Origin of the sequence: Xenorhabdus lircayensis (assembly GCF_016306625.1) — a bacterium.
Taxonomy (GTDB): domain Bacteria; phylum Pseudomonadota; class Gammaproteobacteria; order Enterobacterales; family Enterobacteriaceae; genus Xenorhabdus; species Xenorhabdus lircayensis.
The window spans coordinates 1-57,671 of sequence record NZ_JACOII010000060.1 but is presented as its reverse complement, the minus strand read 5'-3'; the positions used below and the strand labels follow the sequence as shown (position 1 = coordinate 57,671).

Annotated in this window: 47 protein-coding genes, 6 pseudogenes and 2 CRISPR repeat arrays (1 of these 55 running past the window's edge); of the genes and pseudogenes, 25 read left to right on the top strand and 28 right to left on the bottom strand. The window is 44.1% G+C overall.

Features of this window, described 5'->3' with window-relative positions; genetic code table 11:
- On the top strand, nt 1–568 hold the 3' portion of the coding sequence (locus H8A87_RS16770) for a SphA family protein (protein ID WP_232370329.1). 338 nt of this gene lie to the left of the window's left edge; only the last 568 of its 906 coding nucleotides appear in the window; the start codon falls outside the window, past its left edge; its stop codon occupies nt 566–568.
- 117 nt (nt 569–685) lie between these two features.
- On the top strand, nt 686–2,473 hold the full coding sequence (locus H8A87_RS16765; RefSeq protein WP_198691068.1) for an ABC-F family ATP-binding cassette domain-containing protein: 1,788 nt from the start codon (nt 686–688) through the stop codon (nt 2,471–2,473).
- A gap of 138 nt (nt 2,474–2,611) precedes the next feature.
- On the opposite strand, the pseudogene H8A87_RS20350 reads toward H8A87_RS16765, so the two are convergent.
- Both H8A87_RS20350 and H8A87_RS20345 read right to left on the bottom strand, forming a co-directional pair.
- Nucleotides 2,612–2,999, bottom strand: a pseudogene (locus H8A87_RS20350) (IS1 family transposase).
- 29 nt (nt 3,000–3,028) lie between these two features.
- The gene (locus H8A87_RS20345) at nt 3,029–3,322 is read right to left on the bottom strand and encodes an IS1-like element transposase (protein WP_332460390.1); all 294 of its coding nucleotides are present in this window, start codon (nt 3,320–3,322) and stop codon (nt 3,029–3,031) included.
- Between the two features lie 48 nt (nt 3,323–3,370).
- Here H8A87_RS20345 and H8A87_RS16755 point away from each other — a divergent pair.
- Nucleotides 3,371–3,679 (top strand): annotated as a pseudogene (locus H8A87_RS16755) (hypothetical protein); the annotation flags it as partial.
- Between the two features lie 92 nt (nt 3,680–3,771).
- On the top strand, nt 3,772–4,242 hold the full coding sequence (locus tag H8A87_RS16745) for a MarR family winged helix-turn-helix transcriptional regulator (RefSeq protein WP_198691067.1): 471 nt from the start codon (nt 3,772–3,774) through the stop codon (nt 4,240–4,242).
- A 73-nt stretch (nt 4,243–4,315) separates the two neighbouring features.
- Here the strand turns inward: H8A87_RS16745 and H8A87_RS16740 are convergent, their stop codons facing one another.
- The 4 genes from H8A87_RS16740 to H8A87_RS16725 all read right to left on the bottom strand — a co-directional run bounded on the left by H8A87_RS16740 (nt 4,316) and on the right by H8A87_RS16725 (nt 8,585).
- A complete protein-coding gene (locus tag H8A87_RS16740) occupies nt 4,316–4,909 on the bottom strand; it encodes a type 1 glutamine amidotransferase family protein (RefSeq protein ID WP_198691066.1) in 594 nt (197 codons plus the stop codon).
- A 399-nt stretch (nt 4,910–5,308) separates the two neighbouring features.
- Nucleotides 5,309–6,430 (bottom strand): DUF4056 domain-containing protein, encoded by a 1,122-nt coding sequence (locus H8A87_RS16735; RefSeq protein WP_198691099.1) that lies wholly within the window; start codon nt 6,428–6,430, stop codon nt 5,309–5,311.
- Between the two features lie 8 nt (nt 6,431–6,438).
- Complete coding sequence (locus H8A87_RS16730; RefSeq protein WP_198691065.1) at nt 6,439–7,590, bottom strand: BamA/TamA family outer membrane protein; 1,152 nt, start codon at nt 7,588–7,590, stop codon at nt 6,439–6,441.
- Nucleotides 7,590–8,585: a hypothetical protein gene (locus H8A87_RS16725; RefSeq protein ID WP_198691064.1), complete on the bottom strand. Its 996-nt coding sequence runs from the start codon at nt 8,583–8,585 to the stop codon at nt 7,590–7,592. Before H8A87_RS16725 ends, H8A87_RS16730 begins: the two co-directional genes overlap by 1 nt.
- 700 nt (nt 8,586–9,285) lie before the next feature.
- Between H8A87_RS16725 and H8A87_RS16720 the strand changes: the two genes are divergently transcribed.
- Nucleotides 9,286–16,503: an amino acid adenylation domain-containing protein gene (locus H8A87_RS16720; RefSeq protein WP_198691063.1), complete on the top strand. Its 7,218-nt coding sequence runs from the start codon at nt 9,286–9,288 to the stop codon at nt 16,501–16,503.
- Nucleotides 16,496–17,680 (top strand): FAD-dependent monooxygenase, encoded by a 1,185-nt coding sequence (locus H8A87_RS16715; protein ID WP_198691062.1) that lies wholly within the window; start codon nt 16,496–16,498, stop codon nt 17,678–17,680. The genes H8A87_RS16720 and H8A87_RS16715 overlap by 8 nt, the downstream gene beginning before the upstream one ends.
- A 133-nt stretch (nt 17,681–17,813) precedes the next feature.
- A CRISPR array of direct repeats spans nt 17,814–18,208; the repeat unit is 29 nt; unit sequence CGGTTTATCCCCGTACTTACGGGGAACAC.
- 80 nt (nt 18,209–18,288) lie between these two features.
- On the opposite strand, the gene cas2e is transcribed toward H8A87_RS16715, so the two are convergent.
- The 10 genes from cas2e to H8A87_RS16665 form a co-directional block, all read right to left on the bottom strand.
- Nucleotides 18,289–18,582 (bottom strand): type I-E CRISPR-associated endoribonuclease Cas2e, encoded by a 294-nt coding sequence (cas2e, locus tag H8A87_RS16710; RefSeq protein WP_198691061.1) that lies wholly within the window; start codon nt 18,580–18,582, stop codon nt 18,289–18,291.
- A gap of 2 nt (nt 18,583–18,584) precedes the next feature.
- Nucleotides 18,585–19,505, bottom strand: coding sequence for a type I-E CRISPR-associated endonuclease Cas1e (cas1e, locus tag H8A87_RS16705; protein WP_198691060.1), 921 nt, complete (start codon nt 19,503–19,505; stop codon nt 18,585–18,587).
- Nucleotides 19,505–20,179, bottom strand: coding sequence for a type I-E CRISPR-associated protein Cas6/Cse3/CasE (gene cas6e / locus H8A87_RS16700; protein ID WP_198691059.1), 675 nt, complete (start codon nt 20,177–20,179; stop codon nt 19,505–19,507). Before cas6e ends, cas1e begins: the two co-directional genes overlap by 1 nt.
- Entirely contained in the window at nt 20,166–20,930 is a 765-nt protein-coding gene (gene cas5e, locus H8A87_RS16695; RefSeq protein WP_198691058.1) for a type I-E CRISPR-associated protein Cas5/CasD, read from the bottom strand. Before cas5e ends, cas6e begins: the two co-directional genes overlap by 14 nt.
- An 11-nt stretch (nt 20,931–20,941) precedes the next feature.
- Complete coding sequence (cas7e, locus tag H8A87_RS16690) at nt 20,942–21,979, bottom strand: type I-E CRISPR-associated protein Cas7/Cse4/CasC (protein ID WP_198691057.1); 1,038 nt, start codon at nt 21,977–21,979, stop codon at nt 20,942–20,944.
- A 33-nt stretch (nt 21,980–22,012) separates the two neighbouring features.
- A complete protein-coding gene (gene casB, locus H8A87_RS16685; RefSeq protein WP_198691056.1) occupies nt 22,013–22,564 on the bottom strand; it encodes a type I-E CRISPR-associated protein Cse2/CasB in 552 nt (183 codons plus the stop codon).
- A complete protein-coding gene (gene casA / locus H8A87_RS16680; protein ID WP_198691055.1) occupies nt 22,557–24,176 on the bottom strand; it encodes a type I-E CRISPR-associated protein Cse1/CasA in 1,620 nt (539 codons plus the stop codon). Before casA ends, casB begins: the two co-directional genes overlap by 8 nt.
- Nucleotides 24,176–26,923, bottom strand: a complete 2,748-nt coding sequence (cas3, locus tag H8A87_RS16675; RefSeq protein WP_198691054.1) for a CRISPR-associated helicase Cas3' — start codon at nt 26,921–26,923, stop codon at nt 24,176–24,178. The genes casA and cas3 overlap by 1 nt, the downstream gene beginning before the upstream one ends.
- Before the next feature lie 51 nt (nt 26,924–26,974).
- Nucleotides 26,975–27,373, bottom strand: coding sequence for a bleomycin resistance protein (locus H8A87_RS16670; protein ID WP_198691098.1), 399 nt, complete (start codon nt 27,371–27,373; stop codon nt 26,975–26,977).
- Nucleotides 27,374–27,539: 166 nt separating this feature from the next.
- Nucleotides 27,540–27,890, bottom strand: a complete 351-nt coding sequence (locus tag H8A87_RS16665) for a transposase (protein WP_198691053.1) — start codon at nt 27,888–27,890, stop codon at nt 27,540–27,542.
- 201 nt (nt 27,891–28,091) lie between these two features.
- Here H8A87_RS16665 and H8A87_RS16660 point away from each other — a divergent pair, with 201 nt between their 5' ends.
- The 11 genes from H8A87_RS16660 (at nt 28,092) to gntU (ending at nt 38,239) form a co-directional block, all read left to right on the top strand.
- The gene (locus H8A87_RS16660) at nt 28,092–28,253 is read left to right on the top strand and encodes a hypothetical protein (protein WP_198691052.1); all 162 of its coding nucleotides are present in this window, start codon (nt 28,092–28,094) and stop codon (nt 28,251–28,253) included.
- 136 nt (nt 28,254–28,389) lie between these two features.
- Nucleotides 28,390–28,641, top strand: a complete 252-nt coding sequence (locus tag H8A87_RS16655; RefSeq protein ID WP_232370328.1) for an AbrB/MazE/SpoVT family DNA-binding domain-containing protein — start codon at nt 28,390–28,392, stop codon at nt 28,639–28,641.
- A gap of 452 nt (nt 28,642–29,093) precedes the next feature.
- A CRISPR array of direct repeats spans nt 29,094–29,916; the repeat unit is 29 nt; unit sequence GTGTTCCCCGTAAGTACGGGGATAAACCG.
- Nucleotides 29,917–30,148: 232 nt separating this feature from the next.
- The gene (locus tag H8A87_RS20550) at nt 30,149–30,277 is read left to right on the top strand and encodes a hypothetical protein (RefSeq protein WP_408646937.1); all 129 of its coding nucleotides are present in this window, start codon (nt 30,149–30,151) and stop codon (nt 30,275–30,277) included.
- A gap of 324 nt (nt 30,278–30,601) precedes the next feature.
- The gene (locus H8A87_RS16650) at nt 30,602–30,907 is read left to right on the top strand and encodes a PTS sugar transporter subunit IIB (RefSeq protein WP_198691051.1); all 306 of its coding nucleotides are present in this window, start codon (nt 30,602–30,604) and stop codon (nt 30,905–30,907) included.
- 24 nt (nt 30,908–30,931) lie between these two features.
- A complete protein-coding gene (locus tag H8A87_RS16645; protein WP_198691050.1) occupies nt 30,932–32,245 on the top strand; it encodes a PTS sugar transporter subunit IIC in 1,314 nt (437 codons plus the stop codon).
- A gap of 22 nt (nt 32,246–32,267) precedes the next feature.
- On the top strand, nt 32,268–32,615 hold the full coding sequence (locus H8A87_RS16640; RefSeq protein ID WP_198691049.1) for a PTS lactose/cellobiose transporter subunit IIA: 348 nt from the start codon (nt 32,268–32,270) through the stop codon (nt 32,613–32,615).
- A gap of 12 nt (nt 32,616–32,627) precedes the next feature.
- A complete protein-coding gene (locus H8A87_RS16635) occupies nt 32,628–33,935 on the top strand; it encodes a 6-phospho-beta-glucosidase (protein ID WP_198691048.1) in 1,308 nt (435 codons plus the stop codon).
- Nucleotides 33,889–34,989 (top strand): LacI family DNA-binding transcriptional regulator, encoded by a 1,101-nt coding sequence (locus tag H8A87_RS16630; protein WP_198691047.1) that lies wholly within the window; start codon nt 33,889–33,891, stop codon nt 34,987–34,989. Before H8A87_RS16635 ends, H8A87_RS16630 begins: the two co-directional genes overlap by 47 nt.
- A gap of 110 nt (nt 34,990–35,099) precedes the next feature.
- The gene (gene gntR, locus H8A87_RS16625) at nt 35,100–36,095 is read left to right on the top strand and encodes a gluconate operon transcriptional repressor GntR (protein WP_198691097.1); all 996 of its coding nucleotides are present in this window, start codon (nt 35,100–35,102) and stop codon (nt 36,093–36,095) included.
- Between the two features lie 249 nt (nt 36,096–36,344).
- Nucleotides 36,345–36,902, top strand: coding sequence for a gluconokinase (gene gntK, locus H8A87_RS16620; RefSeq protein ID WP_198691046.1), 558 nt, complete (start codon nt 36,345–36,347; stop codon nt 36,900–36,902).
- Nucleotides 36,902–38,239 (top strand): gluconate transporter, encoded by a 1,338-nt coding sequence (gene gntU, locus H8A87_RS16615; RefSeq protein WP_198691045.1) that lies wholly within the window; start codon nt 36,902–36,904, stop codon nt 38,237–38,239. The genes gntK and gntU overlap by 1 nt, the downstream gene beginning before the upstream one ends.
- A 1,006-nt stretch (nt 38,240–39,245) precedes the next feature.
- On the opposite strand, the pseudogene H8A87_RS20660 reads toward gntU, so the two are convergent.
- From H8A87_RS20660 to argG, 5 genes and pseudogenes are all read right to left on the bottom strand, one after another.
- A pseudogene (locus tag H8A87_RS20660) lies at nt 39,246–39,380 on the bottom strand (transposase); the annotation flags it as partial.
- A 160-nt stretch (nt 39,381–39,540) separates the two neighbouring features.
- Nucleotides 39,541–40,182, bottom strand: coding sequence for a LysE/ArgO family amino acid transporter (locus H8A87_RS16605; protein ID WP_198691044.1), 642 nt, complete (start codon nt 40,180–40,182; stop codon nt 39,541–39,543).
- Nucleotides 40,183–40,355: 173 nt separating this feature from the next.
- Nucleotides 40,356–41,837: an argininosuccinate lyase gene (gene argH / locus H8A87_RS16600; RefSeq protein ID WP_198691043.1), complete on the bottom strand. Its 1,482-nt coding sequence runs from the start codon at nt 41,835–41,837 to the stop codon at nt 40,356–40,358.
- Between the two features lie 21 nt (nt 41,838–41,858).
- On the bottom strand, nt 41,859–42,425 hold the full coding sequence (locus tag H8A87_RS16595) for a formyltransferase family protein (RefSeq protein WP_198691042.1): 567 nt from the start codon (nt 42,423–42,425) through the stop codon (nt 41,859–41,861).
- A gap of 22 nt (nt 42,426–42,447) precedes the next feature.
- Entirely contained in the window at nt 42,448–43,680 is a 1,233-nt protein-coding gene (gene argG / locus H8A87_RS16590; RefSeq protein ID WP_198691041.1) for an argininosuccinate synthase, read from the bottom strand.
- A 339-nt stretch (nt 43,681–44,019) separates the two neighbouring features.
- Here argG and H8A87_RS16585 point away from each other — a divergent pair.
- A pseudogene (locus H8A87_RS16585) lies at nt 44,020–44,877 on the top strand (LysR family transcriptional regulator ArgP); the annotation flags it as partial.
- Between the two features lie 20 nt (nt 44,878–44,897).
- Here the strand turns inward: H8A87_RS16585 and H8A87_RS20545 are convergent.
- From H8A87_RS20545 to H8A87_RS16560, 5 genes and pseudogenes are all read right to left on the bottom strand, one after another.
- Nucleotides 44,898–44,987: pseudogene (locus H8A87_RS20545) on the bottom strand (plasmid stabilization protein); the annotation flags it as partial.
- Nucleotides 44,988–45,014: 27 nt separating this feature from the next.
- Nucleotides 45,015–46,259, bottom strand: coding sequence for an SGNH/GDSL hydrolase family protein (locus H8A87_RS16575; RefSeq protein WP_198691039.1), 1,245 nt, complete (start codon nt 46,257–46,259; stop codon nt 45,015–45,017).
- Nucleotides 46,246–47,385: an SGNH/GDSL hydrolase family protein gene (locus H8A87_RS16570; RefSeq protein ID WP_198691038.1), complete on the bottom strand. Its 1,140-nt coding sequence runs from the start codon at nt 47,383–47,385 to the stop codon at nt 46,246–46,248. The genes H8A87_RS16575 and H8A87_RS16570 overlap by 14 nt, the downstream gene beginning before the upstream one ends.
- Entirely contained in the window at nt 47,372–48,793 is a 1,422-nt protein-coding gene (locus H8A87_RS16565) for an MBOAT family O-acyltransferase (RefSeq protein ID WP_198691037.1), read from the bottom strand. Before H8A87_RS16565 ends, H8A87_RS16570 begins: the two co-directional genes overlap by 14 nt.
- Nucleotides 48,794–49,045: 252 nt before the next feature.
- Nucleotides 49,046–49,819 (bottom strand): protein bax, encoded by a 774-nt coding sequence (locus H8A87_RS16560; protein ID WP_198691036.1) that lies wholly within the window; start codon nt 49,817–49,819, stop codon nt 49,046–49,048.
- Between the two features lie 578 nt (nt 49,820–50,397).
- On the opposite strand from H8A87_RS16560, the gene H8A87_RS16555 reads away from it, so the two are divergent.
- Nucleotides 50,398–50,763 carry a DUF4180 domain-containing protein gene (locus H8A87_RS16555; RefSeq protein WP_198691035.1) on the top strand — a complete coding sequence of 122 codons (366 nt, stop codon included), beginning with the start codon at nt 50,398–50,400 and terminating at the stop codon, nt 50,761–50,763.
- A gap of 169 nt (nt 50,764–50,932) precedes the next feature.
- On the opposite strand, the gene H8A87_RS16550 is transcribed toward H8A87_RS16555, so the two are convergent.
- Nucleotides 50,933–51,262, bottom strand: coding sequence for a DUF3761 domain-containing protein (locus tag H8A87_RS16550; RefSeq protein ID WP_232370326.1), 330 nt, complete (start codon nt 51,260–51,262; stop codon nt 50,933–50,935).
- A gap of 515 nt (nt 51,263–51,777) precedes the next feature.
- On the opposite strand from H8A87_RS16550, the gene H8A87_RS16545 reads away from it, so the two are divergent.
- Complete coding sequence (locus tag H8A87_RS16545; RefSeq protein ID WP_198691034.1) at nt 51,778–52,524, top strand: SDR family oxidoreductase; 747 nt, start codon at nt 51,778–51,780, stop codon at nt 52,522–52,524.
- A gap of 188 nt (nt 52,525–52,712) precedes the next feature.
- On the opposite strand, the gene H8A87_RS16540 is transcribed toward H8A87_RS16545, so the two are convergent.
- Nucleotides 52,713–53,063 (bottom strand): SymE family type I addiction module toxin, encoded by a 351-nt coding sequence (locus tag H8A87_RS16540; RefSeq protein WP_198691033.1) that lies wholly within the window; start codon nt 53,061–53,063, stop codon nt 52,713–52,715.
- Between the two features lie 811 nt (nt 53,064–53,874).
- On the opposite strand from H8A87_RS16540, the gene H8A87_RS20540 reads away from it, so the two are divergent.
- The 5 genes and pseudogenes from H8A87_RS20540 (at nt 53,875) to H8A87_RS16520 (ending at nt 57,557) form a co-directional block, all read left to right on the top strand.
- Nucleotides 53,875–54,015 carry a hypothetical protein gene (locus H8A87_RS20540; protein ID WP_408646936.1) on the top strand — a complete coding sequence of 47 codons (141 nt, stop codon included), beginning with the start codon at nt 53,875–53,877 and terminating at the stop codon, nt 54,013–54,015.
- Nucleotides 54,011–54,840 (top strand): annotated as a pseudogene (locus H8A87_RS16535) (tryptophanase); the annotation flags it as partial. The gene H8A87_RS20540 and the pseudogene H8A87_RS16535, both read left to right, overlap by 5 nt.
- Nucleotides 54,841–55,552: 712 nt before the next feature.
- Entirely contained in the window at nt 55,553–56,179 is a 627-nt protein-coding gene (locus H8A87_RS16530) for a tyrosine-type DNA invertase (protein WP_198691032.1), read from the top strand.
- A 454-nt stretch (nt 56,180–56,633) separates the two neighbouring features.
- Nucleotides 56,634–57,176, top strand: a complete 543-nt coding sequence (locus tag H8A87_RS16525) for a fimbrial protein (RefSeq protein ID WP_198691031.1) — start codon at nt 56,634–56,636, stop codon at nt 57,174–57,176.
- A gap of 123 nt (nt 57,177–57,299) precedes the next feature.
- The gene (locus H8A87_RS16520) at nt 57,300–57,557 is read left to right on the top strand and encodes a hypothetical protein (protein ID WP_198691030.1); all 258 of its coding nucleotides are present in this window, start codon (nt 57,300–57,302) and stop codon (nt 57,555–57,557) included.
- The last annotated feature ends 114 nt before the right edge of the window (nt 57,558–57,671 follow it).

Here is a 57,671-nt window from a genome sequence, read left to right as displayed (position 1 = left end):
ATTGGATGTCACTGCTGAAGCTGCCGGCAAACATGACAACAGCAAGGGGATAGGGGACATCACCTTTGGCCCAGCCTTGGGTTATCATCCTGCCCCTGATCTGGTTTATGTTATTGGGGTGAATGTCAACGCGCTGACAGGTCGCTACGATCGCAATGATCCTTCCAGCTTGGGTAAAAATTACCGGATGGCTCAACCTGTCTGGGCGATGAGTTATTTTCCTGCCTATGGCCTCAATGCGGATTTAAAAGTGATGTATGATTTCAACTTCCGCAACAAAGATACCAAAACCACTTCCGGTCAGGCACTTCATGCGGATTATGCACTGGGTTGGGGATTTGGCAACGGTTTGGTCGCGGGAGTTGGTGGCTATATCTTCCAGCAGTTCACAAATGACAGTGGGCCGAACTCAGCACAGGGTAAAGCGAGCGCGTTTGGTATTGGCCCCTCCATCCGTTATGCCAATGATAAAGGTTGGCCGGTGGCACTGAAATGGCAAAAAGACTTTGCCGTGAATAACCGTCCAGTCGGTTCGCAAATTTTCTTAAAAGCGGAGATTCCATTTTAATGCTGGCTCATTTTTTTAGATGGTAACTTGACCTAATTCCCCTTTAAATATATAAGTTTTGGTTGAAAATAAATCTCATTCTGAGATTAATGAAGGTGCTTGATGGGGACATAATAGATGTCAACGCTGATTCACTGTAATAGAGTTAACTTTAGCATTAATTCAAAGCCGTTATTTAACAACCTTTCCATAACCATTAAAGAAAACGACAAAATTGCGTTGGTCGGCTATAACGGTACGGGAAAAACCCATTTACTCAAGCTACTGGCAGGCATTGAAAAACCGGATGATGGATTTATTGAAAACGCCAATGGCCTGAGACTGGAAATGGTCTCTCAGTTTATCGATGAGTCATTGCTTGGAATGTCCTTGTTTGAGTGTATTTCTCAAAAGGTAAAACAAGTTGATGAATATAGCAATTATAAAGCAGAGTCCATGCTGTATAGTTTCGGCTTTCAGTTTATTGATTTTGCTACTAAAGTGGCTGATCTCAGCGGCGGGCAAAAGACAAAATTGATGTTTGCCATGAGCGCGGTTGTGGAACCCGATGTTATTTTATTTGACGAGCCGAGTAACCACTTAGATTCCAATACCCTGAAATTCATTGAGGATTTTTTTAATAAAAGCCTAAAGAGCGCCTTTATTATCGTTTCCCACGACCGAAACTTTCTGGATAACGTCACCAACCAAACGGTTTTTTTGCGTGACCAACAGTTGAGCGCTTTTTCCCTGCCGTTTAGTCAGGCATTTGAAGCGTTGCAGGAAAAAGATGAAGCGGATGCTGTGCGGCTGAAAGCAGAAGAAAAGAATATTCGACGCATACAGGAAAGCGCAAAACGCATAGCACAATGGGCAAAAACTTACGATAACGAGAAATTTGCCAGAAAAGCCAAATCTATGGAGAAACGGGCCGAAAAACTCGAAAAGAGTAAAACCAAAATAACTGAGGGGGAAATCTATCGACTATCGTTAGATGCCGACACGATCAAATCCAAAAATATGCTGCAAATTGAGGTAAAATTGGTTGGATATCAACAGAATAGAGAGTTTAATCCGTTGTTTTCAATCAATGGATTATACATTCGTCCGGGAGATAGAATCGCGCTGCTGGGTGATAATGGAGTGGGAAAATCCACCTTGATCCATATTCTTGTTGAAGCCTATAAAAAGGCCAGAAATCTGAAGGATGATCAGGTAGAAAATGCGGCCTATGACACCGAAAATATCACTTTCTCCCCGCAGTGTAATATGGGCTATCTCGATCAGGAATTGGAGAAAATTCCACTGAATGAATCGCTCTTTGATGCGGTAAGAAATAACACCCCAAATATTGATGATATCGGCTGTAAGCAACAATTGATTGCGACAGGGTTTGAATATGCGGATTTTAATAAATTAGTGGGGATATTAAGTGGTGGCGAACGCTCTAGATTAATGTTTTTAATATTGAAATTAAATAAACCGAACTTTTTAATTCTCGATGAACCTACCAACCACTTGGATATTTTTGGCAAAATGGAGCTGGAAAGTGAATTGATTAATAACGAGATGACAATATTAATTACCTCGCATGACAGGGCGTTTATCGATAACGTCGCCAACCGATTTTTGCTGATTAAAAATGGCAAGCTGGAAGAAGTCACGTCCAGTGATGGGTATTATCAGTTTATTAATGAGAAAGCGGCTTCTTGTCAAAAGGAAGTGATTAAGGATCAGGAAAGTTCTCATGATGAATTGGAAGTATTAGCAGGTGAAGATGAAATTCTCCAGCGTATTGTGGTGTTAGAGACAAATCTGGCAGAGGATTTGGCGAGAAAACCGAAACACCAAAAGCTGAAAAATCAGGAATTGTGGCGTAAGGATATTGAGAGGCTTTATGGGGTTTTGGCGGAAATTAAAGTTTAAATGTGTAGTATCTATGTACCCCACAAAGTGGGGTTATAGAATGGTGGTCATGAGATTTATGCTATTTATTACCACTGTTTTTTAGGCATGATAATTTTATAATAATTGGGGTCGTGTATTAAATAGTTAGATTGAGCATTAAAAATAGTACTCACGCTCAATAAAAGTCCCTATTACCTTATCGTGCATTTCTTCGGATTTTGAGTAACCGATGGTTTTCCTATTCAGTCTTTTTACTCGGGTACGGTGAGTTAAATTCGTTCTCTCTACGCTGAGTAAACGTCTTTCCAGTCAAGTGCTCTTCCTCGGGAAGTCGGTCATAAACAACATAGTCATCCGTGCAGTAAAACCGAATAGTAAAGGAAGATAAGAGGGTAAGCAGCTTGTCTAACGTTTTTCTACTGCGATCGCCAAAAACATGGGCTATTATTCGCTTCAGGCGGGGTTCCCAGGCATACCAAAGCCAGCGTTGATTTTTCTTGTTCCCCACAAACGACCATTGCTCGTCTATTTCGCAGATAAGCAGAATGTTCTTTCCATCAAGGGGAAGTGTCGTTACGTGTCGGGGCGTGAGTTTTTTAATGTTTTCATGACGGTGGCTGTGGCGACTTTCAGGATCCGAGCGGTGTCACGAATTCCCCCGTTATTCATCGCGATATCGACAATCTGTTCTTTAACGCCGGGTTTGCAGGCCTGATAGGTATACTCCAACTGAAAGACCTTACAGCAGGTATAGCAGCGATAACGAGGATGTCCGCCATTTCCTTTTCCATGTCCTTTAATATGTTCTGATTTGTGACAATAACGACAATAACGACAATAACGACAATAGACGTCAACTTTAGCCATACTTCACCATTAAAAAGCTGGAACTATATCATAACAACTAACTATTTAATACGTGACCGACACTGCAAGCTGGTGCTGACATGGGCAGAAAAACTCACGTGGGCAAATGGGGACGCTTCTTCGTTAAAGGTACATGATACCAGCATCGGCCCATTGGGCGTATTGGCCTGCGGTGAGAATACCAATACATTGGTGCGTTTTTCTTTATTGTCTCAGGGAGAGCTGGTGCATGTTGCCAGCTATATTTCCCTGCCTGTTATTTCCTCATCTGTGGCGACAGCCTACATGATATTGAAACAGCTTGGGCTGAATACATACGTTCCGAGATTTGGCTCACTGTTATCAGGAAAATATTGACTGAATGACTGTTGTGGACGTGTCTTTCACGGATGAACCTTTTAGAATCGGAAGACAAAAAACTTCCTGAGATAAAAAAGGTTGTTCAACTTATGCCAGATTCAAAAGTGTTTGTTGACAATTACTTGCCTGCCTTGCTTGGGCAGGCATGGATGCTGGTTTCCTCTGAATTCCATGACATTGTTGAGGCGCAGGGGCTGTCAGTGTTGGAGTGGCGGGTGTTATCGACGTTGGCGGGAAGTGGCCCGATCGGCATTAGCCTTCTGGCACAGAAAACGGTCAGTAAACAACCGACCATTACCCGTGTTTTGCAGCGTCTGGAAGTGCAGGGGCATGTCGCTCGTTTTTCCAACGGTGGAGGTGATCGCCGCATTACATTGGTACGTTTGACGGAGACGGGGCAGCAAGTGGTAGAAGGATTGCTGACCGAAGCCGAATCCCATGAAAAAAGCGTGCTGGAGTCATTGGGCAATGGCAAGAGTCAGTTGTTGAAAGAGGTTTTGCAAGAACTGATTAAACAGCACACGCCGATACGTAGGGCGTTGGGGGAATTTAGCAAGTAACCTGATTTCTGAAGGGGATATGAAGGAGACATATTGATATTTTTGTCTCCTTTGATTTAATCTGAGCTTAAATTTAAGCAAATGGATCACCATATTTATTGCAGTAATTGTAATAACCTATTGTAAATAACTCATGTTCTTTCGTTATTTTCTCCGGTTTTTCAATATGTAAAGCTTTTAGTATATGTTCAGAAAATTCAATCGGCGCTGTTCCATTGGCAGTAATGAGATTTCTGTCAGTTACTGTTTGTTGTTTAATGAAGTTATCTTGATTACGGTATTCCTTGTATTCATTCCATAAATATTGGGAATTTCCTGTATGCTTAAAATCGTTTAATAAACTATTTTTTGCCAAAAAATCTACAGCACCACAGATAGCCCCAACGATAACGCCCGCATTAAGATAAGTAGAAATAAGACTTTTCAGTTTGTTATTTTCTATAACCCAAGAATTGCCTCCAATTAAAACAAGCAGATCAATGTCATGAGGCAGTGTATCTACAGAGTGGGTTATCACCGTGTCAAAACCTCCGATTGATTTGCATGTTCCTTGTTTTAAAGAAGCGGTTTCTACTGACCATTCTTCATGAATATTGAGCTTGCTGGCAAGATACGCACCTTCCCAGTCCGCATAATCGTTTAACAAGAAAAAAATGGCTTTTTTCATCAGTCACTCACTTTAGGCAAGATGTTTAATTCCTATTCCTGAATTTTACAGAGAATATCTAATAATAGTTCATGGATATGAGAGATATTCTAAAATTAGATTTTCCAAGAATATAGTAAATTAAAAATTAATTTCATCATCAATAATTAATCCCATTGATAATGGCATTGAGGATTGAGGATTGAGGATTGAGGATTGAGGATTGAGGATTGAGGATTGAGGATTGAGGATTGAGGAATACACCCATCAAGTAGGTATAAATAACAATTCATAATTATGCTACACATAGACTCTTTCAACTCATTGTTATACATGTAATTATGAGTGCATGAGGTGTAGCGCTATTTTGGAAAGTTATTTATTCCTCGCTCTAACTGAATAGATAGATTTTATGGTTGATTATTTAACCAACAATTGCTGCTCATCTTCACGTCGGGCACTTTCTGCCAGCATCTTAAAATCTTTCACTGTCCAATATTGCTTGGGCACAGGTAAGTTTCTCATCTCATTGGTTGGCCATAACTGGAATTCAGCCAGTTTATCCAGAGAAAAATGCTGATAATGTTCAGGCAGAGATAGACGTAAAGAAAATGTTTCTTTACCTGAAGGCGTTAATGGATAGCGATTATCTTGGATATCATAATTCCGGTGCAGCACTAAAAACTTCTGGGGAATGCGTTGATAACTGTTCCACCATAAGCCATCTACGTTATCAAACATCTCTTTTGTACCTGATCGGGGATAAGCGCCCAGATCATCCAAGGCCATCGGCAAGATGTTTGCCATTGAGGACGAGAACTGAGTTACAGAAGAGGCATGTCCTTCCAAGATTAGCGTTAGCGCCAGCCGAGCGCCCAACAGATTCGAATAGAGATCTTCCGGCGAAAAAGCAGAAATACCTTCTGGAAATCCTGGAACGGATTGATAGCCATACCATTGCGCTATTTCATGCCAAGCTGCGAGCTGAAAAGCGAGTTTGGCGGCTAAATAAGCACTCAACGTATGACGTTCAGTGGGATCTTCCGGCGGTGTAAAAGCAAAAAAGTGAATCTTACGCGCGGCAAGTTCATTATTCAGGGTTAATTCCCACTCTTGACCGAGATGGGCATTAATTTGGCTGAACAGATAGAGCGTATAGTCTGCGGTATCCCTCACATGGGAGATATCAATAAATCCGCCTCGATGAGTATACAGCAGGCCGACTTTTTCATTACTCATCCCTAACAACGCTGCACTCGCACCGACAACACTGTCATTGTAGTGATGCTCACCCAATTTCTCGGCCTCAACAATATTGTCGATGTCGTAGAAGGGAATGGGAATATTCCATAGCTCAGTTTTAAGGTTATAACCGAAAGCACAGCAGGCCCTTAAACCTTCTGGTGGCGCAATCGGAGCCAGTGCTGGCCAATCTTCTTGAGACTGTTCATGGGTATCACTGACGAGAACAGGTTCCACGGGATCAACGGGTTCTGGTTTATTCTGGCATGCCATCAGCAGAAAGCAGAAACACAGTGTCATTAATCGTCTCAAAACGCTTCCCCGACCTGAAAGTAAAACCCAGTACTGTCTTTACCAACACCAAAATCTAATCTGACATTCATGCGTGGCTTAAACTCGAAACGATAGCCAACGCCAACGGATGGGAGCCAATGTTTTGTTCCCAGTTTTGACGGAGAATCTCCCAAAGTACCGGTGCCTATCCAGCCGACCACACCGTGGCGCCAGTCAAGTTTGTGCCTTAGCTCCAGTTGTGTTGTGAAGATATTATTGTCACGATAACGACCTTCATAATATCCGCGCATCCGCTGACCATTTCCGAGCAGCGATAATTGGTTCCACGGAATATCACCTGTACTGAAACGGGCATAGTTATCAAAGGCCAGCACCGTTTTTTCGGATAATGGATGGTAGATAGAAAACTGAAACTGCGTGGTATGAAAACGATGATCTCCCCCCAGTTCTGGGGAAAAATAGGTATAAATAATCTCAAACGCCTGCCCATGCTGTGCGTTGGGCAAGAAATCCCGCGTGTCATAACTGAAGTAGGCACTTACACCAGAACTCAGCACGGAACGGCCACCGATGGACTGTTCAAAATACCGTTTTGCACCGACATCTGGGTTACTGGCGTTGACGGATGAGAAATGCCAGCCCAACCCCATATAGGTAGCGTCAGTAACGCGATAGAGGAGGCGAGGACGAATATCAAATTCCTGCGAATGGTATTTCTCTTTATTACTGCTATTTTTACCGGCGCTATAACCTTTGCCCCAATAGTAAGTTGGGGTGTTATTCAGCGTACCGGAAACGAATAACCGCCATTGATCATTGGCAAGAAAATTGTAATTGGTTAAATTCAGGCCAAACGCGCCGGTAGACGACCCAAAGCCACTGAGTCCCAGCGATGAAGTCTGGCTGACATGATCTGAGCTATCAGGACGGTACAAGCCGACCATGGCAACACCAATCCCCATACCCATTTCAGGTGTGTAGAAAGGGCCGGGCAATACGCCCCAGTCAATTTTCTTGCTGGCATCAAAATGATTGCTGCCGCCCAATTCGTTTAACCAGCCATCAATTTTTTGTCGATCAGGCAAGATATCAGCATGTGCTGATGAAACGGTAAAAATAAGGAGGCCGGAAATCACCAGCCTTTTGAATATTGCGAGGTCAAACATTAAAAACGGAACTCACCAGAAATAAAGAAGCTGTTTCTGTTGCCGAAACCGACTTCAGATAGTACGTTGAAATTACGGGTGACTTCGAAACGAACACCCGCAGTATTATTCCATTTATGGGCAAGGTGTTGTTCGACGTCGAATTTGATGTCTGTTTGGTTTTGAATATATTTAAATAATTCTAGTTGTGGAGGTAAATCGAGTCCGCTGACATCACCTTTGAAACGCTGGGTAATATCTTGATACATAGCACCAACCCAGACTTGCACTTTTGTATTTCCTTGACCAGTAAATAATGGTTCAAAAATAAACTCATAGCCAATTCGCGGAGTAATAACTAAGGCACTGATATCCCCATCCAAAATATCTAGATTAGTGCGGGTATAATTAGCATCTAATGTGGCAAAAAATTGGTTGTAACCACCGGCAAGGGTTGCACCACCACCAAAGGTTTTCCCTTTGAAATTTAGCTCAAAAGGTAGGTTTTCCCATGATGGTTCGTCAGGTGAAGATCCGGGTATATAAATGCTATCCAGATTAGTTTTTGAAGTACCTTTGGTTTTTCCATAGACGCCGTAGATATTCAAGAAAGGTAAGATCCAAGAATCCAGTTTAAGCATATGAGTTTCGCTTTTTTCTCGGGTATCACCAGCATTAATAATAGTCTGGCTTTCCCAAGGCTTAAATTTTGGATTTGTAAATTCAAATTTAATGCTATCTACGACAATATCCTGTCGCATAGTCATATAACTATAACTGGCACCAAACGGTTCAGGCAGATCGTAGCCTTTTGCTCGTGCTGCATCACCCCAAATTGGCAGAATGCGAGATTCAGATTTGGTCGTTCGGGATAAGCTACCGTCATTATTCGTTTGCGGCACGCCAGATTCGGACATAGTTAATGAGAACAGTGGGCGCTCACTATCTGCATAGCTATATGAAGTTGCAAGACACAGAGTGGCAGCCAATAATTTGCTGGTGTTAGTTAAGTTCATAAGAAAATTCGTTTCCTATTTTTGACAGATACATTGTCTATCAAATCAACAGAAGGGGATAAAAAGCGGCGTAGATTAGCATAGATATTTTAGGCAAGCATTAACGAATTATACTTGGAGGGGGAATGTCACATAATTTGGAATTTTCGTTCGTTGTGTCGCTAAAATAAATTGGTTTTCTCTCCTTGATGCATTAACAAAAATAATCATTTAAGATGATGACTATTTTCAGATGGTTAAGTTTTATCCGTCTTATCAATAGTATTGAAGCGAATATATTCATTAAAACGCCTACGATAATGCCTAGACCTCGCCAACGGATGAATTATCAACAATTTTTGTAAGGTCATGAGTCGAGCTGCGTCAAAATCGTAATAACCCCTTTCACATTTCTTTACAATTTCTTCTTTGTCTTACCTGCCACGAGCTGGCTACCTCGTTACAAACTACCGATAGGTGCATCAGCTAATCATAAATTTTGTTATACATATGACATTTGCGAAATATATATGAATTACATCTAATATCTTTTGTTAATTTACATTTTATGTCACTCAGTGACAACATTTAGCAATGTTGTTACCTCTCTGGAGAGATTGGGATTGCACAATAGCCGAAGGTAGGCACTGATCGGCTTGATTTGGCATTTCTTTGTTTGTAGAGCTTATTTATTTGCATGTATCTGTATGGTGTGTTGAATATGAACATTGCTACTGAACTTACATTTCACAATTTGCACGAAGCTGAGCTGAGCTTATATGAAAAGGATATCTGGGTTAAGGCGATGCGCTACCCAAACAGTTCTCAATTCACAGTAGCACTCAGCAAGTTGCTTTCGATGCCTGTCGATATTGCTAACCTTAGGCAAGCTGCTGAGCAAGTCCTGCTATCGGAGCCAGCTGCTCGTAAAGCTTTTCACGGGCATGGAGATCGACCCTGCCTGAAAATGAGTCCTGAGTTGGTGCTACCCCAAATCAATGATTATGCGCTTGAAGATGAACAGGAACTGGAATCCTTTTTCAGAGATTGGTCTCATAAAGCCTGGGATATCTCAAAGCCACCTTTGATTGATATTGCGGTAGGAAAAACGGATAAGAAAGCCGCATTAATGGTTCGGGCCCACCATATTGTTGCTGATGGCTGGGCGTTAAATACTTTTATCCAGAAAATTTTGGATGCCTATGAAGGCAACGTAAAAGATATTGAGAATGAGCGTTTGACTCTAAAGAAATTCGCTACAGATCTCTCGGTAAGCGGAAACTCTGAACTCAATAAATCACTTCATGAGATCGTCGCTCAAATTAAAGATATTGAGCCAGTGTTATTTCCGAAAAACGAATATGTAAGCCCTACCCGCCAGAGCCTGAAAAAAACTTTCCGAATTCCGGCTATTGAGGTAGCACGTGGAATAGATAGTGGATTTACACCATTTATAACTGTTTCAACAGCGCTATCTATCCTGCTTTCGAATGTATATGGAAGCGAGAATTTTTTCATTGGCACCCCTTTTCTAAACAGAGATGAAAATGAAATCACCTCGATTACGCAGAGAGCCAATTGCCTCCCGATCAAGATTGAGGTTCAATCAAATTCCACGCCAAGGCAAATTGGCTTGGCCATCAAGGATACAACGGCATTCCTGAAAGCTCACCAAGCAGTACCTTTGGGGAAGGTTATATCTGCGCTCTCGCGATCGGCATCCTCCCGACAACTATTCGACGTAACTATTTCGTATTTGCGGTATCCCCAGAACAGATCCAAATCCGACGACGATGAATTTATCTGGAATGTTGGACATGTGCATGATCAGGATGCTATTGCAGTACATATATACACTTATGGCGACAATACCGAGGTTCATGGTGAGATCTGCCTAAATCCATCTGCTTTCACCAATGAGGTGACTGCAAGCGTTTTCGCTGAAACGCTGATCCAGCTCGTGAGCCACCTCCATGAGAGGCTTGATGAACACGTTTCCCAAATTGACCTCCTCACGCCGGAACAGGTCGATTTCCTGCAAAAGTATGAACATGGCCCGATAAAACCTTACAGCCGGACCGAAACGGTTGTCTCTCTGTTCGAAGCTAAGGTCAGGCAGTTCCCACACAATATTTCCCTGCGTGACCAAGATGGCAGGTCGTTGTCGTATGCTCAATTGAGCGAATGGTCGTCCTCCATTGCCAACGCCTTGGAAGAGCGTGGGGTCAATCCCGGGGATATCATTGCAGTATCGCTTGAACGCTCGCCGGAAATGATCGCTGCGATATTCGGAATTCTAAAAGCCGGCGCGGCGTATCTGCCCATCGACAGTGAGTATCCCGAAGATCGTGTGAAATACATGCTTGAGGATAGTTGTGCCAAGGTGGTCATTTCAAATCTGCCCCATGTTATTGCGGGCGACGATCCACGGCGCTTCGATCCTGCTCCGGTGCCAAAAGAGCTTGGCAGCCGTGCTGCCTATGACAGCAAGGCCCGGTCAGACGCTGCCGCATACGTTATCTACACATCAGGCTCGACTGGACGTCCAAAAGGGGTTGTTGTCGAGCACCATGCTGTTATCAACCGGCTTGAATGGATGCAGGAAGCTCATGTCTTGGATGAGACCGATGTTGTTCTCCAGAAAACACCGATCTCCTTCGATGTGTCAGTGTGGGAACTCTTTTGGTGGGCGATAACCGGAGCATCGGTTGCTCTCCTCAAGCCGCGCGCTCAACGTGATCCACGAGAATTGATCCGTGCCATTTCCATGCACGGTGTAACCGTTGCACACTTCGTACCTTCAATGTTTGAACCCTACGTGCAAACTCTTGCGGAAGACGAGGGGAGCCTGAATGCCGTGTCGGGTCTTAAATGCCTATTCACGAGTGGCGAGGCGCTTACGCCTGTCGCCGTGAAGAGGTACAGGAAACTCTTCACACAGGGCAGGCGACCTCCGCGGCTAATCAATCTTTACGGTCCGACAGAGGCCACGGTGGATGTGACCTATTATGAATTGAACCTTGGGCAAAGCGAGGACATCACCTCTGTACCGATCGGTTTCCCGATAAACAACACCGCCATCAGAATTGTGTCGCAGCATGGCCTGAGGCTACCGATTGGCATTCCCGGAGAACTCCAGATTGGGGGTGTCCAGCTCGCACAGGGCTATCTGAATCGGCCGGAACTGACCTCGGAGCGGTTCATTTTTGACTCGCGTGAAGGCGACACCCGCTGGTATCGTACCGGTGACCTCGCAGCTTGGGCGGAAGATGGATCCATCATTTATCTTGGCCGGATCGATGGTCAGGTGAAGATCCACGGGAACCGTATTGAACTCGGTGAAGTGAAGAACGCACTTCTCGGTCTTCCGGAAATATTGAATGCCGAGGTTCTCGTCGAGGATGATGAGGTTCGGGGAAAACATCTGGTCGGGATATATGTGGCGAAGGAGGCCGTAAGCGAGCGCGAAATTCGTGGGCGGCTGGCGAAGATTCTACCCATCGTCATGGTTCCGACGAGATTTGAGCGGTTGGAAAGCATACCGCTTACGCCCAACGGAAAATTTGACCGCAGTAGGGCGGTTCACGATCTCAGTATAAAGAAAGCGGCTTTGCCGTCATTCGAGCTGGGAGAGAGTGAGGCCATTGTGGTCAGGGTCTGGGGCAATGTTCTCGGCCAATATAACATCCACCCTGATGACGACTTTTACGTCCTTGGCGGAGACTCCATTCTGATGCTGAAGGTGCGATCCGAACTGGAGGCTCACGGCTATAAAGTGGGTCTCACGGATCTTGCACAGCATACGACGGTTCGTGGCCTGGGAAACGTTCTTGATGATGCGTCGGGAACGCAACAAGCTGCAAGAGAGCCGCTACCTTCGTTTGCTTTGGTGGGAGAGTCTGACCGAGGCAGGCTGGCCGATTGTGACGATGCATATCCTGCGTCGCAGTTACAACTTGGCCTCATCTATCATAGCCGCGAAAGCGAGGAAGCACGCACTTATAAGGACGTGTTCCGTTATACCATCAGGGCTGAGTGGGATGAAACTGCATTCAAGTCAGCTTTGCAGATCCTGATTCGGCGGCATCCCGCGCTACGAACGACGTTCAACCTGAGTGATTTTGACAAGCCGCTCCAGATCATCAAGCGTGACGTTCCTGTCGAAGACGTTTTGTTGATCGCTACACCGGAACCCGATGTTTACGAAAATACAATCGTGAATCATTTCGAGAAGTGGTCTCGTTATAACTACAGCTTTGGTTCTGGTCCGCTTTTTCACGTGGGTATTTTCGTCAGAGAAAATTCCGAGGTCATTGATCTTCTCCTGAGTTTCCATCATGCGATCCTTGATGGAGGAAGCGTTGCAAATCTGGTTTGTGAGCTCCTGTTGTCCTATTCAGGGAGAACCGACGGCGTGGATCTCGGATACGCAGTAGACGCGCTACCGAATCCGTCACTCTTCGTTCAGAACGAGATCGAAGCGATTGGGGCAGAAGAGCATCGGGCGTACTGGCAGGAGTATCTCAGGGGAGCGTCGAGCACATTACCCATCGGCTTGGCAAGACACTCGAAAGATCCGTTCCAGAGGGTGTTTTCCTATCGTTTTAAGGTCGATCCCCAGCTCGACACAGCCTTGCGAGACTTGGCCAAAACTGCTCAATTACCTGTAAAGTCTTTCTATCTTGCTGCGCACAGTTTCACAATGGCTGTGATGAGCGGCAGCGATGAACTGATTACGGGAGTAGTTACGCATGTTCGCCCGGAAATCAGGCATTCCGAACATCTCCTTGGGCTGTTCCTGAATACAGTACCTTTGCGGGTCGATGTGAAAGGGCTTACATGGCTCCAGCTTGCTGACACCGTCTATCAAAACGAAAAGAGAAATCATAGGCATCGACGCTTGCCATTGAGTGAAATTCAGGCCCATACCAGCCCAGTCACGGTTCAGACTGCATTCAACTACATACACTTCCGTGTGCTCCAGGATGTAAGTTCCAAGACGGACAGCGAAATCCTTGCCTTTGATCCCAGAGAAGAGACGAATTTTGCGATCCTCGTGAACGTGATGCGCGACTTTGTGGGGGGGCAAATGGGCGTTCGGATTGATCTTGACGGGAATTTATACGCAAGAGAACAGGGTGAAGTCTTCGCAAGATTATTTCGGCTGGCACTTGAGAAAATCGCCTACCAGCCGCACTCTGCTGCAACGCTGAACCAACCGCTTGCTGCTCTGGGGAACATCATTCCGCCCCTGTTGGAGGAACCGTTCGAGTCGGTCCCAATTCTTATCCGACGGGCTGTAGAAAGCAACCCAAGCAATGTCGCCGTCACGCATGGTGATAAAGAGTGGACTTATGAGGAGCTTTGGGAGACGAGTGCCAGCATCGCATTGCTACTTCGCGAAAGAGGTGTAAAGGCGCACGATATTGTCGGAGTTGCGCTACCCAGATCATTTGAGCAAATCGCCACGATCGTCGCTATCCTCCGCACAGGAGCGGTGTGCCTTCCAATCGACGTTTCATACCCTGCCAGCCGTATCAAATTGATTCTGGAGATTGCCGAGCCGGCCGTTCTGATCACAGGGCCAGAAGTCACTGAGTTGCCGAAGTTCGAACGGCAGCTTATCCTGAAAAACGCCATTGCCCCAAATGCCACTGAGGATATTGAGGCAGACATTACTCCGGTAGACATTGCTCCGGCAGACATTGCTCCGGTAGACATAGCCTATATCCTGTTCACATCCGGCTCGACGGGTGTACCAAAAGGTGTCGCTATGCCTCACAGGGGCTTGGCCAACCTCATTAACTGGCAAAACCGTATAAGCAGCGGCTCGCAGGTCATGTCGACTCTGCAATTCGCCCCTCTGAGTTTCGATGTCTCATTTCAGGAGATATCGTCCACGCTTGCGGCTGGTGCCACATTGCATCTCGTTGATGAGTCTGAACGCAAGGATCCGGCCGCATTGCTTCGCCTTCTTGATCGTAAGGCTGTCGGGCGAATCTTCCTTCCCTACATCGCTTTGCAGCAACTTGCTGAAACCGCAGTGACGCTTGGACTATTTCCACGGAAACTGCGTGTGGTTGCATCCTCGGGCGAGCAATTGCGCGTCACCCGGGAAATTCGTTCCTTCATTGCAGAATTGAAAGGAGGTATGCTGGAAAATCAGTATGGGCCGACAGAAACTCATGTTATTGCGTACCACAACATGAGTGGCGATTCGGCTCATTTTGCTCCACTGCCCCCGATTGGCACGCCAATCAGCGGCGTCGGTATTGTCATCCTCGACCAGCATTCAAACGTGGTGCCTGAAGGTGTTCCGGGTGAGATTTGTGCATATGGCAAGGCATTGGCATCAGGTTACTACCGTGCGCCGAATCAAACGCGTCAAAAGTTCATTGAGCATCCCGATGTACCTGGCGGTATCTTCTACCGAACCGGTGATATTGGCATTCAATCACCGAACGGCGAAATCATCAGCCTCGGCCGTAATGATACGCAGATCAAAGTGCGTGGCTATCGGATTGAACCATCCGAAGTCGAGTTGAAGATCCTCCGCTTCTTTGAAGAAAAGGGGGAAAGTGTGGAGGTAGCTGTGATCGCTCGTCCCCGCGACGATCTCGATTCTTACCTCGTCGCCTTCCTTGTGGGGAAAGAAGATCTCGACGTACAGGAACGACTTCTGCAATATCTCAGGTCGGAATTGCCGACATATATGATCCCGTCCCATACCGTCTGGCTCGATTCTCTGCCGAAAACGCCAAGCGGCAAGCGCGACGATGCAAGGCTCCGCCAGATGGAAATCAGAATCGGGTCGAACAGAGAGTACCGAGTGCCGAAAGACCAATACGAGCGTCGGCTCTGTGAATTGATCGCTGAGCTGCTGAAGATCCCTCAGATTGCTCCGGAACAGAGCATTTTCGATTGTGGTGCTACCTCGCTGACGGCGATGCGTATCGTTGTTCTTGTTGAGAAACTCTACGGCATCAATGTGCCCCTTTCCGCGTTCGTCAGTGCTCCCACAATTGCCCAGCTCGCGGCGTTAATCCGTCATGGCGGAGGGGAATTCAAGTTCGATCCGCTTGTGCCATTGCGTGAAACGGGTAGCCGCAGGCCACTCTTCCTCGTGCATCCGATGGGCGGCAATATCCTTTCGTATCTGCGTATGCTTCCTCATCTTCCTACAGATCAGCCACTTTACGCATTGCAGGCATCAGGTGTTGATATAGGGTCTTCGCCGATCGCTAGCATTGAAGAGCAGGCAAAGTTCTATATCGAAGCGATAAAGCGAGTTCAGCCAAATGGCCCATATGTCATTGGTGGATGGTCGTATGGTGGCTTTATCACCTTCGAAATCGCAAACCAGCTAATCCGATCAGGTGATACGGTTGCCAATATTCTGATCCTTGACACGATGGCGCTCGGTTCGAACGCACAGGGTAAAGCAAGTGATGACGCACTGCTCAGCTGGTTCTTCTGGGAGTTGTTGTGGACAACAAGAGGATCGTCACTGCCCGTGCAGATTGTTCCGCCAGAGATCGTAGATCTACAGGAACGCTTCGACTACATCACCGATCACGCGATCAAGATAGGTGCAATTCCGGCGGGTAGCACAAAAGCGGTCATGCACCGGCTTTTTGATGTCTACCGAACAAACTGGCAGGCTGCGGCGGAATATAACGCAGGCTGTCCAAACCTCGACATTACGCTCATTCGTGCAAAAGAGCCACTCCCGACAATATTGCGTGAGATGCATGACATGATACGTAGCGAATATCAAGATCCGAAAAACGGGTGGGGAGATAAAACCGCCGGCAAGGTGAAAGTGATAGAAATCGATGGAAACCATCTCACGATAATGGAAGAACCGTATGTCAAGAAAATGACACAGACCATCGTTGACGAGATCAATACTGCAAGTGAGGTACTAGAAAATGCCTAAAAATCCAACTGCACTAATCGTGGGAACCGGCATTGGTGGTTTATCAGCCGCAATAGCACTAAAAAAGATCGGATGGGCTGTCCAGCTTTTTGAGAAATCCGATAGTTTAAGAACTACTGGCTCAGGGCTCTCTGTCATGTCCAATGCTAGTGCGGCCATGAAAAAGCTTCTTGGCATCGATCTCGATCTGGAACGTTATGGTGCCGAAATTCAGAACTTCGAGATGCGCCACAAATCGGGATTGCTTCTGAAACGTCTCCCTATGCAAGAAATCTCGAATCAACAAGGCACTCCCAGCGTCTGCATTTCGAGAGAAAAGCTGCATCAGGCTTTGCTCGATCAGCTTGGTGATGTGAATGTAACATTTGGAAAGCGTGCGGCTGATTATGTAGAGACCACAGACGGCATACAGCTCAATTTTGACGATGGCACTGTTTCCCATGGAGACATTTTGGTGGGGGCCGATGGGTTCTATTCATCGATCCGAGAGGCGATTGGAACAACATCCATAATTCAGGAGGCAGGTTACATCTGCTGGCTCTCCTTGGTGAAGTACTCTCATCCGCAAATTACTCCGGGGTATGTCGTTCATTACTGGGGTAGTGGAAAACGAATCGGTATTATCGATATTGGTAACGGTTGGGTGTATTGGTGGGGGACAGCCAATATGCTTCCGCATGAAGCCAAATCGTGGCAAGGTACGAACAAGGATGTCGCAGAATTCTATACTGGCTGGCCGGATATTGTTCACGACATTATCCTTGCAACTGATAGTACCTCTATCATCGCTGTCGATGCGAAAGACAGAACTTTTCCGGAAACCTGGACTAAGGGGCGAGTAACACTTCTTGGTGATGCCGCTCATCCAATGTACACAAGCCTTGGTCAAGGGGCAGGATTATCCATTGAGGATGCAGCGGTTCTCGGTTATACCCTTCGAAATACTGATGATTATGCGGAGGCCTTAAAGAAATACGAGGCCATTAGACAGCCGCGCGCACGCGCTATCGTTGATGCCTCTCGGGCATTGAGTGAGATCGAGCAATACGATTCCTTGGTTCCGCGAGTAAAGCGCGACGTAGGTATGTGGTTTGCCTCTCAAAAAACCATACGGGAGAGGCTAAGAGAGTCATTATTGTTCGACGATATTGCTGTGCAGGCTAACTGCAAGCCGTAGGGTATTACCGCCACTATAGGGTACTTCTGTGACCTTAAATGTGATCTCTCGGGTTCGCATACGCTATGAAGCTCTACGTCATGCTCGTTGATGAGCTACAGGTGCTGCATCCATTGCTGGGTGCAGCCCAGAACGGTTTATCCCCGTACTTACGGGGAACACTGTCGAAGAGCATCGGAAAGAACGTAATAACCCGGTTTATCCCCGTACTTACGGGGAACAGTTACTCCAGTCCTGCGTTTTTTCCGTATTTTTCGGTTTATCCCCGTACTTACGGGGAACACTAATCAGTTGTCGATTGTGAAACGATAAACAGCGGTTTATCCCCGTACTTACGGGGAACACAGTTGCTAATTCATCATCTGAACTTGACCAACCGGTTTATCCCCGTACTTACGGGGAACACTACTAATGGATAGTTATAAGGAGTTATTCCTGCGGTTTATCCCCGTACTTACGGGGAACACGAACACTATCCGACGACGTGAGAATTAGTTATCGGTTTATCCCCGTACTTACGGGGAACACTAAATATAACTATCTGTTTTAAAAAATATTTATCAGTAGGGAAAATTCTACCATTTTTAATAGGCTGTAATTCCCCCAAATTAATCCTCAGAAAGTGGCTTAAATTTCACTAAACGAAGACCATCAAAATCTATCGGTTCCCTTCTGTTTTCCCCAATGGTTTGAAAATCAAACCCAGATTCCGTGTTAGTCTTCCATGCCATAACCGCATTTCCATCTTCGGTGAGTTCTGTGATTTGTTCCCAAATCATCTCTCTAATCTTATGGGAGATGTCTCCGACATAAACCCCGGCCCGTATCTCCAGCAACCAAATGGCCAAACGTCCCCGTAACCGAGGAGGAACGGCTTCTGTTACGACAACCGTCATACTCATATTTACTGGCTCCTGTGACCAATATCACCAATAGATATTGGCTCGGGAATGGCAGGAGGTTGTGCATCAGCAGGTGGTGGTGGCGGGGAGATTTCGCCCGCTGCGAGTACTTCTTCAATTAAGGGAATAAGGTGTTTTAGGATCCTGTCAGCTCTGAATTTTTCACGGCAGGCAATCCTGACTTGTCTATCAGGAGCAATGCTATTGGAAGCGGCAACTTTAAAAGCAATGGGAACGACGGTATCAAATTTTAAGATATCTGCAATATCATAGACAAAGGATAAGGGCTTACCCGTATGTAGAAAACCAATGGCGGGAGCATAACCTGCTGCCAGAATCGCTGCTTCGGTTACTCCATATAGGCAAGATGTTGCTGCACTGATACAGCGATTGATGAGATCTCCCTTATCCCAATCCGTATGATCGTAATTGCGCCCATGCCACTTTACCCCATATTGTTTTGCCAATATTTGATAGGTCTTCCTGACGCGCGCGCCCTCTATGCCTCTAAGCTGTTCAACGTTTCGTCTTTGGGGGGCCGGTTCACCAAAGCGTAATTCAAACATTTTGCGGACAACTTTTAGCCGCAAATCTTCATCCAGTGCCAGCTTGGCCTGATAAAGTAATCGGTCTGAACGAGCCCCTCCCGGCTGACCCACGGAATAGAGCCGGACACCCGCTTCTCCCACCCAAATGAGTAATGTTCCCGTTGTTGAGGCCAGTTTCACTGCGGCATGGCTGATGCGAGTGCCTGGCTCCAACATAATGCAAGCGATGGAACCGACGGGAATATGCATGCGTTCACCGTTGACTTCATCAATCACAACAAACGCATTATCTTTGACATCAATACGGCCCATTCCGATAAAGATCATCGAATTCCTGTCCTTGATCGGAATGGGTTTTAGTGGAATGAATGCCATTACAGTGCCCTTATCAGCATTAACCCACAGCCAAACGATTTTGCCCTGCCAAACCCTTTACTGTATTGCTCAAGAAAAAGTTCGCTATCTGACAAGGTAAGCACACCCTGAAAATCCACGCTGGAAAACGCCACTTTCTGACCAGAAGCTTTAAAGCTGCGATGTTGGGTATAGCGTTCAATATCAGGGGCGAAATCAAAGCGGACGCCCCAATGGGCAAGGCGTTTTTCATCTTGTATCCATGCTTGGGCGGCTTGCGTCATCAATGATTCAATTTCATCAGCGTCGATACGAGCATGTTTTGCCTGACGCTTGGCGTGCATCAAAACATCATGGCGTCGCTGTTTGCCTGAATTTTTCTCCGTTATGCAGACGGTGGGATTCATGCGGAGTTTGAACGCCAGTTTTTGCCCGTTATGTAATTGGGGCGTAAAAGGCTTGGTTTGAATTTGGAATTGCGGTGAATTGGCGTTCGGTGTCGTTGTGGACAATACAAAAAACTCAGGTCTACCGCTTAAGTTCGTCTCTTCCCTAAAGAGAAAATTGCGTTCTTCCTGCTCTGTAAACAGTTGCCACAAGAGCTGGTGGGATGAGTAGACATCATTTTTCGTTTGTCGTGACGGTACTTGTATATGATAAACAGAAGGTCGCAAGGTGATTTTAGACAGATACATCTGTTCCCTCCATTATCGATATCTGGTGCATCATGCGTTGCGTAAACTGCCAGCGGCGGCGTGATAGTGGTTCATCCCAGAGCTGGCTGGTCAATATTGTGGTATCAGGAATCTCGATCTCGTCTTCATCCCCCTCCCAGAAATAGCTCACTGCGTCATAACTGCCGAACAAGCCCAACAAATAGCGATCGGCTTTCTCTGATTGGGTTAAGGGTGGAAAAGGCGTATCAAGGGCCGCTTTTAATGATGGATACTCCGCCAATTTCGGCATCATCGGAAGCGCCAGAGGGCAGGATTTTCGCCCAAGGCTCAGTGTAAAGACCGGTTTTATCAGCGCATCACGCAAGGCAGAAAGGGGGAAATTGGCCTGTTCCGTCAATGAAATGGCGATAATCCAGAGGCCATCGGCGCGGTAATCCCGTGATGACAGTACTGTGTTCAATTTAGATTTATCACTCAATTCACTTTTGCGGGTCAAATGCGTTTGTTTTTTGTCGTGAGAGGGAACTTGGGCGGTATGGTAATCCCGCATCAATGAACCGGAAACGATCTGTTTGATGGCGACTTTGACACTTTGCTGCAATGCGGCAAGCTGTGTTTCGTCATCACGGCGGATGCCCAGAGCTGCGCCCAATAGCCCTAAAATAGCCGAACGGGTTGGATAAGTGCTCGTTGGCCGACTTTCACCGACCGCTTCCACACCCCAACTGGCTAGTGCACCGTATAAGCGAAAGACCAAGTAAGTTTTCATATTGGCCTCTTTTAATCAGTGACGAACTGAACCAACTCAGCAAAACTACCCTCGCCAGTAACGGTATTGATGCTATAGCGCGTATCAGCGCAAGCGCCATAAACGTTATCGAAGTTTTTCACCTGTTTTTCCAACGCTGTGATGGCATCGATTGCCTGATCTTCATCATCAATGGGTTTTAAAAAAGCGACGGATAGGGAACGGGGCTGGTATTCGCCTTTTTCCGCCAATACATAGCTGGCATAAGCACGGGAACCGAAGCTATTTTGCTTGCCGGATGGGGCGACTTTGGTAGCGGCTTCTGTCAGGGCGGCTATGGCTTTATTTGCCAGTGCTTCATTACCCGCTAGATTTTCAAGCAGCAGGGATTTATTGATGCAGATATAGCTGTAGAACAGCGCAGCCGCAAAACCCGTTTCACCAATATGTGCTGAACCTGAATCACTTTTGCCATCATTGAGATCATCTACGGCGGTAAAGTAATCATCTTCCACGGTAACACTGTGAACACTGATGGCATGGGCAACCTGACAGGCTGCTTCAACGCTATAGGCTGGGCTGGAAGCCAGCATACGACCGAATAAGGCAATATCTACGGCAATTTTTGCTTTGCTCAGTAGGTTCAACTCTTCTTTTGTTGCTGTGCGATTTTCTGCGATGAGTTTGTCTACCAGTGAAAAGGTCGCTTCTTTTTCTGCCGGGCTGATGTGGGCCAGTTGTTCGATTTCCAGTGGTTCATCTTTTTTCTTTTTACCAAATACTTCCGCGATAGCAGAAGCCCATTCAGTCGCTTGCTTCTCTTTAACGCCCCCATTAAGCAAGCGTTGATAAACCTGGAAGCCGAAACGTTTAGTACGAAAACCAAGATGGTCTGCAAGGGCATCCTGAAACAGATCAGAGATTCGCCAATGGCGCTTCAAACTCTGGGAACTGATCCTTAATCTCTCAAATCCGCCCATTCTGGCGGTTTTAGGGCGCCCGAGATCGTCGCGGTTCAGGTTGGCAGGAGGATAGGAAGTTAAGAGATGTAACTGAATAAACTGGCTCATTTGGAATTCCTTATAGATGAAAAGTTCTTCGGATTATTTGGCTGCTTTGTAGTAATCCATTGCCCACTGCACACTAAGGCGTTTGTTGGCCCGACGTGCTCTTGGCTGGTGGTGTTCCTGCATCCACTGTTCAATATCTTTGGTGAGGGATAACACGGAAACTTGGCCTTTCAGTTGTTGCAGAATGCGCCGTAAACGCATAATGAACTCATCGGGAGTTTTGGCTGACTGCAACTGAGCAAAACGGTGTGTGCTGACAATAGGTTTGTCATTTTCTGTTTTGGTGCCCGCGGCGGTTGCCAAATTGGTCGTGGTGTTGGTTTTTACATACACCAGAGTGACGGCAATCATCGCCCAAAGTGTCATGGTCTTATGTTCAGCTTTCTTGGTTATATCTTCAGGCAAACTGAACCATAGTGCCCGAAAACCTTCCTTTAAAGTTACCGCGTCAATATCTTGGCAACGCTTTAATTCAGCTTTATAGAGCGTTGGCGCTGGGAAAATATCTTTTTCCTTCAACTCCGAGGGGGATAAAAACATACTTTCCCACCAACGCATTAAGCGATTTTCGCTTAGGTTATCCATTGATAACCTCCTTTTTCTTTTTTGGTTTTGGTGATTTAGTTTCTATTTTGTGTTCCGCCATAAATGATTTGATATCTTTGGAACCCATCAGCCATTTGGTGAGAATCTGTCGTGCCTCGATTTTTTTAGGCAGATGTTTGGGATCGGTATTTTCTGACAGCACGAATTCATCAAAGAGATCAAAGCAGGTATTTTTGAGTTGATAGAGCCAGTTTTTGGCTTCCTCCGTGGATAAAGAAGAGGCATCGTGCTGGCTGCTGACAATTTGTTGGACTGCTTTAAAGAAGGCTGCTTGGGTGCGTTGATAGAAGGCGGCATCAATAAACGACATATCGCCTTTGGTATCATTCGGGCGATTGAACCATGCGCTTTTGACTTGAGTTCGGCATTGGCTCAATGCATAGACAGAGAGGGTTTGTAGTGTTTTGACCCGCCGGAAAATGGCATCTTTTTTCTCAATGGGCATGGAAAATAGGGGTAAAGAGGTGGAATACCAACCACGGGCTTTCATATTGTCCATATCATAGCCAAAAACCCATAACCGTGGGGTGTCGCTCTGTTCATCCGCAAAATAGTCATTGAGCTGGTTAAAATGGTCGACAACCTGCGCTGCCTGTTGACCCTCTTTATGAACGGAGAAAGTCAGACTATCCCAAATCTTATAGGTAATACCGCCGGGTTGCCCTTTGATGGAAAGATGTTCTTCATCCGGTTTTTTCGGATTCCATCGATAGGGCGTTAAGGGGTGTTGCCAAGAGCCAGAATAATTGTTTCCATAGTTTTGGGTGCGATAAGCAGAAACAGATTGATGGGTTGCCTGCCCCGTTAATTGGCAAATGGCGGGTTTATCGTCTACTTCCAGACGAATTCGCCGTGGCATCGCCCAATACATATGCAGTTCATGCACATTATGTGCGTAAATTTCTGTTCCTGCTTTTTGGCTGGTACGGGTTTTACCCAACCACGGAAAAACATCTGGGCTATTGAGATCAGGTTCGGGATAATGCCAAAGATCTCGATTAATGACGTTGAGCCAAAGTTTTTGCCATAGCGGAGCATCCCATTCTTGTGGCTGAATTAAAGACGTCAGCGGGCCGCCTCCCCGTAACCCGACACGATGCCCGACACCGCCAGCAGGAGCATTAATCTGTAAGGTAAATAGGGCAATGGCGGCCATCTCTGGGGAAATGACGTCACATTGACCACGTTTGATAAAGTGGTCAGTATTTAGCTTAAGCGTATTTGCTCCTGGCGATTCGATCAGTAACCCTGAGATCTCCGTTGATTTTGCGCTATCCAGAGAATCAAAATCCTGCATAAACAGAGGGACATCCCCTGTTAGGTTAAAAGCGTGTTCCACCCGATTAAATGCAGTCTGCAAATCTGCTTGTGTAGGGGCTTGTTCATAAAATTCATGCCATTCGTATTTATCTTCGGGAGTAAAAACTGTTTGCAGCAAGCCAATCGCCAGTTGATAAGCCGCTCCCTGAAAATCTGCCCGTGGCAGGGCAAAATCCATAACGGCGGGATCGCAGATTGCCGCCAGCGGCAGTTTTTCCTCGCTGCCATTTCTCATTCTAAAAATCAGCCATGTGTCTTTAACGAGGTTCATCACGCCTCCTGCTTAGGGGGTTCATAAAAACCCATGTTGGGATCGTAAGTAAAATTGGGGTCAAGCTCAGGTAGCCAGATTTGCAGATATTTAACGGACTTGAATGTGTTTTGTAACCGCTCCACCGCTTGAATAAACGACTCTGATACAGGTTGCAGCTTATCGGCATATTTGTTTTTGGGGAGTTTGATAGTGCTGAGTTGAACAGGGAACTTTTCATCCTCTACCCACGGTATCAATTCACCGCTTTCGGTCAGTTTGACGAGCAGTACGCTCACCGTTTCGATATCGCTGAAGCGGGTACTGATATCTCTGTCATCGTCATACCAGCCGCTTGCACTGCGTTTACTGTATTCATAGCGTTGCCATTGCAAAGCTTGTGACCGTGCAATGGCGTCTTTGCTCCTTCCTTCCGCTATCGCTTCATCATCCTTGGGTTTGAGTGCATCAGGGATTTGCTCATCGGCGTCTTCACCATAAACCGCTTCGATCAAAGTTCGAGCCTCAGCAGGCATACGAATGGCACCCAAGCGCAGGAGTTCGCGTAAGCCAAGCCATAAACGCCCGGCTGAACGATAAACATATTGCGTATTGCGGAAATCTTTGCTTAACCAATCTGCTTCGGGTTGATCGTCCCATTTTGGTGTGTGGAGGTATAATTCAGGGGCTGTGCGGCTATCGATAATGTCTTTCTGATATTCTCCATCTGCATTGCGGGTATGGCGGTGCAGGCGACCTACCCGTTGAATTAAATCATCGATTGGGCAGATATCAGAGATCATTACATCTGTATCGGCATCAAGACTTTCCTGAAAAACCTGCGTTGTAATCAGGATCTTTCCTTGTCGCTCCTCCTGTGTGCTTTCCTTATCAAATATATCCAGTACACGATTTTCGATCCTTTTTCGGTCATGCAAAATAAAGCGGCTGTGGAATAGCAGGCAATCTTCTGGATTATCCATCTGTAGCTGAATAAGCCAGAAGGCTTGCAGAGCATCATCCACTGAGTTGCGAACCCAAACCACACATTGCCCATTTTGAGCTGCATTCAGAGCAATTTGTACGCATTCATCCAGATGATTCACTGTTTTTACCGTGACGGTACAGCTGACATCTGCGCGACTGCGCAAGGGCGTTTCAATGATCGGATTTTCTGGGTCTAACGTGACTTGCGTCGCCAGTGGAAAGGCGGTTTCTTGCAGTTTTTGTGAAGGTATTCCCCGTGCCGATAACCAAATATCCACCAGCCGTTGGCGTTGTTTTAAGGAGAGTGTGGCGGTCAGCAATATCACGGAACCACCTTGATGCAGGTGCAGGCTTAACAGACTTTCCAGCAAAGCAAACATGTATTCATCTGCGGCGTGTACTTCATCGAATATGAGTACCTTGCGATTCAGCCCAATCAAGCGGAGTGATTGGTATTTTCTCGGCAAAACCGCAAGCAATGCCTGATCGATGGTGCCTACGCCAACCGATGCCAATAATGCCTTTTTGTTGGAGTCTGCCAGCCATTGATGGCACTGTGCCGTTGCGGTGATATCGCTTCTGGTGTAATCATTGTCGTCGTGTTCTGAGGTCAGAATGATGTCACGAAAATTATCATTCATTTCACGAGCGCCGTGAGCGAGAACGATGCTGGGTAGTTTGCCACTTTGTGTATCGAACATCCGGCGATAATGTTTGGCAATCCGGCCAAACATGGCGTTGGATGTTGCCATTGTCGGCAGGCCAAAATAGAAACCGTCCGCAGCACCGACCTGCATTAAGCGATGAGTCAGAGCAAGGGCGGCTTCTGTTTTGCCCGCACCAGTCACATCTTCCAGAATAAAAAGTTGTGGGGAATCATCAATCGGGGCTTCCTCAGCCCATTTTTGTAGCGGGGTTGGAGAGAAGCGGTAATATTCTTGGATAGAGGTATAAGGAGATATCACCGGAGTGTTATGGATATCAATGTCATTCAGGGCAACGTGGGCTTGTTTTTGGGTAATCTGCCAATATTTTGCCAGTGAAAGCGCTTTGGTCTGATAACGGAAATGTTCACTGTCAGAGCCTATCCAGTCAGCCAGTACCACAGTACCTGCAAGTTGCCAGCTCACTTGTTTCAGATTGCGCTGCCACTCTCTTGACAGCAATTTTTCCAGTGGTAGATGAGGCTGAAAAAGTTTAAGCAGATCATGGGTAAATGCCGTTGCATCATCAACATTTTGGGATTCAGTAAAGTCGACAATTGATTTCCAGCCACCATCATCAATCGGTTTACCGTGATGGCCTAACATACACTGCATTAAAACCATCAATGTATCCTGAGCACGCTCTTTTTCCCTGGGTTGCAGGTTATCGTTTCCCACCAACGTAAACAGCACATCGTCCTGAATTTTCTTCCAGAAAAACAGCCCTAGCCGATCATGCCTGAAATGTCTGGAATCGTAGGGAGTACGTTGATCAGGTTTAATCAGATCAGTATCTTCTGGAGAATATAATTGCTGAAATGCAGAGGCAAATTTGCCGATATCATGCAGCACCAAAAAGAACGAAAACAAGTTTTGTAATGTTTCCGGTGATAGCTGCAAAAAGTCGGCGAGATCTTGTGTCAGTTTTTTTTGTGGCGCTAATAATAATTGGCCTACAGAAGCCACATCCAGACAGTGATAGGCCAGAAGATGATAATCTTCGTCGGAATATGGATTTTTTTTGGCCTTGCCCCAATATCGTGTGAGGTAACCAAAATTATTTATAAGCTCAGGCATTTTTTTTACGATGAAATAAAATTTCAACCGTGCCTCATTAATGAAATACCGTTAATCTTGCTTGTGTTCGATATATTGGCTGAACCGAAGTAAATAACCATCTGGGTCTTGAACGAGGAATTCTCTCTGACAGACTGGGGTATCACCTATGCAGTAATAATTATCTTTCAGTGGGCGATAAAGCCCGATTCCGTTAATTTTCAGATTTGTCAGAATGGGCGTGACATCATCGACTTCAATTTGTAAATTGATACCGCGACCTAAAGGCTTAATAAGCTCACCGGTATTCCAGCCACTGTCATGAAATGCTTCCAGCATTAATTGTGCCTCGCCCAAACCTAAATAAGCAAAATCAGGTTCTTCCCGCCGGATTAATACTTCGAATCCCAATATTCGCTGATAGAAATCGAGTGAAGCAGATAAATCGGTCACGGTCAGTTCTGGCACCATACGATTCCAGTAAGTTGTTTCTGTTGGGGTATTGGTGCTCAAAGTATTTTTCCTGTGTGATTATACTATTTAAAAATAGCGAACTACGTCAAAAATAAGTTAAATCTTTTAGATTAATTACGGATTTGGATAAGTTACCCTATTTTCTATAGTGTTCTCATTAAGGTTATGTCTTATATGGAATATTGATCACATTTAGAGTTATGTGAAGAGATAATGGTGAAAATCCCATAGCATCATGATTTAAATTTTGATGATTACCCGGCAACACTTGCCGATTAGTCTTTTCTGGGTGTGTTCTATCTTTATAAGCCAATTTTCGTTTCAAATATCTATTTTCTTGTTGGAGATGATTTATCACATTGGTTGGATTTGAAGCCAATACTTCTTTGATCCATCTATACAGGGTGGATTTAGAGATCCCCTCTGTTTTAGCTAGGGAAGAAACACTGACGTTATGAGGCGGTAGCATTTTTTCTTGGATAGCACGTTTACGTCCAAGTGAATAGCGTGTCATTACTTAACTCTCATGAGAATTTTTCTATTCTGATTATTTAAAATAATAGTATGTTTTTACAGTACGTCAATTTCCAACATAAAAAGAGAAGAAACACTTTAAAAAAGAGAACGACCAGAATCATCAATTATTCAAGTCGCTATAGTGTATAAATTTGCTATTCAAGTGAGCGTTTATCCCCGTATTTACGGGGAACATAAATTGATAACCAATAAAAGTGAGAATAACCACGGTTTATCCCCGTACTTACGGGAAACACATCCGCATCACAAGGCCATGAACGTTCCAATTCTTCTCAAGACTAATACGCACCAGATTGTTATCTTCGCCATGTTTGCCAGAAGCAGTGATATTGAAGTGTAGTAAATCATCATAAGTACGTCTCCATTGTATTTATGGTTTAGCCTCATAATGTAAAAATTAGAGAAAGTTTTACTTTTGTAAAACACAAAAAGTGCAGTTATAACTGAGTATAACTTAAACAGGAAGAGGGCCAGATATGACTACTGTTATTATTCGCCAATCTGGTGGCGCTAATATTGTTAGCATACCAAAGGCCATTGTGAAAACACTCAACATGCATACGGGGTCAAAGTCAGACCTATCCATTCAAGATAACAAAATTGTGCTCATTCCAATCGAAGGAGAGTTGACGCTGGAATCATTGTTAGCCGGAGGCCCTAAAGAAAGTTTCACAGTAATGGCGAGGATAGAGAGTGGAGCAATGTTAGTCCTGTTGGTAAGGAAGTGATTCGATGTACATACCAGACAAAGGAGACATTGTTTCATTCCGAGGAGTTATCTACCCAAGGTGCAATTCTTATCCATCAGGTGAAATCTTTAGATTTTTCGGGGCGTCAGGTCAAATTTATTGAAAAAGCGCCTCAAGACATTATCGATAAAGTAACCGAGTTAACGAAGGTTATCATTTTATAGGGTTTAGCTTTGTACCTACGAGGACACTGTATTAAGTCTAATTTCTTTAATTTTAAATCTGGTTTATTCCTTGTGTGGGGAATGCTCATTCGATTCTATGGCAGATAACTTAATGAGTCTTTTTAAAGAATGGATGAAATTTGATCAAATTTACAGAGGGCAGGTAGGAAAAAATAGAAGGACGAATTTGACTGCTTTATAAGCTGAAAAAATGGTAGAATTTTACCCCTCTAAAAAGGTCTTATAAAACAGTTGGATAAAATTAGAGTGTTCCCCGTAAGTACGGGGATAAACCAACCAAGCCCTGAATTTTTTCAGCCAGATCGCCGTGTTCCCCGTAAGTACGGGGATAAACCGCCAATTTATTTGATACTCTGGAAACCTGTGTAGGTGTTCCCCGTAAGTACGGGGATAAACCGCATAGTCATTAACGCGAGCTGCAACTGACTATGTGTTCCCCGTAAGTACGGGGATAAACCGCCGATGATCGCCGAACTGGGTTTCACATTGCCGTGTTCCCCGTAAGTACGGGGATAAACCGCAGAATTGGTTTAACTCTCTCCCCGTAACCAGGTGTTCCCCGTAAGTACGGGGATAAACCGGTATACATAGAGAAATAAACATGAGTGATCGCGTGTTCCCCGTAAGTACGGGGATAAACCGCGTTTTTATAATAACGGCGTGTTGGGGACAGGGTGTTCCCCGTAAGTACGGGGATAAACCGTGTCTGAGAACGGTCGCTTGCCCGCCCCTTATGTGTTCCCCGTAAGTACGGGGATAAACCGGTGTGATATGGCAGATATCGAACGAATTGATTGTGTTCCCCGTAAGTACGGGGATAAACCGCACGTTAATCGACGCACCATATTCGTTAATGTGTGTTCCCCGTAAGTACGGGGATAAACCGTACACGCCGTCACGAGCATCGATATCACCATTGTGTTCCCCGTAAGTACGGGGATAAACCAGAACCGCCAGAACGAATCTTTCCGCTCTTACCGTGTTCCCCGTAAGTACGGGGATAAACCGCAAACCGAAATAGCGCCGAGATCTGATCTCAGGTGTTCCCCGTAAGTACGGGGATAAACCAGGTGTTGCACTGGTCATACCGAACTTACTTACGGGGAACACGGATGGGGTACGGGTCGTTAACTTTTAGTATTGCGGTCTATCCCCGTACTTACGGGGAACACTTATCGATATTGATAGCAATAAGTTCTATCTACGGTCTATCCCCGTACTTACGGGGAACACAAAACTTTGTCTACCGATAATAAACAACCATCCGGTCTATCCCCGTACTTACGGGGAACACCTGCAAGGTGCTGTCTTTAAATTGCCATGAAGCGGTCTATCCCCGTACTTACGGGGAACACCTCAAACTGTTTGATGACGGTCTGGTCATACGCGGTCTATCCCCGTACTTACGGGGAACACTTTTTAATAATTGAGTGGGAATGATTTAAAGCCGGTCTATCCCCGTACTTACGGGGAACACCCTAATTTTATCCAACTGTTTTATAAACCCTTTTTAGGGCGGAAAAATTCTACCATTTTTTCAGCTTATAAATCAGTCAAATTCTGCCTTTCATTTTTTCTGGTTTACCATCTGTAACGCAGATCGCATTTCATCCATATTCTTAATTCTTACTTATCAACTTATGCGACTTCCATCGCAGCAATCACAAAATAACCTGTTAGCCTTAGCTCAAATGAGAGCGCTCTCATTTTTGGATTAAATCAAATAATGGGACAACAACAAAGAGAACAAAACCATGAAAACCATTCTATTGTGTTGTGCGGCGGGAATGTCTACCAGCATGTTGGTGCAGCGTATGCAGTCAGAAGCTGAAAAACGAGAGTTGGATGTGGTTATCAAGGCTGTGCCAGCGCTGGAGTTGGAAGCCTGTATCCATGAAGCCGATGTAATTTTACTCGGGCCGCAAATTCGGTATGAACTTGCCCGCTTTACTGCGCTGGCTGATCCATTGGGCAAACCCATCAGTTTGATTGATATGTTGGACTACGGGGCGCTTCGGGGGGATAAGGTGTTGGATCATGCTTTTAGCCTGATGGAATAACTTTTCACCAGACGGAGTGGATTTATGAGTATTTATACTTCTCTGACACGCATCGTAGAATTCCATATTGCGCCCATTGCAGGAAAAATCGGTAGCCAGCGACATATTATTGCGATACGTGATGGTTTTATCTCAGCCATGCCTTTTCTGATTATCGGCAGTATTATGCTGATTGTGGCAAACCCACCTTTTGGTGCTCAAACTTCATCTTCTTTCGGTCAGGCTTGGCTGGCGTTTGCCAAAACCCATTGGACAACCATCACGATGCCTTTCTTTATGACGATGGGTTTGATGAGCGTTTTTGTCTCCATAGGGACGGCCTATAGTCTGGCGAAGTCTTATGGATTGGATGGATTGACCTCTGCGTTGTTGTCCTTGATGGCGTTTTTGCTGGCGGCGGCACCGCAGGTTGAGAATAAAATGCCGCTCGATTTTCTGGGAGGTGCAGGGGTATTTACTGCGTTGATCTGCGCGATTTGGTCGGTTGAGTTGATTCGGTTGCTTAAGAAATACAATATTTCCATCCGCATGCCCTCGCAGGTTCCACCTGCCATTGCTCGTTCTTTTGAACTGTTGTATCCCGTTATTGGTATCCTGCTGACGGTTTATCCCATCAGTTTGCTGCTGCAAAGTGAATTTAACCTGTTGTTGCCCGCGGCGGTGATGCAGGTATTCCAGCCGCTGATCGCTGTCGGGGATACGTTGCCCGCGATTATGTTGGTGGTATTGATCGCTAATTTACTGTGGTTTGCCGGTATTCACGGCGACAATATCGTCACTGGGCTGCTTAACCCGATCTTTATGGCCAACATTGCCGCCAATGCGGCTTTGATGACTCAGGGAATGACGACTACCCAAATTCTGACCGCGCCTTATTGGTCTTTTTATGTCTGTATTGGTGGCTCTGGTTCGACATTGGTATTGGCGTTCCTTTATCTGCGCAGCCGCTCAATTCACTTGAAAACCATTGGCAAATTGAGCGTTGTGCCAGCCATGTTCAATATCAATGAACCGTTGCTGTTTGGCTCTCCGGTTGTGATGAATCCCACGTTGTTAATCCCATTGCTGATTGTGCCGCTGGTGAATGCGGTGCTGGCTTATGGCGCACTGCATCTGGATTTGGTGCAGAAGATGATTGCCATCGCACCGTGGACTGCACCTGCTCCGATTGGTGCATTGATTTCTGCCGCTTGGGATTACCGTGCGTTTGTACTGGTCGGGTTATTGATGGTGGTTGATTTGCTGATTTGGTATCCCTTCTTCAAGGTGTATGAAAAACAGCTTTTGGCGGAAGAGCAGCAGGCAAAAGGCTTGGCTGAGTCTGCGATTCAACCGTAATAACGTAAGGGAGGATTGAGGCGTGTCTATTGATTTTGAACCGCAGGATTTTGAACAGCAAATTGTCGAGTTATTGGTACATGCCGGCAGTGCGCGCAGCAGTGCATTAATGGCGTTGCAACAGGCGAAAGAGGGAAACTTTCAGCAAGCAGGGGTGTTGATGGAGGAAGCCCGGCAGGAAACTCGCGCCGCCCATGTTATCCAGACGAAGCTGATTGGATTGGATGAAGGATGCGGAAAATTACCCATCAATTTGATCACGGTTCATGCCCAAGATCATTTGATGAACGCGATGGTGATTCAAGATCTTGCCGGCAATATGATTGATCTGTACCAGCGCTTGCCAGCATCTGATCGTCAGACCGTATAAGAAGAGGCTCATATGAAACCGATCAAAATTGCAGTGATTGGCGGTGGCAGCAGTTATACACCTGAATTGGTGGAAGGCATCATTCAACGCAGCCAAACGATCCCGCTTTCTGAACTGGCGCTGGTGGATGTGGAAGCGGGACGGCAAAAAGTGGATATCATTGCTGGATTGACGCGCCGTATGCTGGATCGTCATGGTTTGCAGCACGTTGCCGTCAGTGTGCATTATTCTCTGGATGAGGCGATCATCGGAGCCAGTTTTATCCTCACTCAACTGCGGGTTGGTCAGCTTCCTGCCCGTGCCGCAGATGAGCGGCTGGGATTGAAATATGGTCTGCTTGGGCAAGAAACGACGGGCGTTGGTGGATTTGCCAAGGCGTTGCGCACGATCCCCGTTTTGCTGGAGATCGCCCATAAAGTTGAACGTCTTGCACCGGACGCGTGGATCATCAATTTCACTAATCCGGCGGGGATCGTCACCGAAGCGGTTTCTCGCTATAGCAAGGCCAAGATCATCGGGTTGTGCAATGTGCCGATCAGCATGCACCACATGATTGCTAATATGTTGCAGTGTCCTTATCAGGATGTGCAGTTGCGCTTTGCGGGTCTTAACCATATGGTTTGGGCACATCAGGTGCTGGTGAATGGTAAGGATGAAACGGAGCGGGTGCTGGAATTGCTGTGCAGTGGCGCAGAGTTGACGATGAACAATATCAAGGAAGAGCCTTGGCCGCCGGAATTTTTGCGGGCATTAGGGGCGATTCCCTGTCCTTATCACCGTTACTTCTACCAGACGGGCAAAATGTTGCAGGAAGAGAAAGAGAGCGCAGCGAGCAAGGGCACACGGGCAGAGCAAGTAATGCAAGTGGAGCGGGAGTTATTCGAGCTGTATGCTGAACCAACACTGGATCACAAGCCGCAGCAATTAAGTTTTCGAGGCGGATCTTTTTACTCTGAGGTCGCACTGGAATTGATCTCCGCAATCCACAATAATCTCGGCACACAGTTGGTTGTGAATACGATGAATCGTGGAGCCATTTACGGCTTGTCGGACGATGCGGTGATTGAAACTAACTGTATTGTTGATGCCCAAGGAGCGCGCCCTATGGCATTTGGTCGCTTGCCGGACAGTATGTTGGCTCTGACACAGCAAGTGAAAGCCTTTGAACGTCTGACGATTGAAGCTGCGGTTCATGGCGATCGCAAGGCGGCTCTACTGGCACTGGTGACGCATCCCTTGATTGCCGATGTCGCACTGGATTCGGCATTATTGAATGAAGTATTGGATATTAATCGTCTTTATTTGCCACAGTTTCAATAAAACAGGAATCGGTTCATTGGAATTACAAGGAAAAAGCAGGGTAACACTGGAAGATGTGGCAGTTTATTCTGGTGTTTCCCGTGCCACGGTATCACGGGTTGTCAATGGTGATAACAACGTGAAAGCGGCAACCCGCGCTAAAGTGGAGAATGCCATTGTGGAATTGGGATACAGTCCCAATCTGGCGGCACGTGAACTGGCATCCAGTCAGAGCAATACGTTGGGTTTGGTGACAACTTCCTATCGTGGAGGCTTTTTCGGTGCCTTGATGGATAGCATCCAGACAGAAGCGGAATTGCACGGTAAGCAGCTTCTGGTCACACAGGGGCGAAACAGTGCAGAAAATGAATGGCAGGCTATCACTCATCTGCACAGCCTGCGCTGTAATGGGATGGTTCTGCATGTCCGTGCCATCAGCGATGATAAATTGCGACAATTTGCTCACAGCGGCCGCTCTTTCGTGCTGTTGGATCGGTGGGTAGCAGGGCTGGAGCAGCGTTGTGTTGTATTTGATCATCACAAGGCCAGTTATCTCGCAACCCAGACATTGATTGAGCATGGACATACTCGCATTGCCTGCGTCAGTGGCCCTTTGTCCCGTAACCCGAGCCAACAGCGTCGTCAGGGATTTTTGGATGCTATGCAGGATGCGGGATTACAACCGGTCGCTTGTTTGGAAGGGGAGTATGATCTGCAAAGTGGCTACCGACAAACCCGTACTATTTTGGCGATATCTTTGGCAACATCACGGCCTGATGCCCTGTTTTTCTGTAGTGAAGAAATGGCACTTGGCGCATTGCTGGCGATTACTGAACAAGGGCTAAATGTTCCTCAGGATATCTCTATCATCTGTTATGACAGTGGTGAACGGGCGGCATCCATCCATCCTGCATTGACCAGCGTCCATTTTCCCATTACGGATATGGCGCGTTTTGCCACGCGCTTGCTGTTTGAGCCCGATACGCAACATCCCGCATTTATTCCCCAGATTATTTATCGAGACTCACTCAGGCGTGCGTCAATCACCACAATTTCAGAACCTGTTGATAAATGAGATGACGTCGGCATTTTTCGCTAAAAAGCGTGTTGTTATGATGTATAAATGTGTTAAAACCGCGAGCTACTCATCCGAACGTATCGATAACTGATTGCATTACACTGAAAATGAAGAAAAAACGCCCATCTTTACAAGATATTGCAGACCTCGTTGGGGTCACAAAAATGACGGTCAGCCGTTTTTTACGTAATCCGGATCAGGTTTCTGAAGCATTGGGAAAACGAATAGCCGAAGCTGCGGATCAACTGGGTTACATTCCCAATCGCGTGCCGGATATTCTTTCCAACTCCACCAGCCGTGCGATAGGTGTTTTGCTTCCTTCATTGACCAATCAGGTTTTTGCCGAAGTTATCCGTGGGATCGAGCATGTGACAGATCGCAATGGCTATCAGACCATGCTTGCCCACTATGGTTACTCTGCCCAGAAAGAAGAAGAACGTTTGCTTTCCCTGCTTTCTTACAATATTGATGGCCTGATTCTGGCAGAGCGGACGCATACACCCAAGACCTTAAGGGTATTGCAGACAGCAGGTATTCCCGTGGTGGAACTGATGGACAGCGTATCGCCTTGCCTTGATATCGCAGTAGGGATCGATAATTTTGAAGCGGCGCGTCAGATGACGATGACGATGATCGAACGTGGTCGCCAGAATGTAATTTATCTTGGGGCCCGGCAGGATGAGCGGACATTGATCCGTTTGCAGGGGTTTGAAATGGCAATGCGTAGTGCCGGGCTTCAGCCAAGAAAAGTGATGACACCAGCCAGTTCATCCTATTCTTTAGGCGCGCAGCTTTTGCAGGAAACTTGCCAGAAATATCCTGAAGTTGATGGCCTGTTTTGTACGAATGATGATATCGCTATCGGTGCGATTTTCGAATGCCAGCGTCAGGGGATCAAAGTCCCGGAAAAGATTGCTGTAGCTGGCTTTCATGGTCATGATATCGGTCAGGTAATGACACCGAAACTTGCCAGTGTGTTAACCCCTCGTGATCTAATGGGACGCAAGGCAGCAGAAGTCCTGCTTGCCCGTTTGAAGGGTGAAAAACTGGAACAAACTCTGGTTGATGTCGGATTTACTCTTTCATTGGGTGAAAGTGTTTAATTTTTGTAGCTCAAAATGATGCTTTTCCATCTTCAATTGCGATAAGCCTCACATTTTCCTTTTTTCACGATCCTGATTGATTGCTCACTATCCTGCGCTGCTGTTAATGTTACCGGTAACTCATTACCGGTAACATTATTGTGGGTTATATTTTTTAGGTACTGTTTGGTAGGTATGTTTCATCGCTAAGATTTTGCAGGTAAGTCACAGAGATAGCTAAACAGTAGGATCTGCATAAAGGAGTTTTATATGAGTGATACCCAACAGCCAAACCATGTTTTTGTATTGATGGGGGTATCCGGCAGCGGTAAGTCTGCGGTTGCCAGTGGCGTTGCCCGTGAACTGGGCGCTGCGTTTTTGGATGGGGATTTTCTTCATCCCCGCGCCAATATTACGAAAATGGCACAAGGCCACGCTTTGAATGATGATGACCGTCAGCCGTGGCTGAAGGCACTCAACGATGCCATTTTTGCTATGCAGCGCACCAATCATGTCTCTCTGCTCGTGTGCTCTGCCTTGAAAAAAAGCTATCGGGATATGTTGCGTGATGGCAACAAAAACCTGTCATTTCTCTATATGAAAGGGGATTTTGATTTAATTGAAAGTCGTCTGAAAGCACGCAAGGGGCACTTCTTCAAGCCACAAATGTTGATCTCGCAATTTGAGACACTGGAAGAGCCGAGCAGCGATGAAAAAGATGTCTATAGCATTGATATCAAATCTGTCCTTGATGAAGCCATCAAAAATGCCGTTAAAGCTATTGATCATACAATTAAAACCACTGACCGTATTAGCGAGGGACATTAATGAGTACCTTAACTCTGGTTCTGACGGCTATCGGCTCTGTTCTCCTATTATTGTTTCTGGTGATGAAAGCCAGAATGCACGCTTTTATTGCCTTGATGTTGGTTTCAATGGGCGCAGGGATTTTTTCTGGTATGCCATTGGAAAAAATCACTCAAACCATGCAAAACGGCATGGCAGGCACTTTGGGTTTTCTCGCCGTTGTGGTGGCGCTGGGGGCGATGTTTGGCAAGATCCTGCATGAAACAGGGGCTCTTGACCAGATTGCCGTAAAACTGCTGGGCAGTTTTGGTGAAAAGCGGGCGAATTACGCGCTGGGTCTTGCCGGACTTATCTGTGCATTGCCACTGTTTTTTGATGTGGCAGTAGTGCTGTTGATTGGTGTGGCCTTTGCTGTGGCCCGTCGCACAGGCGGCAATGTCGTGAAACTGTCGCTTCCACTGTTTGCTGGTGTTGCCGCTGCTGCGGCATTTCTGGTTCCGGGACCAACTCCGATGATGCTGGCTTCCCAGATGGGAGCGGATTTTGGCTGGATGATCCTGATTGGTCTGAGTGCCGCGATCCCTGGTATGTTATTGGCTGGCCCGATATACGGTAACTTTATCAGCAAATATGTCACGCTGGATTTACCCAAAGATTTGAGCACACCCAGCATTGGTAAAAATCAAATGCCTTCCTTTGGTTTCAGCTTGGCGCTGGTGCTGTTCCCGCTGGTATTGGTGGGGTTGAAAACCATCGGTGCGCGTTTTGTTGATCAGCAATCTACGCTATACCATTGGCTGGAATTTATCGGCCATCCTTTCACTGCGATTTTGATTGCGTGTCTGGTGGCGATTTATGGTCTGGCCATTCGTCGGGGCATGAGCAAAGAGAAAGTCATGGATGTCTGCTCTGCGGCGATTCAACCTGCGGGGATCATCCTGCTGGTGACTGGCGCAGGTGGTGTGTTCAAGCAAGTTCTGGTCGATTCCGGTGTTGGGCCTGCATTGGGTAATGCATTGGTTGGCGCTGGTCTGCCAATCGCGCTGGCATGTTTTATTCTGTCGGGTGCGGTACGTGTGATTCAAGGTTCGGCAACCGTCGCGTGTTTGACCACGGTAGGGCTGGTTTTGCCAGTGATTGGCGAACTGGGTTATTCCGGTGCACAAATGGCGGCGTTGTCAGTATGTATTGCCGGCGGCTCTTTGGTTCTTAGCCATGTGAACGATTCCGGTTTCTGGCTGTTCGGCAAATTTACCGGCGCGACAGAAGCACAGACCCTGAAAACGTGGACGATGATGGAAACCATTCTCGGCACAACCGGCGCGATTGTTGGCATGATCTATTTCGCCATGTTGTGATGCGTTAAAGCTTTTTTAAGATATTTCTAACGGCGCCTTATAGTTAAGGTGCCGTTTTTTCATCAGATTGCCTCCTTTCCTTGCCGGAGGCAATCTGATGAAAAATATAAAACCATCATATAGTTATTTTTGAGATGGTTTTAAGATATTTTGTAAAGTGAAAACCATTATCCGAATCGGCCATTTCTCTGATATGACGCTGATTATAAATTTCAGCGATTCCATCAAAAGATCAACCATTGAGTTCTTTTTGTTAAGAGTCTCTTGATAGCTACTTCTACCTTCGCTTATCTACACACATGTCATAATCATCTGAAAACTTGCTTTACCGCATGAAACCCACACCTCAAACTTGCGATACGCTTCACGAACAACTTAAAATTATCAGTACTTGCTAAGTATTGCTAATGGCTGAAATTACCATTTACTCATAACTCAGATGCATATAGGGACATTATTTTAACCCCGACGCTTAGTTATGAGTAGTCTGATAATAGTGCTCAGTAGGAATATTTCTTTAAACCTTCAACAAAATAATAAGTGATAATAATCCATTGATTATTTGATGAGAGGACACCCTGATTGAGAAAAAATTCCACTTAGTTGGAAACCCAAAAGGACAAAAGCAACACCGTACCGCCACAACAATCTAAAAGGACAGCATTTACGTCAAAAAACCAAAGAATCTAGATAGATCCAATATAAATATGTATTTGGTTATCTCTCCTGAATATAAAAGTCACCTAGATAAGATTTTAGGAATCCCTGGAGTGTCCCGACCACAGGCTGACAACACATCAAAATATTGCTACAACACAGGTTATGTCACCTTTCCAAAACGTAGGAGTGAACCAGAAAACACCTCCAAAACAAATTATGGTTTTGACTTTGCCTTTTCCAGCCAGACATCACTCAATACGTTTTTAGACTTGTTAATAATCCTCAATAATTCGCATGTAAACACATTTGCCAATGACTGAGACGGTATCTCAACTTCGTATAAGAATAGCGATATTCCTTCTGCTTTCAGTTCATTGCACAAGGACTGTGACAAATAACCTTTATCGCCATACAAACACCTTGTTAACCCTTTTACCAATGCGTTGACGAGGTGACGATCATTCGTATTTCCTGAGGTCAATTATTTTTATTACCTGTTGGATTGTGATAAAGAATCCTTTGTATTTATGCGGAGATATAAAGGGAATAATCAGTAACTTTTGATATTCCCACCATCAATATTGACTAAGCACCATCATGGATTCGGAAGTACATGCTGGTAAGCAAAAAGCTAACAAGGGTTATTGTGGCGGTTGGACATTGTATATTCCATATGCGATCAGGAGCATTACAAAGGCGACAAAAAAATCAAAGACTCGTATGGTAATTTCCTTCTGGAAGAGTCGTGAAGATAATTTTGAGGCGAACCCTGTCAGATAAAACCAAAAATAAGAGGCTGAACCTGCTCCAATAATAAAACTGAGTTGTGCTGTCGGGGAAAGCCGGGAGCCCAGGTTTCCTAAGACCAGAAAAGTGTCGAGGTAAACATGTGGGTTCAATAAAGAAAATGCCAGAGTAGGGATCAGTACGCCCTTACTAAGTCTTGATACAGAGTCAGCATGACTTTCATGAACACTCCAGCCTCTCGGATGCGCTCTTAATGCGTTCAATAAGGAGTTAACGCTGTAAAACAGCAGGAACGCAATTCCTGCCCATTTCGCGTACAGTAAGGCCATCGGCACTAGTTGCACCAAGTTACTCATGAAAATAGTACCAAGTGCTATCAATAACGTATCACACGTGGCTGCGGTGGTTGCAGCAAGAAACACATTCTTCTTTTGCAACCCAATCTTTATTATAAAGATGTTTTGTGCGCCGATAGCAATGATCAGGCCGAGGCCTACCAAAAAGGAACTGATTAGAACATCAGGGAAAATAGTCATGTTATTAAATATGTCATTAAATATGTCATTAAATATGTCATTAAATATAATGGATCGCACCCAAGCACATTAACCGAATCGGAACAGATATTCGATCTTCACTTGCTTCGATACCCTGATTTTTTCGGTATTAACCCCGACCAGGTATGACGGCCACCGTTGACCATTCAGCCCTAAATCTGTAAGAGCTTTTGAAGCCTTGACCTTGTCGTACCCAAAGCTAGCTTGAGTTTTTGCCTTGATTCATCAATCCAGAGTTTGTGCTGCGATAAACTGTTACGCATATCGGTAATCATATCGCTGACAGCCTTGGGTGAAGTGCCACCACTACTTGACTGACGGCTAACTACCTTGTCTGGCGAGACACATTCACGTATTTCAGAGAGACTCAACGTGATCGAGTTTTCAGCCAAGTATTTTTGAATATAGTCAAAGTCCCGCAGATCGGACTGTATTTCTGTTAAATTACGAACTAACGTACCACTTATCTTGTGTGCGTCTCTGAAGGGAATGTTCTTATTAGTAACAAGCATGTTCGCCAGTTCCGTAACTGTAGAGAAATTTTTCCAACACAGTTCGGTTGCCCGCTCGGATTGATAGACCGATGTAGTCATCTGTCGATGACTGATGCTGATCGACGATTTGACGGTATCAATGGTGTCCCACAGCATGGGCTTGTCTTCCTGTAGGTCACAGTTGTAGCCGAGCGTGATGCCTTTGTTGATGGTCAAGATCTGCATTAGTGCACCATAAACGCGGCCGACTTTTCCCTTGACCAATTCACCGACCACCGGATTCTTTTTCTGCGGCATGATTGAACTACCGGTAGCGAATGCGTCATCCACAGTCAGCAGCCCGAATTCATGGCTACTCCAAACGACGACTTCCTCTGCAAGACGTGAGAGATTACTCATGATAATCGCGGAAGATGAAATTGCATGACTCACGAAGTCTCGCGAACTGGTTGCATCCAGACTGTGGTAAAGAGTGCTGTCGAAACCCAGCAACTGCGTTGTTAATTCTCTATTTATATTGAAAGAAGTCCCGGCCAAGGCACAGGCGCCCAAGACATTGACATTCGTATAACGGAACGAATCCCTCAGTCTTTCAACGTCACGCAGAAACATGCTCGCATAAGCGCTGTACCAGAAGGCTAAGTTGATCGGTTGAGCTGGCTGGAGGTGAGTGTAGCCCACAGCCAGTCTGCCATTAGTTTCTTCTGCAAGTTGCAGAAGGTCGTCAATGAATAGAACGAGTGTTTCTGCAATATTGAGGATTTCTTCGCGGAGATACATACGTGTATCAGTGACGACTTGATCGTTTCTTGAGCGTGCAGTATGCAGCCGACCACCAAATTCGGGGCCAATTTTCTGAGTGATCAATGTTTCGATATTCAGGTGAACATCTTCGTATTGCGGATTTAGTTCGAGCGGATTTTGTTCATTTTCATAATGCAGTTCAAGAAGAGATCTGGCAATAGCCGATGCTGCATCATGAGCGACAATTCCTTGTTCATTCAGCATGCTCAGGTGCGCCATACTCCCCCATATGTCGTAATGGACAAGTCTGGCATCTATTTTTGTTGTTTCCGTATAGTCGAGCACTTCGGCGTCGACATCTTTGTTGAATACACCCGCCCAAAGTTTAGTAGACATAACAATTTCCTATGCTGTTGATCATTTTTTACGGCACGACAGATAAGCGGAGAGCTGCGTTCTTGTATAAAGTTTGCCTAACCATTGGATATTTACGTAAGGTATCTCCTGAGCATTTCTTATGCGTGCTGAAATTTCATGAAACAAGCTAAGTGCGTAAGCTGCTGTTCGGCTCATTAGCGATTCTGGAGTCTCACCCGATATGATTCCGAACTCGATAACATTTATGATCTTTCCGTGATCTATCTGGTTATCAATGTAGTGGCAGGTAACACCAAAATTTGTATCTTTATTGTCTATTGCGTATTGGTAACCCCCAATCCCCCTGTACCTAACCGGAGCGGGATGGAAGTTTATGGCACCCCTTCGTGCTTTAGTGATGATATCAGAGGCTAATATGAAGTCGGATTTGAACGACAGTATCCAGTCCCCCTCCCATTGCTGAACAATGGCCCTAACTTGTGAGTCGTCTGTACCATAGTCCCAGAAAATAGAAGTGACATCGAAGTTACAATCTTTCAAATAACTCACTGCAAGCCGCGACCACACAGAGTTATCACCAATGAACAAGACATCATAGCTGCCCATGCTATGTATCCTCCATATGTAGTTATTTAATTTGTCCCGACAGAGAAGCGGTGCGGGCAGATATCGTCAGAATGTTGAGAAGGCCTTCGGAGTCCTTGTGATCAAATTGCCCCTCCGCTTCCATTGAACCTTCGTTGGTATAAAGTCCATGCTTAACATTCTTACTGGAGATGTAACTGAGATTTCCTCGGTATGCTTCAAAGATTACGTCCCCACTGACTAAGTTGGTGAGTTCATCCACCGCTTTCCGCGCCATTTGGGAGCCGAGGTCGAGCCAATACCCTTGGTACAACTGACCACCCAAGTACGCGGCGGTATTTTGATAGAACTGAACAGCCCTTCTGTCTAGGATCTGCTGGAGTAACTGTTGGTAGGTATAGGAAAGGATTACCATGGCAGGCGACTCATAGACTCCTCGCGACTTCACACCCACGAATCGGTTTTCGACAAGATTTTCAGCAATGCCAATCCCGTGTTTTCCTCCGTTGAGGTTGAAGTATTCAAAAATATCGACAAGACTCATTTCCTGTCCATTGACATGAGTGGGTCTGCCATTCTTAAAAGTGATGGAAAACTGTTCAGGAATAGATTCGGCATGTTCTGGCCACTGGCCGATTTCTGGCTCAACAAATTTCATCCGAGTTTCAAGACCTTCGAGCAAACCCCCTTCATGTGTGAGGCCCAGCAAGTTCGCGTCTGTGGAATAAGGTTTGTCAACTGAAGCCTTGATCGGAATTTTATGATTATTGCAATATGCCAACATTTCCTTGCGTCCCTGAAATTCATTCAGGAATTCCTGATCACGCCAAGCGGCATAAAACTCAAGGGTCGGGTCAAGCATGGCACCAATGACCTGGAATCTAACTTGGTCATTGCCACGGCCTGTCGCACCATGACTGAAAATGGTGATGCCGCGCTCTTTGATTTTAGGCAATAACCCTTTCATGATGACCTGACGAGCAGCACCGGTCAGATTCCAATAGTTTCCCTCATATTTTGCGTTGGCCTGAATGACTGCCAGCCCCATTTCAGCCATTTCATTTTTGAGATCTACCGCGACAAATGCTGACGCACCGGACTTCAGCATTCGTTCTTTTATTTCGTCGAAGTTCGCCTCGTCGGGCTGGCCGAGATCCGCTGTAAAACAGATAACTTCGACTCCCTTCCTCGATAACCAATGTGTGATGGTGCAACTGTCTAGCCCTCCAGAGGCAGCAAATGCAATTTTTTTCCCCTGCATATGATTAATATCCATTTCGTCACCCTTTCTTTCTGAATCGGTGACCATAAAAATAAGTCTGTAAAATCTGGAAGTACACTTTGTTAAGGAAAATTAAACACCGATGAAAATATTTAAACCAGCGCCTTTGAGGATCGATTCTTGCTTCTTCTCACTGCTGGTATAAAGTCAGTACGTTTGAAATATGAAGCATCACAAATTATGTAAACCCTACTAACTTAGAAAAGAGGTCAATATATTATATTGCATGTCCAGAAGAACTCATGATTGACTCGCCCGTGAGGCATGGGGTATACAGTACTAATGTGAAAATCTGGTTTAAATCATAATGTTCGATAAAAAAAAACAGATGCACTAATGGCTATCATTGAGACAGGAAGTTTCGAGCAGGCAGCCAGAAGACTCAATATTACTCCATCTGCAATATCACAGCGGATCAAATCCTTGGAGGCAGAAGTCGGCGTCCCTATTGTAAGGCGTGAGCATCCTTGCACATATACATCCGAGGGCTTTAAGCTTGTCCAGTACTTGATAAAACTTCATGCCTTGAATGAAGATTTCAAAAACCATTTCTATCCTAACAAGTGGGCTAGTTTTACCATATCAGTCAACAATGATTCCCTTGCAGATTGGTTGCTACCTGCTATTTCCTGTTACCTTTCGAGTGAAAGAGTAAAAATCGAAATAATTGTCGACGATCAGGATTTCACCCACATAGCGTTGGAGTCCGGCAATGCTTTAGGTGCTTTGTCATCTAGAAGTAGCGTCATAAGAGGCTGTTCATCCGTAAAGCTTGGTTCAATAAGGTATCGATTGCTCGCATCCAAGGCATTCGTGAAGAAATGGTTTAAAGGTGGTGTCAAGAGAAGCACTCTGACCAAAGCACCTCTATTGGTCTTCAATAAAAAAGATCTACTTCAACATAATTTTCTTGCTGAACATTTTCTCATACAGCAGGAGTCCTGCATTTGCCATTACATACCAGGCACAGATGCTTTCTATCAAGCTGTTAAATTGGGCGTCGGCTATGGAATGATTCCAGATTTTCAGTCCAAAGACCTGATTGAACGTCATGAACTGGTTGACTTGCTGCCAAGGCGTTTTACCGATATTGCACTATATTGGCATTACTGGCCCGCCCAATCGAACCTGTTGGGCAAGCTGACCAGTACGTTAATTTCAGAGGCCAGGAAATCGCTTCATCAGGATTAGACTCCACCAGAACCCAAGCCTGCGCTGTCGCCATCTGCAACCGTTCCCATTGGGTTGCGTTTCAAATCGGTAATGCTGGCTGCTATTGTTGTCAAAATTGGATAAGACATATAGCCCCTTATCGGCCCCTTACCGGATTACTCTATTTTTACTTTTGGCCTATCTCGCTCAACCAAACCAATAAACTGCTTATAAAGCGCTTCGGCACTACGCTCATAACCGGCCGCGGAAAGGTGAACGTAATCAGGGCGAGCGAGATTTTGCTGTGCCCATCCTCTGACTGAACATGCCCCGCCCATATACTCCCGCCAATCCCAGAACAGGGTGCGCTGCTTTTTGGCGACGGCTTGCTGAATCTGAATCACGTTATTGAGCAGAGCAGGTTGTTGCTCGCTACAGTTTGCCGCTGTTTTATTTTTCAGTGAATCATTCGGCCCAATCAGCAGGATCACGGCTTGCGGTATTGTTTTGCGAATGTCTTGTACTTTGGAGGTCAGTTCCTTTTGGTAAGTGACCAGATCCAGCGAGTCGTTAAAGGCTTCATTGGTGCCGTAAGCGAGGATCACCACATCCGGCTTCATCTGGGCCAGCGTATCAATCCACTGTGGCTGCCATTTATCCAGCATATTAATGGTGGCGCCATTAATTCCCAATGCGGATAACATAATGCCGGGGCTCTGGCGTTTTATCAGCCAGCCACCGATTTTCAATTGCGTATTCTGCGGGTAGAGCTTGATTGGGAAAGAGACATTTTGTTCTGGCGATAAATGCCATTCACTGTTTGTCGCAGGTAAATGCGATAATCCCATTGAAGCAGACTGTGCTTTGATTTCAGTCGCTTCATGAGACTGATAGAGCGCACTCAACCAGTACTTACCACGGGCAGAAGGAGAATCTATTTGTATCGTGCTGTTGGCACTTTCTGGGATAGCGATAAAACCACCCAGTGGATAATCCGCCCGATTATCTTTGCGGCTGCTTGAAAGCCACCAGCCTGTTTTATCCTCAGTAAATCGCACGATCGCGTTACGCTGGGCAGGAATGCTCATTGGCGGGATAAAACCTGGCCCAGCATCACCATAACGATTCTGTAATAAGCTGCGCAATTTGCCGGTAAAAAAATCGGCAGCGGTATGTGAATCACCCAGTTGCACAAAATGAAGCTGGCGGGTATCGTTGTGACGCAGCTTATCCGCCAATAGCGCGAGATTGGGATCACCAAAATCCATCAGTTGTTGCTGACGGTGCGTTTGCGTTATTTGGAGTTCTGATGAGGGTTTGGATTTTTTCCCTTGGCATGATAATAGGCCCACAGAGAGCGCGATAACCAGACCTGCACCCATTATCCGGTAAAACCCACGGAACGTTCTAAATGGTTGCATCTTCTTTAGCTGGCTCCTGAATAAATGTAATCAATGAAAATAGATAATTTGCGATGGTTTGTTGCCCATTCAAACTGAAATGAATACCGTCGCCACTTCGGAGTTTGATCGTGCTGCTGCCATCACCAATATAGTCTGAATAATTATCTGGCTGATATTTGAACATATCATTAACTGCAACATAGATCTCCCCCATTTTTTCTACCTCTGTTTGATACAATTTGTTGAGGTAAACCATACTGGCGGAAAGTTTTTTCTGGCGCATATTCGGTGGGCCAACCCAAATCACATCGACCTGATGCTGGCGCGCATCATTTAAAATAGTTTCAATTCGTTGGCGATAAAGATTTTCCCAATCTTCACTGGCGAATTTCAAATAGGGAGTTCCGCGTTTTACCGGCATATCCCACGGATCATTTGGGCCTAAAAACACGACGACTAATTTAATATCAGTATTATCTCTCAAGGCATTGCTGATGGTTTTCGGCCAATCAAAGAATCCGGGATAAGATAAACCTGTACTTTGCTTACTTAAATTAATGCTGGAAATACCATATTCCTGAGAAAGCCGCCGTTTTAAATGCGGGGCGACTCCTTGCATCATCGAATCGCCAGCAAATAACACTTTATCTTTTATTCCCAGACTGACGTGGGTTTTCTGCACAATTTCTTCAATGATAGCTTTTTGTACTGGGCCATTTTGGAACAAGGGAGACTGAACGAGCTTAATATCCTTTCGCAGTAGCTCAGGAAATGTGAAAGAGAGATTTTTGATGGGGTGTACATAACCTTCCAGAAAGCGTAGGCCGACTTGAAAATCAGGAGGAAATACCGTTCGCGTGCCATCAATATTGATGGAGTGTGATGGGTTATCCTGATATTTGCCCCTTGCATATGCCATAAATGTCTCATTGGCAGCCATCGCGCCTTGCTGCATATTATTACCTAAATCCCACAATGGCTCCCCCTTGAAAGATGCCCAAGGGCTATTACGGTGATATTTCTGTTGCCAGAAGTTATCCAACGAACCTTGATTCAGCCAGATCAGCATCAAACTGGTCAAGATAACGATACAAATCACTTGTCCGACTTTTTTAAGATTAGATGTAAATTCAGAAGTTGGCATAGATAAATCCTGGCATTCCAGAAGGTGACAAAATAAATACCAAAGTAAGGATCAGAGCTAAGGGAATAGGATAATAAGCCCAGGAAATCAGGCTATGGTTTTTTTCAATTTTGTTTCTGAGATTCACCAGCCACGGATAGATAATAAAGAATCCCCAAAAAACCATTAATAGCGATCCGCTGGATAACAGAGAAATGAAAACGTCTCCAGAAAACAGTTGAGTTAATACAGCCAGAGCGTCATTAACGGTTGGACTACGGAAAAAGACCCATGCAAAGCAGACAAAATGGAATGTCACCACGCGGGATAAAAATAATGAAATGGGATTTTTCGTATGTGACTCATTGTGTTTCTTTGCCGTAGGGAACAGGGCATTTTTAATATTTTGAAGAACTAACCCTAAGCCATGAATGGCCCCCCAGATAATAAAGCTGAGACCAGCGCCGTGCCATAAACCCGAAATGACCATTGCCGCGAATATATTCACGTTCTTGCGGAAAGTGCCTTTTTTGTTACCACCCAGTGGAATGTAGACATAATCACGGATGAACGTTGACAGGCTGATATGCCAGCGCCGCCAAAATACCTGTAAATTTTCGGCAAGGTAAGGGGCATCGAAATTTCGTGGCACTTTGAAGCCTAATAGCAGGGCGATGCCGGTGACAAGATCGGTATAGCCGGAAAAGTTAAAGTAGATATTCCAAGCGTAAGCATAAATCGCCACGAGGATTTGCCCCGCATGGTAGCTAGTCGGGTCTTCAAAAACGGGATTAACAAAATGCTCAGAGAGCGTAGAACTGAGCAAAAAGAGTTTTGCTATGGCGAGTGTAATCAAGAACAGGGCTTTCAATGGCCCTAGCATCATTCTGGATGATGCCTGAATCTGCGGCAGGAAATCTTTGGCCCGATTGATTGGCCCGGCGACGATGCTGGGAAAAAAGCAAAGATACAAAATAACATCAGGCAATGGCGCGGCTGGCAGCTCTTTCTTGCACACGGATACTACATAGCTGACTGAATGGAACGCATAGAATGACAGGCCTAATGGCATCAGCAATTCAAGTACAGGCAGCTCTACAGTGATCCCAACATTGGCTAATGATTGCTGAATTGCCTCTTGGAAAAAAGAGTAATATTTGAAGGCAGTGAAACAGCCGAGAATACCGAATGTCAGCAGAGTGAGTATGACCTTATTAGATAAATAACGGCTGATAATATTCGCCAAACAGTAAATAAATAGGGTATAGGCGAATAAAATGTAGGCGAATTTTGCTGAAAAAGAGAATATAAATAAATAACTGACTAAAATTAATAAGCTATTCTGTAGCTTGGGGGCTTTTTGCAAAAGCCAATAAACAAGAAGCAGAATAACAAATGATGCAAGAAACTCAAAAGAAAAGAAATTCATATTAGGCTCTGGCTAACCATTTATCGTTGGGAGAAGGAATGCAATTCTGAGACACATTATAGTATGGAGTTTACCTATGTTTACAATAGGTAATATAGGGGAGGGTTATAAAAAAGAATCCACCTTGTAATTAATACAAAGTGGATTATTGGGGGACTGTCATTCAGGCGATTTCATGGCCTTTTTGTCTAATAATGTTTGAACATTAGGCAGTATGTCATTTTTAGCATGTTAATCTAAATTTATCTGCATTTATTGGATAGCTAATTCTTGTACCTGTGAAATCAGCTTTTTATTGCCATTAAATACCCGGTGTAAATAGCGATTATAGTCAGCGCCCAGTTCGGAATAGCCATTGAGGTTATCGATCAATTTACTGGTATTCAGTGGCTTCTGTGTTGTCCTCTGTGTTGCACGTGAAGAACGTAGTGACTCATAGGCACGGTGCGTATTCAGATTTTTCATGTAGGCAACGACAGAATCTTCAACGGTGTGGTAAACAGAATAACCTTTGACTTTTCCTTTGGTTCTGCTGCAAGAGCCGCAACGCATACCGAACAGGTTATTGTTTTTCTGGGCAAGTTCTGACGTTCCCCAGCCGGACTCTGCCGCCGCCTGAGTGGCGACAAAATGGGTCGGTATAATGTCAACCCGACTTAGTAGTTTATTCCAATTGACCTGTTTTGGTGAGTTGCAGGTCATTTTGTAATCCGTGCAGATCTTTTTTAATCGATTGATATCCTGTGCAGACCAGTGATGTGTTTTCTGGTGTGACAGGAGCCATTTGCGGTCTTGCATAATTTTTTGATTATGCTGATCAACTACAGGGACAACAATATTTAAAAACGCTTTCTTCCGAGGTGTACCTGAAGGGTATTTTCGCAAATCAGGCAAATTTTTTTGAATGCCATTGTGAGAATACTCTTGCATTTTCGAGGTACTGGTCGAGGCATAGCTCAGACCGGTAAAGATTAATGAGATAAAGAAAGCGAAGACCGCAGTTGTCCTCATCATTCGAGAGGGCATTTGCTTCTCCTCGTTTTATTACTCTGGATAAAAAACAAACGAATATTAGCAGAGCAAACAATATATGGCTACTGTTATTCGTCATTCATAAGTTTCGTTTCTGTAACGAATATTAGCACTTTACTGACAATTATCTATATTTTTTACTTTATATGGTAAGTTAGTGTAATCATTATTATTATTTTATCTGGTGAATAGTATTATGGAGTTTATATTTATTCCAGAAAATTAGCTGATAATACAGCTTATTTTAACTGGATTTAATTATTTAACTTGTTGTTATTAATTATTATTTTTTTGTCATTGCCGGTTTGTAAATTAACACTAAAATTTATTTCATCATTGTTATTATCAATAAAATTATTACTTAAATTTATTTATAATTTTTTATGGTTAATTTTTAATTTGTTACCATAAGTGAGTGGGTAAAACATTTAATTAATATATAAATATAAATAATGTTTTGTTTGTTTATGTTATCTGGTTTGAAAGACAGCGATGTGGCATGCTGGTTAAAGTCTAGACAATGACAGATAAGCCCATTATTTAACATGAGATTTAATATAAGGTATTAATCAATGGTAAATATCGTTGAACGAAACACGATACATCTACTGCACATTACGGACACAGGCAAATCTATTAGGTCAAGACAGGATATCTTGGACATAATATTAGGGCATGAATATAAAAATATTGCAGGGATTGCGATCGACAAAGATTGTTTTCACCCTGATTTTTTTCGATTGAAAACTGGCATGGCCGGCGAAATTTTGCAAATGTTTGTTAATTACCAAACAAAAGTTGCAATTATCGGTGATTTAGCGAAATACACCACGATTAGCGCCAGTCTGCGAGATTTCATCGTTGAAAGTAATCGAGGTAACCAAATATTTTTCGTTTCGAATATTGAAGAAGCATTTGGATATTTTTCTCGTAGCTAAAAAGAAGAAAACGAGTGAAAGTTCTCGGAGCAGGAAGAGAGATTTACTATTGAACAGGTGAGATAAAGAAAATATACCGTTATTTCCGGTTAAAAAATGCGCTTCAGATTCAAAAAGAATTAGGGAGCCAAAGCTCCCTAACTGTGCATGACGAAAAATCAACGTCAGGTTATAACCATTTATTAACACCGCCGTGGCGAGAGCAGGCTCCTTTATGAGATTTACTCTTGCTATAAGTCCCGTCTTTACAAAGGGCCGTATTGGCTCCTTTTTTTACAGATTTATTTTTTTTCTTTGATACTTTTTGGCTTTTTGCTTTTTTGGTTACTTTCTTCTCTAACGAGTTAACTTTGTTTTTTGCTGACTGAATATTATGTTCTACTGTCGTTGCTGTTTTTGGCGCGGTTTCGGCTGAGGTTGATACCGCAGGCGCTGCAAGTGCTGCACTTGAAAACAACACCAGTAATGCTGCAACTGATAACTTCAAGCTTTTCATCATATATTTCCTCTGATTAGAGTACTGAAACCCGAAATCTATTCTTGCAGTTTGGAGTATAGTTTTGAATGATGTGATTGCAAATTTGGCATAGGGAATATTTAAATTTTTATAGGTGTTTATTTTTAATTATTCAACCGTTTTTATCGGTAACTGAGTGTATTTAACTTTTAGATTTTTACTCATCATTTACGTGTTGAAATATACAAAGAAAATCAAATAAATATTACAGTGTTTTGAGAAATAGGATAAAGATATTATCGTGAGGTGAATATGTTTTAAATAAATAGTCAAAACCGTATAATCTTTGTTATTTTCCATGTCGTTATATTAATTTGGAACTGGCTAACATGGAATAAAACTTATGTCAGCGCTTAAGTGTCGCAGTGAAATGCACCAGAATCTGTCGGATAACAACGTTGATGATCTGGTGGCCGATTTGAAATCAATGAGTCAATTAGTGTGCACCTAAAGTTTTGATGTGAAAAAATGATGCGAAAAATGGGGAGGGTGGCATTGTGCAAAAAGTGACGATTATTACAGGTGGTTCCCGTGGTATCGGTAAGGCCACGGTGCTTTGTTTGGCAAAACAAGGGCATCATATCTGCATTAGTTATCGTAGCCGTGAAGACAAAGCCTATGAAGTCGTGGATATGATCCGTGCTCTCGGGCAGTCAGCGATAGCGGTTCAGGTAGATATAGCGGATGAAAAACAAGTGATGGCGTTGTTCCAGCAGGCGGAAAAAGAACTGGGGTCTATTTCTGGGTTAGTGAACAACGCTGGAATTTTAAAGGCTCAGGCAACGATTGAGCAGTTAACAGCAGAACGACTAAATGAAATCTTCGCGACAAATGTCACTGGAACTTTTCTCTGTGCCCGTGAAGCAGTTAAAAGAATGGCTTTTCGTCATGGTGGCCAAGGTGGTGTAATCGTTAATGTTTCATCAGCCGCTGCCAGATTGGGATCTCCCCATGAATATGTTGATTATGCGGCATCGAAAGGTGCTGTTGATACGATGACAATTGGGCTGGCGCAAGAAGTGGCTGCACAGGGGATTAGGGTAAATGCTGTGCGTCCTGGATTCATCTATACTGAAATGCATGCCGATGGTGGAGAGCCTGGAAGAGTTGACCGCATCAAAGATTCCCTGCCCATGAAACGGGGTGGGCAACCGGAAGAAGTTGCTCAGGCCATTGCGTGGTTGCTGTCTGATGAATCATCGTATGTTACGGGTAATTTCATTGATTTGGCCGGTGGAAAATAGACTTTATGATAAGCCTGAATTGCCGCCCTGTAACTTGAAATATATTGGGTATACAAGCCGGAATTTTTCTCAATATTTTTCCGGCTCATTGATGAACAGGCGTTTAAATAATCAATGGTTTTAAGTAGACAATGGTTTTAAATAGACAGTGGCTTTAAATGAACAGTAGTTTTAAATTGAGAATAGCTTTAAGCCAGCATTTCCATCAATTTTGGCTTAAGAATAATCTTTCCAGATTCCATTTCAATGTTAATAGGTTGTTCCACTAAGTTACTGATTGTTAGCCAATCCCCTGCAATATAAAGCTCGCCATTTTCACGAATACTGTCAATTCCTTCGTATGGATTATCTTCCACTTCATTGATTAAACTGACCAGATCTGCGTTGGGGTCAACAAGAGAGATAATGACTCCATTGGAAAATTGTGAGATATGAAATAACTCATTCGCGGTAAATCCAGCATCGCTGAGTGCACTGCCATTAAGTATTAATTCTGGGGTATCAATGTCAGTATGGCGAAATGAAACATTAAGGCTCATTGGTACGTTCCTTGTGTTATTTGGGTATACTGCGATACTTTATCAGCACTTCGCCTGCACTGCACCGCGAATTCATACGTGTTTTCATCTGTATCGCATTCATTGGTTAATGAACGATATCTACCCTAGCGTTTAGTTGACTAATATGTCTATCGACAATGTTGCTCTTTGCGAAGCGACTCGCAAAAAATCACTGGACATTTATCCATTTTGAAATGTCTTGTTAAAATTCGACCGCACAATCATTCAGCAAATATCCATGTGAATTGCAAATGGATGGCATAACATAAGACTGATGGTTATTTCTATTTTGTCGGTTATAGATTAATGGATTTTTGATAATTCTTTATCCATATAATTTTTTAATGTGATTAAAAATATAAGTAACATTGTAATTGTAATTATTTATTAAGAGAGTTTTTACTAACAGAAGGATATTTAATTGTAAATTAAATTTATTGACTCATGAATATTGTTATGTGTCATTATTTTTAAATCAACATGGACAGGAATATTACATTGTCGTATAAGTACATTTTATATGTATTAATATAGTATAGGGTCAATGTATGAATCTTGGGGTAATGTTGTACAAATTATCTTTTCAAATACAATCTAATATTGGTTATCGGATATTAAAACCATTTCCTATCTAATCACTTTTTTCTATTTCGGTAAAAAATATTTTTTAAATGTTGCAGGTTAGAGCAATGAAATGTTCCTGCATTCTCACTGAGAAATGAAAGAGGGTTTTGCTCATTATGCAATGTAATTTATTACTGTTTTTTTGCTTTTTGATAGGAACATTAAAATGAAACAAACTCCAGAACCTCTCCGCATTAAAATGGTAGAAAATATTCGTATGACAAACCGTGCTGAACGTGAAGTGGCATTGGAAAGTGCGGGATATAACCCTTTCATGCTGCCTTCTGATATGGTTTATATTGAATAGTACGGGAGGGCAGCCGGTTTCGCTTGATAATATGAAAGCAGTACATGAGATAGCAAAACAATATGATATTCCGGTCGTCATTGATTCAGCGCGTTTTTGTGAAAACGCTTGGTTTATTAAACAGAGAGAAAAAGGTTACGAAGACAAATCCGTTAAAGAAATCGTCAAAGAAATGTACCAATATGGCGATATGCTTACGATGTCAGCGAAAAAAGACCCGATGGTGAATATTGGTGGTCTTTGTTGTTTTCGTAATGATGAGACGTTGTTTAATGAAGTGCGTATTCGCTGTACTCCGATGGAAGGGTTTGTGACTTATGGAGGGCTGGCTGGTTGTGATATGGAAGCATTGGCGATTGGTCTCGAAGAGGGAATGGATGAGAATTTTCTATCCTACCGCATTAATCAGGTCACTTATTTGGGGGAACAACTAAGAAAAGCGGGGATTCCCATTCAGTACCCGATCGGAGGTCATGCTGTTTTTGTGGATGCGAAATTGCTCCTGCCCCATATTCCCAGTGATCAGTTCCCCGCTCACGCATTGAATAATGAATTATATTTGGAAGGGGTATCAGAAGTGTAGAAATTGGAGCTTTATTATTGGGGCGTGATCCAGATACAGGTAAACAAAAAGAGTCACCGATGGAATTGATGAGATTAGCTATTCCTCGCCGTGTTTATACCAATGACCATATGGATTATGTCGTTGATGCTTTTATTGCGTTAAAGCAGCCTGCGGCTAATATCAAGGGCTTAACCTTTACTTACGAGCCGCCAATCTTACGCCATTTTACGGCCAGACTAAAGCCGATTGCAGAGATGTGATAATCAGAGAACACATATCTTAGTTCAATGCTTCTCATTTTATCAATGAGAAGTGAATACTATCCGCATTTCATTCTATGAAATGTTTCAAAAAGCCATATGTAGTGCCATATATGGCTTAATGGATAGAAATTGATAGCGTTATTTCCATACTCAATAATCAATATATTTCAAGTAGTTATTATCCTATTCCCACCAATTAATCTTATTGTAATAATATTGTCATATTTATGAAATAAATTTGTCATGTAATTATCATTCACTTCTTCACTAATATCATATTTTATTCATTATCTTCGTGAGGAAGTATATTAAAGGTGGATTTTCTATCTACTCGTGTTTTGGATGAGTAAACGCGATTACTTGCTTGTCTTGTTTGTCGCATTATTTAATGAATTGAAATGTTTTTTCTACAATGTTTTTGCTAATGGCTGGCAATAAAAATATAGTTTTATTGTATAAAATATTCTATTTATATAATATTTTTTTATTTTTTGTGTAATTGGGAAGTTAAGATGATTTTTAGTTTATATAAAAATAATTGCATGGTTGACTATATGTTTTTAGTCATCATGTTACGAATTATGCTTTATGGCGTTATGTTGCAATCTTTTTCATTTTGGAAATCAATATCTCATTCAAGAAATTTTCGTTACATGAATGATTTTAATTATAAGAGAAGATAATCAACTACCACAGAGAGTAATGCATCATGCTAAAACGTAAATATTTAACTCAATCTGAAATTGAGCAGCTATTAGCTGAATTGGAAAAAGGTGCCAATGCAGAGCGTAATATCTGTATGCTTTTTATGGGCTTTATCCATGGTTTTCGCGCTTCTGAACTGTTGGGGCTACGTATGTCTGATGTGGATCTGCGTGACCGGAGTTTGAGCGTTAATCGTTTGAAAAATGGCTTTTCCACCATCCATCCCATGATCTCTAGGGAAATTCAATTGTTACGTAAGTGGCTAACTGTACGTAAAAAGTTTGAAAAATTTGGCAAAAGCGAATGGTTGTTTATTTCCCGCACTGGCGAGCCCTTGTCACGGCAACAGTTCTATAAAATCATTAGGAACACGAGTATCAAGGCAGAAATTGCGATTTGCGCGAATCCGCACATGTTGCGTCATTCATGTGGCTATGCGTTAGCAGATAATGGCGTCGATACTCGTTTGATTCAAGACTATTTAGGTCATCGTAATATTCGTCATACAGTCAGGTATACCGCGAGTAATGCTGGTCGCTTTGATGGAATTTGGCGGGCAAGAGGGAAGCGAAAAAGGATTACATTTAGTACCAAACTGTTAACAGCTGAAATTTCTTTGTCTGTAAGCTAATCGACTTTTTTTTATTTTGCAAAATGTTTTTTCAACACGTTGATGAATAAAACTAAATATTTTGGCTTAACTTTTTGTAAATTTAAGAAAAGTCAAGACATCCGACCACTTCTATTCCATTAAAATTCCCCTCTAATAATGTTTACTTCGTTATCGAAAGAATAAAAAACCTCAATGTTTGAGGTTTTAAACAAAACATAAACAGAATGTGTATTTATAAAGGTTAATCTATTGGAGTTAACAGTTTGGTACTAATTGTTAACTGTTTCTGGGCTCATTTTATTAGCTCTAAATATAAAATATCAATAGATTGTTCTATAACAATTGATGGCGTTTCTATATATGACCGAAATTTCTGGAATGACTGGAGCAACATCTTCAAACAGATAACATCAGCATTATTGTCTGTTTGAAGGTTGTTCTATATGTATTAAGAAAAGTCGAAGGAAACAAAATGAAGTTAACAAAAATAGCAATTATTGCGGCGATGGCTCTGGGTGTGTTTAATGCACAGGCAAGTGATGTTCCACAATTAGATCAAACGTTTATTGGTGGGCAGGGGGAAATTAAATTTACGGGTTCTGTTGTTGATGCTCCATGTAATATTACCCATGAGTCTCTTGATCAGTCCGTTCGATTTGGTCTATTAAGTAAGTCTTTATTGAATAAAGGAGAAGAAGCCAAAAAAGAATTTGCGATAAAATTAGAACAGTGTGAGCCGAGCATAGCCAAACAAGTTGAAATTAAATTTTCAGGGCTCCACAACGACGCTTCTGAATTATCAATGCAGGGTGGCGCTAAAAATGTTGCAGTACGTCTGGAAGGAATGAATGGTGAGAACATTATCCTGGGCCAAAAAACGACTGCAACGAATCTAGGGGCTAATACAAATGAATTGCACTTTTTTGCATATGCGAAAAAAGCAAAAGACAGTAAAGGAGAAGTCACTGAAGGGGATTTCAGTGGGATGACTAACTTCTTAATGTCTTACAAATAAATCTCAATTATTCCTAAACCTAAAAAAACAAGTTTAGCGAATTGTGTAATTATATAACATAATTCGCTATTTCAGGATAGGTTTTTTTATTTGTTGAAATAAAGATAACTGGAGATTCATCAGGTGAATGCTTGTTTAATTAAAAAAGGAATTCTTGCCTTTTTATCGTTGTGCCTGTTGGAATCTGCGTCGGCGTTGGAATATTCTCTTAATCCATTTATAGGCCGACTTAATATTGGTGGCTCGGTGGTTTCTTCCAGTTGCTCAATTGAAATGGAAGATGCCTGGCAATCTATAAATATGGGCATTATTTCAGAGAAAGCGTTATATCAATATGGTGCAGAGTACCAAAAAGAGCTTCTTATCCGGGTCATGTATTAAATGGTTAGTTACTGTGATATGCTTCCGGCTTTTTAAGGATGAAGCATGGTCAAAGTTGACGTCTATTGCCGTTATTGCCACAAATCAGAACAGGTCAAAGGACATGGGAAAGGA

Coding starts and splice junctions, on each gene's coding strand:
- gntK (WP_198691046.1), top strand. CDS start 36,345: ATGAGTGATACCCAACAGCCAAACCATGTTTTTGTATTGATGGGGGTA.
- H8A87_RS16715 (WP_198691062.1), top strand. CDS start 16,496: ATGCCTAAAAATCCAACTGCACTAATCGTGGGAACCGGCATTGGTGGT.
- argH (WP_198691043.1), bottom strand. CDS start 41,837: ATGTCTACTAAACTTTGGGCGGGTGTATTCAACAAAGATGTCGACGCC.
- H8A87_RS16650 (WP_198691051.1), top strand. CDS start 30,602: ATGAAAACCATTCTATTGTGTTGTGCGGCGGGAATGTCTACCAGCATG.
- cas3 (WP_198691054.1), bottom strand. CDS start 26,923: ATGCCTGAGCTTATAAATAATTTTGGTTACCTCACACGATATTGGGGC.
- H8A87_RS16745 (WP_198691067.1), top strand. CDS start 3,772: ATGCCAGATTCAAAAGTGTTTGTTGACAATTACTTGCCTGCCTTGCTT.
- H8A87_RS16525 (WP_198691031.1), top strand. CDS start 56,634: ATGAAGTTAACAAAAATAGCAATTATTGCGGCGATGGCTCTGGGTGTG.
- H8A87_RS16740 (WP_198691066.1), bottom strand. CDS start 4,909: ATGAAAAAAGCCATTTTTTTCTTGTTAAACGATTATGCGGACTGGGAA.
- H8A87_RS16540 (WP_198691033.1), bottom strand. CDS start 53,063: ATGAGCCTTAATGTTTCATTTCGCCATACTGACATTGATACCCCAGAA.
- H8A87_RS16655 (WP_232370328.1), top strand. CDS start 28,390: ATGACTACTGTTATTATTCGCCAATCTGGTGGCGCTAATATTGTTAGC.
- H8A87_RS16555 (WP_198691035.1), top strand. CDS start 50,398: ATGGTAAATATCGTTGAACGAAACACGATACATCTACTGCACATTACG.
- H8A87_RS16560 (WP_198691036.1), bottom strand. CDS start 49,819: ATGCCCTCTCGAATGATGAGGACAACTGCGGTCTTCGCTTTCTTTATC.
- cas2e (WP_198691061.1), bottom strand. CDS start 18,582: ATGAGTATGACGGTTGTCGTAACAGAAGCCGTTCCTCCTCGGTTACGG.
- H8A87_RS16530 (WP_198691032.1), top strand. CDS start 55,553: ATGCTAAAACGTAAATATTTAACTCAATCTGAAATTGAGCAGCTATTA.
- gntU (WP_198691045.1), top strand. CDS start 36,902: ATGAGTACCTTAACTCTGGTTCTGACGGCTATCGGCTCTGTTCTCCTA.
- H8A87_RS16630 (WP_198691047.1), top strand. CDS start 33,889: ATGAAGTATTGGATATTAATCGTCTTTATTTGCCACAGTTTCAATAAA.
- cas5e (WP_198691058.1), bottom strand. CDS start 20,930: ATGAAAACTTACTTGGTCTTTCGCTTATACGGTGCACTAGCCAGTTGG.
- H8A87_RS16765 (WP_198691068.1), top strand. CDS start 686: ATGTCAACGCTGATTCACTGTAATAGAGTTAACTTTAGCATTAATTCA.
- H8A87_RS16720 (WP_198691063.1), top strand. CDS start 9,286: ATGAACATTGCTACTGAACTTACATTTCACAATTTGCACGAAGCTGAG.
- H8A87_RS16635 (WP_198691048.1), top strand. CDS start 32,628: ATGAAACCGATCAAAATTGCAGTGATTGGCGGTGGCAGCAGTTATACA.
- H8A87_RS16670 (WP_198691098.1), bottom strand. CDS start 27,373: ATGGTGCCAGAACTGACCGTGACCGATTTATCTGCTTCACTCGATTTC.
- H8A87_RS16730 (WP_198691065.1), bottom strand. CDS start 7,590: ATGTTTGACCTCGCAATATTCAAAAGGCTGGTGATTTCCGGCCTCCTT.
- casA (WP_198691055.1), bottom strand. CDS start 24,176: ATGAACCTCGTTAAAGACACATGGCTGATTTTTAGAATGAGAAATGGC.
- casB (WP_198691056.1), bottom strand. CDS start 22,564: ATGGATAACCTAAGCGAAAATCGCTTAATGCGTTGGTGGGAAAGTATG.
- gntR (WP_198691097.1), top strand. CDS start 35,100: ATGAAGAAAAAACGCCCATCTTTACAAGATATTGCAGACCTCGTTGGG.
- H8A87_RS16665 (WP_198691053.1), bottom strand. CDS start 27,890: ATGACACGCTATTCACTTGGACGTAAACGTGCTATCCAAGAAAAAATG.
- cas1e (WP_198691060.1), bottom strand. CDS start 19,505: ATGGCATTCATTCCACTAAAACCCATTCCGATCAAGGACAGGAATTCG.
- H8A87_RS16550 (WP_232370326.1), bottom strand. CDS start 51,262: ATGATGAAAAGCTTGAAGTTATCAGTTGCAGCATTACTGGTGTTGTTT.
- argG (WP_198691041.1), bottom strand. CDS start 43,680: ATGGATATTAATCATATGCAGGGGAAAAAAATTGCATTTGCTGCCTCT.
- H8A87_RS20345 (WP_332460390.1), bottom strand. CDS start 3,322: ATGGCTAAAGTTGACGTCTATTGTCGTTATTGTCGTTATTGTCGTTAT.
- H8A87_RS16575 (WP_198691039.1), bottom strand. CDS start 46,259: ATGCAACCATTTAGAACGTTCCGTGGGTTTTACCGGATAATGGGTGCA.
- H8A87_RS16565 (WP_198691037.1), bottom strand. CDS start 48,793: ATGAATTTCTTTTCTTTTGAGTTTCTTGCATCATTTGTTATTCTGCTT.
- cas6e (WP_198691059.1), bottom strand. CDS start 20,179: ATGTATCTGTCTAAAATCACCTTGCGACCTTCTGTTTATCATATACAA.
- H8A87_RS16645 (WP_198691050.1), top strand. CDS start 30,932: ATGAGTATTTATACTTCTCTGACACGCATCGTAGAATTCCATATTGCG.
- H8A87_RS16570 (WP_198691038.1), bottom strand. CDS start 47,385: ATGCCAACTTCTGAATTTACATCTAATCTTAAAAAAGTCGGACAAGTG.
- H8A87_RS16605 (WP_198691044.1), bottom strand. CDS start 40,182: ATGACTATTTTCCCTGATGTTCTAATCAGTTCCTTTTTGGTAGGCCTC.
- H8A87_RS16725 (WP_198691064.1), bottom strand. CDS start 8,585: ATGAACTTAACTAACACCAGCAAATTATTGGCTGCCACTCTGTGTCTT.
- cas7e (WP_198691057.1), bottom strand. CDS start 21,979: ATGAGCCAGTTTATTCAGTTACATCTCTTAACTTCCTATCCTCCTGCC.
- H8A87_RS20540 (WP_408646936.1), top strand. CDS start 53,875: ATGAAACAAACTCCAGAACCTCTCCGCATTAAAATGGTAGAAAATATT.
- H8A87_RS16735 (WP_198691099.1), bottom strand. CDS start 6,430: ATGACACTGTGTTTCTGCTTTCTGCTGATGGCATGCCAGAATAAACCA.
- H8A87_RS16595 (WP_198691042.1), bottom strand. CDS start 42,425: ATGGGCAGCTATGATGTCTTGTTCATTGGTGATAACTCTGTGTGGTCG.